This is a genomic window from Photobacterium sp. NCIMB 13483, from assembly GCF_003025475.1.
GTDB classification, from domain to species: domain Bacteria; phylum Pseudomonadota; class Gammaproteobacteria; order Enterobacterales; family Vibrionaceae; genus Photobacterium; species Photobacterium piscicola.
Map to the genome: position 1 here is coordinate 57,672 of NZ_PYLV01000009.1, position 57,671 is coordinate 115,342.

At 41.8% G+C, this 57,671-nt stretch carries 54 protein-coding genes (2 of these 54 cut by a window edge); 9 read left to right on the top strand and 45 right to left on the bottom strand.

The features are described 5' to 3' along the window. Both ispA and dxs read left to right on the top strand, forming a co-directional pair. Positions 1-519, top strand: the 3' portion of a protein-coding gene (ispA, locus tag C9I86_RS09320; RefSeq protein WP_107276208.1) for a (2E,6E)-farnesyl diphosphate synthase. 384 nt of this gene lie to the left of the window's left edge; 519 of the gene's 903 nt are visible here — the last part of the coding sequence; the start codon falls outside the window, past its left edge; it ends in the stop codon at positions 517-519. A 24-nt stretch (positions 520-543) separates the two neighbouring features. Further along, a complete protein-coding gene (dxs, locus tag C9I86_RS09325) occupies positions 544-2,409 on the top strand; it encodes a 1-deoxy-D-xylulose-5-phosphate synthase (RefSeq protein WP_107276209.1) in 1,866 nt (621 codons plus the stop codon). Positions 2,410-2,494: 85 nt separating this feature from the next. Here dxs and pgpA read toward each other — a convergent pair whose 3' ends face one another. From pgpA to purL, 12 genes are all read right to left on the bottom strand, one after another. After that, positions 2,495-2,983, bottom strand: coding sequence for a phosphatidylglycerophosphatase A (gene pgpA, locus C9I86_RS09330; protein WP_080157145.1), 489 nt, complete (start codon positions 2,981-2,983; stop codon positions 2,495-2,497). Positions 2,984-2,992: 9 nt separating this feature from the next. Beyond that, the gene (gene thiL / locus C9I86_RS09335; RefSeq protein WP_080157147.1) at positions 2,993-3,976 is read right to left on the bottom strand and encodes a thiamine-phosphate kinase; all 984 of its coding nucleotides are present in this window, start codon (positions 3,974-3,976) and stop codon (positions 2,993-2,995) included. Positions 3,977-4,050: 74 nt separating this feature from the next. After that, positions 4,051-4,524, bottom strand: a complete 474-nt coding sequence (gene nusB, locus C9I86_RS09340) for a transcription antitermination factor NusB (protein WP_080157149.1) — start codon at positions 4,522-4,524, stop codon at positions 4,051-4,053. Then, positions 4,524-4,994: a 6,7-dimethyl-8-ribityllumazine synthase gene (gene ribE, locus C9I86_RS09345; RefSeq protein ID WP_036795804.1), complete on the bottom strand. Its 471-nt coding sequence runs from the start codon at positions 4,992-4,994 to the stop codon at positions 4,524-4,526. Before ribE ends, nusB begins: the two co-directional genes overlap by 1 nt. A 202-nt stretch (positions 4,995-5,196) precedes the next feature. Then, on the bottom strand, positions 5,197-6,297 hold the full coding sequence (ribBA, locus tag C9I86_RS09350) for a bifunctional 3,4-dihydroxy-2-butanone-4-phosphate synthase/GTP cyclohydrolase II (RefSeq protein WP_369925330.1): 1,101 nt from the start codon (positions 6,295-6,297) through the stop codon (positions 5,197-5,199). A 47-nt stretch (positions 6,298-6,344) separates the two neighbouring features. Then, complete coding sequence (locus tag C9I86_RS09355) at positions 6,345-7,001, bottom strand: riboflavin synthase (RefSeq protein ID WP_107276210.1); 657 nt, start codon at positions 6,999-7,001, stop codon at positions 6,345-6,347. 23 nt (positions 7,002-7,024) lie between these two features. Next, positions 7,025-8,152 carry a bifunctional diaminohydroxyphosphoribosylaminopyrimidine deaminase/5-amino-6-(5-phosphoribosylamino)uracil reductase RibD gene (gene ribD, locus C9I86_RS09360; protein ID WP_369925371.1) on the bottom strand — a complete coding sequence of 376 codons (1,128 nt, stop codon included), beginning with the start codon at positions 8,150-8,152 and terminating at the stop codon, positions 7,025-7,027. 24 nt (positions 8,153-8,176) lie between these two features. After that, entirely contained in the window at positions 8,177-8,626 is a 450-nt protein-coding gene (nrdR, locus tag C9I86_RS09365) for a transcriptional regulator NrdR (protein WP_045037560.1), read from the bottom strand. Positions 8,627-8,843: 217 nt separating this feature from the next. Then, positions 8,844-10,094, bottom strand: a complete 1,251-nt coding sequence (glyA, locus tag C9I86_RS09370; RefSeq protein ID WP_080157159.1) for a serine hydroxymethyltransferase — start codon at positions 10,092-10,094, stop codon at positions 8,844-8,846. A 298-nt stretch (positions 10,095-10,392) separates the two neighbouring features. After that, complete coding sequence (glnB, locus tag C9I86_RS09375; RefSeq protein ID WP_006646656.1) at positions 10,393-10,731, bottom strand: nitrogen regulatory protein P-II; 339 nt, start codon at positions 10,729-10,731, stop codon at positions 10,393-10,395. Between the two features lie 105 nt (positions 10,732-10,836). Then, on the bottom strand, positions 10,837-11,241 hold the full coding sequence (locus C9I86_RS09380; protein WP_080157161.1) for a hypothetical protein: 405 nt from the start codon (positions 11,239-11,241) through the stop codon (positions 10,837-10,839). A 184-nt stretch (positions 11,242-11,425) separates the two neighbouring features. Further along, positions 11,426-15,343 carry a phosphoribosylformylglycinamidine synthase gene (gene purL, locus C9I86_RS09385; protein WP_107276212.1) on the bottom strand — a complete coding sequence of 1,306 codons (3,918 nt, stop codon included), beginning with the start codon at positions 15,341-15,343 and terminating at the stop codon, positions 11,426-11,428. 390 nt (positions 15,344-15,733) lie between these two features. Here purL and mltF point away from each other — a divergent pair, with 390 nt between their 5' ends. Together mltF and C9I86_RS20175 are read left to right on the top strand one after the other, a co-directional pair. Next, a complete protein-coding gene (mltF, locus tag C9I86_RS09390) occupies positions 15,734-17,200 on the top strand; it encodes a membrane-bound lytic murein transglycosylase MltF (protein ID WP_107276241.1) in 1,467 nt (488 codons plus the stop codon). 253 nt (positions 17,201-17,453) lie between these two features. Then, a complete protein-coding gene (locus C9I86_RS20175; RefSeq protein WP_162841599.1) occupies positions 17,454-17,621 on the top strand; it encodes a hypothetical protein in 168 nt (55 codons plus the stop codon). A gap of 65 nt (positions 17,622-17,686) precedes the next feature. Here the strand turns inward: C9I86_RS20175 and tadA are convergent, their stop codons facing one another. Together tadA and C9I86_RS09400 are read right to left on the bottom strand one after the other, a co-directional pair. Further along, positions 17,687-18,220 (bottom strand): tRNA adenosine(34) deaminase TadA, encoded by a 534-nt coding sequence (gene tadA, locus C9I86_RS09395; protein ID WP_080157165.1) that lies wholly within the window; start codon positions 18,218-18,220, stop codon positions 17,687-17,689. 12 nt (positions 18,221-18,232) lie between these two features. After that, positions 18,233-19,123 carry a LysR substrate-binding domain-containing protein gene (locus C9I86_RS09400; RefSeq protein WP_045037555.1) on the bottom strand — a complete coding sequence of 297 codons (891 nt, stop codon included), beginning with the start codon at positions 19,121-19,123 and terminating at the stop codon, positions 18,233-18,235. A gap of 225 nt (positions 19,124-19,348) precedes the next feature. On the opposite strand from C9I86_RS09400, the gene C9I86_RS09405 reads away from it, so the two are divergent. Then, a complete protein-coding gene (locus C9I86_RS09405; RefSeq protein ID WP_107275697.1) occupies positions 19,349-20,479 on the top strand; it encodes an S-(hydroxymethyl)glutathione dehydrogenase/class III alcohol dehydrogenase in 1,131 nt (376 codons plus the stop codon). 91 nt (positions 20,480-20,570) lie between these two features. After that, the gene (gene fghA, locus C9I86_RS09410) at positions 20,571-21,419 is read left to right on the top strand and encodes an S-formylglutathione hydrolase (protein WP_080158896.1); all 849 of its coding nucleotides are present in this window, start codon (positions 20,571-20,573) and stop codon (positions 21,417-21,419) included. A gap of 158 nt (positions 21,420-21,577) precedes the next feature. Here fghA and C9I86_RS09415 read toward each other — a convergent pair whose 3' ends face one another. From C9I86_RS09415 to guaB, 3 genes are all read right to left on the bottom strand, one after another. Beyond that, positions 21,578-23,137 carry an AbgT family transporter gene (locus tag C9I86_RS09415; protein WP_107276213.1) on the bottom strand — a complete coding sequence of 520 codons (1,560 nt, stop codon included), beginning with the start codon at positions 23,135-23,137 and terminating at the stop codon, positions 21,578-21,580. A 421-nt stretch (positions 23,138-23,558) separates the two neighbouring features. Next, a complete protein-coding gene (gene guaA / locus C9I86_RS09420) occupies positions 23,559-25,142 on the bottom strand; it encodes a glutamine-hydrolyzing GMP synthase (RefSeq protein ID WP_107276214.1) in 1,584 nt (527 codons plus the stop codon). 113 nt (positions 25,143-25,255) lie between these two features. Beyond that, entirely contained in the window at positions 25,256-26,719 is a 1,464-nt protein-coding gene (gene guaB / locus C9I86_RS09425; protein ID WP_080158899.1) for an IMP dehydrogenase, read from the bottom strand. A 272-nt stretch (positions 26,720-26,991) separates the two neighbouring features. Here guaB and xseA point away from each other — a divergent pair, with 272 nt between their 5' ends. Then, the gene (gene xseA, locus C9I86_RS09430) at positions 26,992-28,344 is read left to right on the top strand and encodes an exodeoxyribonuclease VII large subunit (RefSeq protein ID WP_107276215.1); all 1,353 of its coding nucleotides are present in this window, start codon (positions 26,992-26,994) and stop codon (positions 28,342-28,344) included. 68 nt (positions 28,345-28,412) lie between these two features. Here xseA and C9I86_RS09435 read toward each other — a convergent pair whose 3' ends face one another. The 22 genes from C9I86_RS09435 to trmJ form a co-directional block, all read right to left on the bottom strand. Then, positions 28,413-28,643 (bottom strand): zinc ribbon domain-containing protein, encoded by a 231-nt coding sequence (locus tag C9I86_RS09435; protein WP_080158901.1) that lies wholly within the window; start codon positions 28,641-28,643, stop codon positions 28,413-28,415. A 532-nt stretch (positions 28,644-29,175) separates the two neighbouring features. Next, a complete protein-coding gene (locus C9I86_RS09440; RefSeq protein WP_162841610.1) occupies positions 29,176-30,084 on the bottom strand; it encodes an alanyl-tRNA editing protein in 909 nt (302 codons plus the stop codon). 76 nt (positions 30,085-30,160) lie between these two features. After that, on the bottom strand, positions 30,161-31,666 hold the full coding sequence (gene der / locus C9I86_RS09445; protein ID WP_080158902.1) for a ribosome biogenesis GTPase Der: 1,506 nt from the start codon (positions 31,664-31,666) through the stop codon (positions 30,161-30,163). Between the two features lie 176 nt (positions 31,667-31,842). Beyond that, positions 31,843-33,006 (bottom strand): outer membrane protein assembly factor BamB, encoded by a 1,164-nt coding sequence (gene bamB / locus C9I86_RS09450; protein WP_080158903.1) that lies wholly within the window; start codon positions 33,004-33,006, stop codon positions 31,843-31,845. Between the two features lie 10 nt (positions 33,007-33,016). Continuing rightward, positions 33,017-33,628 (bottom strand): YfgM family protein, encoded by a 612-nt coding sequence (locus tag C9I86_RS09455; RefSeq protein ID WP_080158904.1) that lies wholly within the window; start codon positions 33,626-33,628, stop codon positions 33,017-33,019. 13 nt (positions 33,629-33,641) lie between these two features. Beyond that, positions 33,642-34,910, bottom strand: a complete 1,269-nt coding sequence (gene hisS / locus C9I86_RS09460) for a histidine--tRNA ligase (RefSeq protein WP_080158905.1) — start codon at positions 34,908-34,910, stop codon at positions 33,642-33,644. Between the two features lie 104 nt (positions 34,911-35,014). Continuing rightward, positions 35,015-36,127, bottom strand: coding sequence for a flavodoxin-dependent (E)-4-hydroxy-3-methylbut-2-enyl-diphosphate synthase (ispG, locus tag C9I86_RS09465; RefSeq protein WP_080158906.1), 1,113 nt, complete (start codon positions 36,125-36,127; stop codon positions 35,015-35,017). A 16-nt stretch (positions 36,128-36,143) separates the two neighbouring features. Beyond that, complete coding sequence (gene rodZ / locus C9I86_RS09470; RefSeq protein WP_080158907.1) at positions 36,144-37,118, bottom strand: cytoskeleton protein RodZ; 975 nt, start codon at positions 37,116-37,118, stop codon at positions 36,144-36,146. Beyond that, entirely contained in the window at positions 37,108-37,866 is a 759-nt protein-coding gene (pilW, locus tag C9I86_RS09475) for a type IV pilus biogenesis/stability protein PilW (RefSeq protein WP_080158908.1), read from the bottom strand. The genes rodZ and pilW overlap by 11 nt, the downstream gene beginning before the upstream one ends. Before the next feature lie 58 nt (positions 37,867-37,924). Beyond that, on the bottom strand, positions 37,925-39,046 hold the full coding sequence (locus C9I86_RS09480) for a bifunctional tRNA (adenosine(37)-C2)-methyltransferase TrmG/ribosomal RNA large subunit methyltransferase RlmN (RefSeq protein ID WP_080158909.1): 1,122 nt from the start codon (positions 39,044-39,046) through the stop codon (positions 37,925-37,927). Positions 39,047-39,291: 245 nt separating this feature from the next. Next, entirely contained in the window at positions 39,292-39,723 is a 432-nt protein-coding gene (ndk, locus tag C9I86_RS09485; protein ID WP_107276216.1) for a nucleoside-diphosphate kinase, read from the bottom strand. A 78-nt stretch (positions 39,724-39,801) separates the two neighbouring features. Then, entirely contained in the window at positions 39,802-41,079 is a 1,278-nt protein-coding gene (gene pepB / locus C9I86_RS09490; protein ID WP_107276217.1) for an aminopeptidase PepB, read from the bottom strand. Positions 41,080-41,209: 130 nt separating this feature from the next. Continuing rightward, complete coding sequence (gene pepB, locus C9I86_RS09495) at positions 41,210-42,493, bottom strand: aminopeptidase PepB (RefSeq protein ID WP_080158912.1); 1,284 nt, start codon at positions 42,491-42,493, stop codon at positions 41,210-41,212. A 145-nt stretch (positions 42,494-42,638) separates the two neighbouring features. Then, positions 42,639-42,836 (bottom strand): Fe-S cluster assembly protein IscX, encoded by a 198-nt coding sequence (gene iscX, locus C9I86_RS09500; protein ID WP_080158913.1) that lies wholly within the window; start codon positions 42,834-42,836, stop codon positions 42,639-42,641. 210 nt (positions 42,837-43,046) lie between these two features. Next, positions 43,047-43,385 carry an ISC system 2Fe-2S type ferredoxin gene (fdx, locus tag C9I86_RS09505; protein ID WP_080158914.1) on the bottom strand — a complete coding sequence of 113 codons (339 nt, stop codon included), beginning with the start codon at positions 43,383-43,385 and terminating at the stop codon, positions 43,047-43,049. A 2-nt stretch (positions 43,386-43,387) separates the two neighbouring features. Next, on the bottom strand, positions 43,388-45,241 hold the full coding sequence (hscA, locus tag C9I86_RS09510) for a Fe-S protein assembly chaperone HscA (RefSeq protein ID WP_080158915.1): 1,854 nt from the start codon (positions 45,239-45,241) through the stop codon (positions 43,388-43,390). A 32-nt stretch (positions 45,242-45,273) separates the two neighbouring features. Beyond that, complete coding sequence (gene hscB, locus C9I86_RS09515) at positions 45,274-45,789, bottom strand: co-chaperone HscB (RefSeq protein ID WP_080158961.1); 516 nt, start codon at positions 45,787-45,789, stop codon at positions 45,274-45,276. Positions 45,790-45,877: 88 nt separating this feature from the next. Then, positions 45,878-46,201, bottom strand: coding sequence for an iron-sulfur cluster assembly protein IscA (gene iscA / locus C9I86_RS09520; RefSeq protein WP_080158916.1), 324 nt, complete (start codon positions 46,199-46,201; stop codon positions 45,878-45,880). 17 nt (positions 46,202-46,218) lie between these two features. Continuing rightward, positions 46,219-46,605, bottom strand: coding sequence for a Fe-S cluster assembly scaffold IscU (gene iscU / locus C9I86_RS09525; protein ID WP_045030777.1), 387 nt, complete (start codon positions 46,603-46,605; stop codon positions 46,219-46,221). 33 nt (positions 46,606-46,638) lie between these two features. Further along, positions 46,639-47,853, bottom strand: a complete 1,215-nt coding sequence (locus C9I86_RS09530) for an IscS subfamily cysteine desulfurase (RefSeq protein ID WP_080158917.1) — start codon at positions 47,851-47,853, stop codon at positions 46,639-46,641. A gap of 31 nt (positions 47,854-47,884) precedes the next feature. Next, complete coding sequence (iscR, locus tag C9I86_RS09535; RefSeq protein WP_045037132.1) at positions 47,885-48,400, bottom strand: Fe-S cluster assembly transcriptional regulator IscR; 516 nt, start codon at positions 48,398-48,400, stop codon at positions 47,885-47,887. A gap of 110 nt (positions 48,401-48,510) precedes the next feature. Next, positions 48,511-49,251, bottom strand: a complete 741-nt coding sequence (gene trmJ / locus C9I86_RS09540; RefSeq protein WP_080158918.1) for a tRNA (cytosine(32)/uridine(32)-2'-O)-methyltransferase TrmJ — start codon at positions 49,249-49,251, stop codon at positions 48,511-48,513. A gap of 245 nt (positions 49,252-49,496) precedes the next feature. Here trmJ and suhB point away from each other — a divergent pair, with 245 nt between their 5' ends. Beyond that, a complete protein-coding gene (suhB, locus tag C9I86_RS09545; protein ID WP_080158919.1) occupies positions 49,497-50,297 on the top strand; it encodes an inositol-1-monophosphatase in 801 nt (266 codons plus the stop codon). A 379-nt stretch (positions 50,298-50,676) separates the two neighbouring features. Here the strand turns inward: suhB and secF are convergent, their stop codons facing one another. The 5 genes from secF to queA form a co-directional block, all read right to left on the bottom strand. Continuing rightward, a complete protein-coding gene (gene secF / locus C9I86_RS09550) occupies positions 50,677-51,624 on the bottom strand; it encodes a protein translocase subunit SecF (protein WP_080158920.1) in 948 nt (315 codons plus the stop codon). Between the two features lie 12 nt (positions 51,625-51,636). Continuing rightward, positions 51,637-53,490 carry a protein translocase subunit SecD gene (gene secD / locus C9I86_RS09555; protein WP_080158921.1) on the bottom strand — a complete coding sequence of 618 codons (1,854 nt, stop codon included), beginning with the start codon at positions 53,488-53,490 and terminating at the stop codon, positions 51,637-51,639. Between the two features lie 37 nt (positions 53,491-53,527). After that, positions 53,528-53,866 (bottom strand): preprotein translocase subunit YajC, encoded by a 339-nt coding sequence (yajC, locus tag C9I86_RS09560; RefSeq protein WP_080158922.1) that lies wholly within the window; start codon positions 53,864-53,866, stop codon positions 53,528-53,530. 26 nt (positions 53,867-53,892) lie between these two features. Further along, positions 53,893-55,020 (bottom strand): tRNA guanosine(34) transglycosylase Tgt, encoded by a 1,128-nt coding sequence (tgt, locus tag C9I86_RS09565; protein WP_080158923.1) that lies wholly within the window; start codon positions 55,018-55,020, stop codon positions 53,893-53,895. Between the two features lie 296 nt (positions 55,021-55,316). Further along, on the bottom strand, positions 55,317-56,369 hold the full coding sequence (gene queA, locus C9I86_RS09570) for a tRNA preQ1(34) S-adenosylmethionine ribosyltransferase-isomerase QueA (protein ID WP_107276218.1): 1,053 nt from the start codon (positions 56,367-56,369) through the stop codon (positions 55,317-55,319). A 273-nt stretch (positions 56,370-56,642) separates the two neighbouring features. Here queA and C9I86_RS09575 point away from each other — a divergent pair, with 273 nt between their 5' ends. Beyond that, positions 56,643-57,125: a CBS domain-containing protein gene (locus C9I86_RS09575; RefSeq protein WP_107276219.1), complete on the top strand. Its 483-nt coding sequence runs from the start codon at positions 56,643-56,645 to the stop codon at positions 57,123-57,125. Positions 57,126-57,194: 69 nt separating this feature from the next. Here C9I86_RS09575 and aceA read toward each other — a convergent pair whose 3' ends face one another. Then, a protein-coding gene (gene aceA, locus C9I86_RS09580) for an isocitrate lyase (RefSeq protein ID WP_080158926.1) crosses the window boundary here: on the bottom strand, positions 57,195-57,671 show its 3' portion. The gene runs 831 nt beyond the window's last position; the window shows 477 of its 1,308 coding nt (coding positions 832-1,308); its start codon lies beyond the right edge, outside the window; the stop codon is at positions 57,195-57,197.

The window sequence follows — 57,671 nt, forward strand, 5'->3', positions numbered from 1 at the left end:
ATTGCTCAAGGTCGTTTAAGTCCAGAAGGACATCAACAACGTATTGCCATGGTTAGCGAATTAGCGCAAGCCTCTGGTGCTGCTGGAATGTGTCAAGGACAAGCACTCGATTTAGAAGCTGAAGGCCAACACGTTGGACTAGAGCAACTAGAATTAATTCATAAACACAAAACAGGCGCCTTGATCCGTTGTGCGGTTCGCTTAGGTGCACTGGCTGCTGGTGAAAAAGGACGTGAAATTCTGCCACAGCTCGACAAATATGCCGATGCCATAGGCCTTGCATTTCAAGTTCAAGATGACATCTTAGATGTAATCAGCGACACTGAAACGCTAGGTAAGCCTCAAGGTTCAGATCTTGAGTTAGATAAAAGTACCTACCCTGCACTACTTGGGTTAGAAGGTGCGCAACAAAAAGCGCAGCAACTTTATCTAGAAGCACTACAAGCATTAGCAGCAATACCTTACAATACCTATCAATTGGAAGTTTTTGCCCGATATGTTATCGAGCGCAACAACTAAAATCAGTAAAAGCGCCGAACTGTTATGACTTTGGATATATCAAAATACCCGCATCTCGCATTAGCTAACACGCCAGATGAATTACGATTATTGCCCGCAGAAAGTCTGCCTCAAGTCTGTGATGAGTTACGTACTTATTTACTCAAGACGGTTAGCCAAACCAGCGGTCACTTTGCCTCCGGACTCGGTACAGTTGAGCTTACCGTTGCGCTTCACTATGTCTATAATACTCCGTTTGACCATGTAATCTGGGATGTTGGCCATCAGGCTTACCCGCATAAAATTTTAACGGGCCGTCGCGATCAAATGTCGACCATTCGCCAAAAAGGTGGATTACATCCTTTTCCTTGGCGTGATGAAAGTGAATACGATGTCTTATCTGTCGGCCACTCATCAACATCAATCAGTGCTGGTTTAGGCATGGCGATTGCGGCAGAGAAAGAAGGCCTTGATCGTAAAGTTGTCAGCATTATTGGTGATGGCGCGATTACGGCAGGCATGGCATTTGAAGCCATGAACCATGCCGGTGATATACATAGCGATATGTTAGTCATTCTTAATGATAATGAAATGTCGATTTCTGAAAATGTGGGTGGTTTAAGTAACCACTTAGCACATTTGTTGGCAGGTAACTTTTACGCTTCCATTCGTGAAGGCGGTAAAAAAGTACTCTCAAATGCACCACCAATTAAAGAAATCGTTAAACGTGCAGAAGAACACATTAAAGGCATGGTTGTGCCAAGCACGATGTTTGAAGAACTTGGCTTTAATTACATTGGTCCAATTGATGGCCATGATATTGATGAGTTAGTTAAAACACTCAAGAATATGCGTCATCTTAAAGGACCGCAATTTCTGCATATCATGACTAAAAAAGGCAAAGGTTATGCGCCAGCAGAAGCCGACCCAATCAATTATCATGCGGTTCCAAAATTTGATCTAAGTGAAAAACCACTGCCAAAAGCAAAAAATACCAGCCCAACTTTTTCTAAAATCTTTGGTGATTGGCTATGTGATATGGCGGCAGTTGACGACAAACTGATGGCAATTACCCCCGCCATGCGTGAAGGTTCTGGCATGGTACGCTTTTCAAAAGAATACCCAGACCAATATTTTGATGTTGCTATTGCAGAACAGCACGCAGTAACACTTGCAAGCGGTATGGCAATTGGTGGTTATCACCCTGTTGTAGCAATTTACTCTACCTTCTTGCAACGTGGCTATGATCAATTGATTCATGATGTTGCTATTATGAACTTACCTGTCATGTTTGCGATCGATCGTGCAGGTTTAGTTGGCGCTGATGGTCAAACCCATCAAGGTGCATTTGATATTAGCTTTATGCGCTGTATTCCGAACATGGTGATCATGGCGCCAAGCGATGAAAATGAATGCCGTCAAATGCTCTATACCGGCCATCAACATCAAGGTCCGAGTGCTGTACGCTATCCACGCGGTTGTGGTCTAGGCACTGAAGTTGAAACTACCATGACAGCACTGGAAATTGGTAAAGGCATTGTTCGCCGTCACGGTGAGAAAGTGGCCATTTTAAACTTTGGCGCCATGCTGGGTTATAGCTTGGATGCAGCTGAAAACTTAAATGCAACCGTTGCCGATATGCGTTTTGTGAAACCGCTTGATGAAGCATTAATTCTTGAACTAGCAGCGAATCATGATGTGCTAGTTACTGTTGAAGAAAATGTGATTGCTGGCGGTGCAGGTAGCGGTGTTATTGAGTTCTTAATGCAGCAAAAATGCATGAAACCAGTATTAAACATTGGTCTGCCCGATCGATTCATCGAACAAGGGACGCAAGCTGAATTACACCATATGTTAGAAATCGATGGTGTTGGCATTGAAAAACAAATTGTTGAATATCTTGCTAAATAAGCATTAATTTACACTTACAGCAATCAAAAAAGCCATGAAGCATACACTTCATGGCTTTTTTATTGTTTGTTCGTTAAACTGAAACTTAGAAACCTAACCAGTAACCAACAAACCACAACGAAATCATTGCCATAAAGCCAGCTAACACATCATCAATCATGATCCCAAAGCCACCTTCGACATGTTTATCTAACCAGCTAATCGGCCATGGCTTTAACATGTCAAAAAAGCGGAATAGAATAAAACCTGCTAATATCCACTGCCATGATACGGTTGGTGCAACAGCCATCGTGATCCAAAAACCAACGAACTCATCCCACACAATACTGCCATGATCATGCACCTTCATGTCAGTAGAGGTAATATGACAAATACGGATCCCGATCAGAGCGGCAACCAAAACCGCCACTAAATACCAACCAAAAGGCAATTGAGCAAGAACAAGGTATAACGGAATGGCGGCCAGCGTTCCCATCGTACCAGGAATATATTTTGCTAAACCACTGCCAAATCCTGTGGCTAATAAGTGCCAAGGATTATTCATTTTTAATAAATCTTTTGGATTTGTACTCACGTTAATACCCTAATTATTTGTTACACCAAAATGATCCCAACCGGATAATTTCCAACTCAATGGCTTACCTAACTGTAATAACGATAAGCCACGACCCGTAGTCACTTGACCAATACAGCTATATTTAACATTAGTATGCGCTAAAGCCATCGCTAATGCATCTCGATTAGCTTTTGAAACAGTAAAGCAAAGTTCATATTCTTCACCACTGGTTAAAGCTAACTGTTGCGCTTGTTGACGATCACCATTACAGAATGTCAGTAAATCAGCAGATACTGGTAATTTTTCGACATCAATCTCAATCGCAACTTGAGATCGGTCACCAATATGTTTTACATCCGCAATCACGCCATCAGAGATATCCAATGCCGCCGATGCAATACCACGTAAAGCCTCACCCACATTCACTCGAGGTTGTGCTTTGAAATGGCGTTCAACAAGCACTGCCGCGAGAGATGGTTCACATTGAGACTGATTTAATATCAAAGCAAGCCCTGCAGCGCTATCACCCAGGTTACCCGTTACATAAATATCATCACCCACTTGTGCGCCACTACGGGTTAAAGCCTGACCTTGGGGCACGAGACCTTGTACGGTTAAGGTAATACTTAACGGGCCTTTAGTGGTATCACCACCAATCAATTGAATATTATATCGATTAGCAAGTTCAAAAAAACTATGGCAAAAAGGCGCTAACCACGCTTCATCAATTGTCGGTAATGTTAACGCTAAGGATACCCATGCAGGCGTGGCTCCCATTGCAGCTAAATCACTGATATTAGATGCTAATGCTTTATAAGCCACTAACGCAGGATCGGCATCAGCTAAAAAGTGTGTGCCAGCAACTAATGAATCGGTGCTTACTGCAACATGGTAATTGGCGGGAACATCCACTAGCGCACAATCATCTCCGATCGCTAACACAACATCATCACGCTGCTGTTGTTGGTGTGCGAAATACTGTTTGATGATATCAAATTCACTTTTTGCCATGATTTTCTATTCCTTTAATAAAAAAAAAGCCAGCTAATAAGCTGACTTCTTTCATCGTACTTAACGTAAAAAAATTATTTATCTTTTTTACGTAAAGATGGTGCAGCTTTATCTAACACACCATTGACGAATTTGTGGCTATCTTCAGCACCGAAAAGTTTTGCTAATTCGATGGCTTCGTTGATCACAACTTTAAATGGTACATCTTCACGCTTAACCATTTCGTACATTGCAAGACGAAGTAAAGCAAGTTCCATCTGGTCTAGATCCTGAAGTGGACGAGACAAGTATGGGCGCATTTTGCTATCAAGTTCTTGATGGCTTAATACAACACCTGCAAATAAATCACGGAAGTAGCTAACATCAGTCTCAGGCGCTTTACACACAGGCGCATCAGCTTGATGTTCTTCTTCTTCAAACTTATCGCCTGAAAGGAAATATTGCTCAATATCCGCAACATTACCTTTAGTAAGTTGCCAAGAATAAATTGCTTGTACAGCAAATTGACGTGCATTACGACGCGCGGCTGGTTTCACAGTAACCCCCATTAGGATTCGATTTGGGACAGGACATTTACCATTTCGAGCGCGCTTAGTGCAGCCTCTGCCCCTTTATTACCAGCCTTGGTACCGGCACGCTCAATGGCTTGTTCTATAGAGTCAACAGTCAACACACCAAAAGCTACTGGAGTATTATACTCTAGTGCTACTTGTGCTAGACCTTTATTACACTCACCGGCAACATAGTCAAAATGAGGTGTTCCACCACGAATAACAGAGCCTAAAGCTACGATAGCATCATAGCGATCACTCTTCGCGACTTGCTGGGCAACAAGCGGTAGTTCATAAGCACCAGGGCAACGAACAACAGTGATATTATCTTCACTAACCTGACCTTGACGTTTCAGCGCATCTAATGCACCTGAAAGTAAACTTTCGTTAATAAAGCTATTAAAGCGTGCAATTACGATAGCAATTTTTGCGTTTGGTGCCGCGATGGCGCCTTCAATTACCTTCATGGGCCTTCCTGTGACTATGTCTTTCCAGTTTGAGAAACCGCGGGAGTCTAACACACTTTACGATATGTCTGCTACGCACAACCGTCGGTTTCAGTGGATTTGTTAATATTTATTGCTTATTCGTTGTAGAACCAACCAATAAGTGTGCATTATCAATAATAATAATGCTCCGTGAATTCATCTCAGCAAATACAATACGCTATTATTCGCAAATATATTCAACCACTTCAAGGCCAAAGCCTGATAATGAATGGTAACGTTGTGTACTTGATGACAATAAGCGCATTTTACCAATACCTAAATCAGATAAAATTTGCGAACCGATACCTACTTGGCGTGAAGGATTGTATGGATTCGCCTTTACTTGTGGGCGACCTTCATTTTCAGCTGCAATATTTTTCACTTTATTGATAATACTATCGGTTGACTCTTGTTTACTCAACACGACGAGTACACCATTTTCAGCACTAATACGCTGCATTGCCGCTGGCAATGTCCACTGAGTCGCACCTGATTGAAGAATATCTTTAAAGGTATCTTGTAAATGCACACGTACTAACGTAGGTGCATTGGCTTCAACGTCGCCTTTACGCAGCGCATAATGAACTTGATCGTCGATTTTATCGCGATACGTGATCATATCAAACTCACCAAACTCGGTATTAAGCTTACACTCGCCGACACGCTCAATCGTCGTTTCATGCAAATTACGATATTCAATAAGATCAGCAATCGTGCCTAATTTTAGGCCATGTTTTTCAGCAAATACTTCTAATTGAGGACGGCGCGCCATGGTGCCGTCATCATTTAGAATTTCAACAATAACACTTGAAGGCTCAAGACCTGCAAGACGTGCAACATCACAACCTGCTTCAGTGTGTCCAGCTCGTGTAAGTACACCGCCTTCTTGCGCCATTAATGGGAAGATATGACCAGGCATAACAATATCAGCCGCGGTTGCATCAGCAGCCACAGCAGCTTGCACTGTGCGAGAACGGTCTGCCGCTGAAATACCCGTTGTAACACCTGTTGCAGCTTCAATAGAGATAGTAAAAGGCGTTCCAAATTGTTCAGTGTTATCTTGAACCATTAACGGTAAGCCTAATTTCTGACAACGGGTTTTGCTTAATGTTAAACAAATTAAGCCACGGCCATTTGTCGCCATGAAGTTAATCGCTTCAGGGGTGATATGTTGTGATGCAATAATAAGATCGCCTTCATTTTCACGATCTTCATCATCCATCAGGATAACCATTTTTCCTTGGCGAATATCATCAATGATTTCTTTTGCACTACTTATCATAATACTACCCTTAATCTTATGTTGCTTTATTGAGCATAAAGCAATGCTTAACCGAGAAACCCAGTTCTCGCCAATAAATCCATCGTTACTTGAGATTGCTTTTCCGCCGCTTTATCACCGAGCATTAATCGCTCAAGGTAGCGCGCGATAACATCAACCTCAAGGTTAATTTTTCGACCAACATGGAAGTCAGCCATGGTCGTTTCAGCCGCAGTATGAGGCACAATCGTTAACTTAAACTCGTCACCACGCACAGCATTAACGGTCAAACTAATGCCATCAACAGCCACAGAGCCTTTCTCTGAAATATACTTAGCAAGTTGCGGTGGCACTTTAATCCAAAATTCAATCGCACGACCAATATGTTGACGCTCAATCACTTCAGCAACAGCATCAACGTGGCCTGACACCATATGGCCACCAAAACGTGTCGTTGCCAACATCGCTTTTTCTAAATTAACCACTTGGCCTGCTTTATAATTTACAAAAGCAGTACGGTTTAATGTTTCCAATGAAAGATCAGCAACATAACCTTTACCCGTTAATTTAACGACGGTAAGGCAAACACCGTTAGTCGCAATACTATCGCCTAATTTAACATCTGATAAATCTAACGATCCTGAATCAACAGTAACAGAAACATCAGCACCTTTTGGTGTCATGGCTGATATTTTACCGACAGCTTCTATAATTCCAGTGAACATGATAAACCCTTAATTTCACTATTTTATTTATTATTTTGTACTGTTGCTATAATACGAATATCATCACCAACCAACCCCACATCAGTAATATTTAACAGTGGTGTTTGTGTCATTGATGTTAATCCGGTGATATCAATCAAGCCACGGCTATCACTGCCCATTAGTTTAGGGGCTTGATATAAAATCAAACTATCAACCAATTGCTGTTGCAATAATGCTCCTGCCAAACGAGCCCCCGCTTCAACCCAAATATGATTAATGCCATAGTCGGCTAACCGCGACAATAAAGCCACCAGATCAAGTTGGTTACTGTTGGGTTGAGTTGGAATTTGCCATTGCTGCACGGAATCGGGCCACGCTTCAGTACCGAGCATAGTACGAGCAAGAATGGTTTCTCCGGGTAAGTTGAAAAGTTGATATTCAGGCGTCAATCTATTCTGACTATCAATAATAACCCGTATAGGCTGGCGTAACGCTGACTGAGGGTATTGTTGCTGAACAGATGCATCAAGCTCATTCCAGCGTACATTAAGTGAAGGATCATCAGCAATAACCGTCGCACTGGTCGACAAAATAGCCCCAGCACAGGCACGAAATTGTTGAACATCCGATCGCGCTTTAGGGCCGGTGATCCATTTACTTGCCCCATTTGCTAACGCAGTTCGCCCATCTAAACTCGCGGCAAGTTTGAGCTCAACATAGGGCATTTGATGGGTCATTTGTTTAATAAAGCCAGGATTCAATGCTTGTGCTTGCAAAGCTAAAATACCAATATCGACTTGAATACCTGCCGCTTGCAACAATGCAATACCCCGCCCAGCAACAGCAGGATTAGGATCCACCATCGCACACACAACCCGTGCCACATTGGCATTAATTAATGCTTCAGCACAGGGCGGCGTTCGACCATAATGAGAACATGGTTCTAAGGTAACATAGACGGTCGCCCCTTGAGCACGTTGTTGTGCCTGCCGCAATGCAAACACTTCAGCATGGGGTTGTCCGGCTTGATAATGATACCCTTCACCAACAATGTCGCCATTATTTACAATCACGCATCCTACCTTAGGGTTAGGTGCTGTGGTATAACGACCGCGCTGAGCCAGTACTATTGCTCGCGACATCATTTGTTGATCAGTGTGTGTCATTATTGTTGGTCTTAACGATTATTTGTTTTAACGTTCCAGCTTAGCGATTTCTTCACCAAACTCACGGATATCTTCAAAACTACGATAAACAGAAGCAAAGCGGATATAAGCGACTTTATCCAATTCTTTTAAAGCTTCCATCACTAAATTACCTATCATCTCAGATGGTACTTCACGTTCACCGGTTGCTCGAAGACAAGATTTTATACTATTTACCGCACGTTCAATGTCGTCAGTACTCACGGGACGCTTTTCTAGCGCACGTTGAATACCACCGCGTAATTTTTCTTCATTAAACGGATCACGGTTGCCATTCGTTTTTACTACGCGAGGCATCACAAGTTCTGCCGTTTCAAACGTAGTATAGCGTTCATTGCACGCTAAACATTGGCGACGTCGGCGCACTTGGTGGCCATCTGCAACCAATCGAGAATCGATTACTTTGGTGTCATTTGCACCGCAAAAAGGACAATGCATTTAGCCTCCTACATTCAATCGACTCAGTGTAACTCATTTCATCACTTTAATGAGACTATCCCCTTCCTTTTTTATAATAAATAGCCTTAAAAGTAACAATTATCATCAATAATGGTACATTTTATGTTATTTAGACAACAAAAAAGGCTTATCTCTAAACAGGTAAGCCTTATCTTGATATGTAATAATAGGTATTTAATACCGTATCATGACTAAATTATGCGTAAACGGGAAGACGCTTACAAATTTCAAGCACTTTCTCTTTAGTCGCTTCAATAACAGCAGCATCATTGATGTTATCTAAAACATCACACATCCAGCCTGCAAGTTGACGTGCATCATCGGCATCAAAACCACGACGAGTAATTGATGGTGTACCTACGCGAATGCCTGAAGTTACAAATGGGCTACGTGGATCATTGGGTACACTGTTTTTGTTAACCGTGATATTTGCAGCACCCAATGCTGCATCTGCTTCTTTACCGGTGATACCTTTATCAATTAAATCAACAAGGAATAAATGGTTTTCTGTACTACCAGACACGATGTTATAACCGCGCTTAATAAATTCAGCTACCATTGCTTTAGCGTTCACAACCACATTTGCTTGGTAAACTTTAAACTCAGGTTCCATCGCTTCTTTAAAGGCCACCGCTTTCGCTGCGATAACATGCATTAACGGACCGCCCTGACCACCTGGGAAAACAGCAGAGTTAAGCTTTTTGTAAAGATCTTCGCCTTCGTTTGACAAAATCAAACCACCACGAGGGCCAGCTAATGTTTTATGGGTTGTTGTAGTAACAACATGTGCATGAGGCACAGGGTTTGGATAAACACCGGCCGCAATTAAGCCCGCAACGTGTGCCATATCAACGAATAAGTAAGCGCCAATTTTATCAGCGATTTCACGCATTCTTGCCCAATCAACCACTTGCGAGTAAGCCGAGAAGCCACCAATGATCATTTTTGGTTTATGCTCTAACGCCAATGCTTCCATTTCTTGGTAGTCAATTTGACCATTTTCATCGATACCGTAAGGAATGATGTTGTATAACTTACCCGAGAAGTTTACAGGTGAGCCGTGCGTTAAGTGACCACCGTGTGCCAAACTCATACCTAATACCGTATCACCCGCATTCAATAATGCCATGTAAACCGCATTATTGGCTTGAGAGCCAGAGTGTGGCTGAACGTTCGCGTATTCTGCACCAAATAGCTGACACGCACGGTCAATCGCAAGTTGCTCAGCTTTATCGACAAACTCACAACCACCGTAGTAACGCTTACCAGGATAACCTTCAGCATATTTATTTGTTAGCTGAGAACCTTGTGCTTCCATTACACGTGGGCTGGTGTAGTTTTCAGAAGCAATCAACTCGATGTGTTCTTCCTGACGGGCTGTTTCTTCCTGAATAGCTGCAAATAGTTCCGCATCATAATCAGCAATATTCATATCGCGCTTTAGCATCTGTATCTCCTGACTCGGCAAAGTTTTATACTATTTTTAGTGATGAACGAAAAGTCACAAACCTAGACGCCACGCGGGCGCAATCGTTTCCGTTTTCATTTCTTATCTGCAGTCTATATTACATAAATTGATCTAAATCAGAAAGTCCTAAATGTGGTTTTCTTTGTTGTAACAGTAATCAGTTACTAAATTGACGTCATGATTCAATGGTTATTTATTGACATAAAATACAGCCATAAAAAAGGAGCTGCACTGTGGCAACTCCTCTTGATGTTTCATCATGATTAACCATCACAAATTAAATAGCATCTTCATCTTCTTCGCCGGTACGAATACGTACCACACGCTCAATATCAAACATGAAGATTTTACCATCGCCAATTTTACCTGTTTGGGCTGTTTCTACGATGGTGTCGATACATTGCTCTGCAACTTCATCAGTCACTACAATTTCAATTTTCACTTTAGGTAAAAAATCGACCATGTATTCGGCACCACGATAAAGCTCAGTATGGCCTTTTTGACGACCAAATCCTTTGACTTCTGACACTGTCATGCCTGTGATACCCACTTCCGCTAACGCTTCGCGAACATCATCAAGTTTAAATGGCTTAATAATGGCTTCAATTTTTTTCATTATCATCATCCTTTGCTGAGCAGAAGATCGGGATCGTGATTACGAACACCGACTTGATTAAATTAAAGCTATTATCACAGATTCAATGCAGTAATTTAATACCATTTAATATTCTTTAATGTAATTAGTCTCCATTCGTCGCAAAAGTAGCGACACGGAGTACAGTAATACCAAGCCATTGATCACCATAATAACAATATCATGATGTTTAACCGGAAAAATATTAGGAATAAAAGGAATTAAACTCACTTGAAGAAATAACGTTGCAGCAGGAATGTAAAAATAAAGTGGTATAAACCCCCATTTCTTACCTCGAAATAATCCAATACAAGCAAGTATTCCTGAGATCAATACCAATATAGTGACACTCATCGGTACCATGCTAAGTAAATCAAAGCGTAAGGCTTGAATGATCATATCAAAATGTTGAATAAGACCAATAACAACTAACACTGCAAGTAATTTAGTTGCACCGATTAGACGGTAACTACTGGGAACATCCCATCCCATTGTTTCATCCTTGTAACGACGCCGTGGTCATTTTTACGTATTCGTTACGTTAATTATCCCAATGTTCCTTCCCGGTTAATGTGATCAATATCAACTTCATATTTAAATTTATAAGTGTCACAGTTACAGTATAAAAAAAGCTGCCAATAAATGACAGCTTCTATATGTTTAATGAATGTATCTATTAGCCTAGGTTAACCCGCGCATTACGGAACATTCGCATCCAAGGACTGTTTTCACTCCAATCATCTGGGTGCCAAGAGTTAGCCACGGTGCGGAATACTCGCTCTGGGTGCGGCATCATAATCGTGACTCGTCCATCTTGCGTGGTTAAACCTGTAATACCGTTTGGCGAACCATTAGGGTTAGCTGGGTAATTTTGAGTAACATTGCCGTAGTTATCAAGATAACGCAGCGCAATCGTGCCTGACTGCTCAATCGCCGCCAAATGCTCGCCATTACGTACTTCAACTCGACCTTCGCCATGTGAAACTGCGATTGGCATCCGTGAACCTGCCATTTCATTAAAGAACAATGAATCACTCTTTTGTACTTCAACTAAACTAAAGCGCGCTTCAAAACGTTCTGATTCGTTACGCACAAAACGCGGCCATAAATCAGCACCTGGAATCAGCTCGTGCAGATTAGACATCATCTGGCAACCATTACACACCCCTAATGCCAAAGTATCTGAACGAGTAAAGAATGCAGCAAATTGGTCACGGGCAATATTGTTAAATAACACTGATTTTGCCCAGCCTTCACCCGCGCCTAATACGTCACCGTAAGAGAAGCCACCACACGCCACTAAACCATTAAAGCCATCAAGTTGTACCTTACCGCTAAGAATATCACTCATGTGAACATCTTTCGCTTCAAAGCCTGCACGATCAAACGCAGCCGCCATTTCAACGTGAGAGTTAACACCTTGCTCACGTAGAATTGCCATCTGTGGTTTCGCACCAAAATTAATCGCTGGTGCAATAAATGGCGCTGCAACATCTTCATTAATATCAAATGTTAACTGAGTATGTAAGCCTGGATCTTGCGTATCTTTCTTGGCTTCAAATTCTTGTAATGCTCCGGCTGGATTATCACGCATCGCTTGCATTTGATACGTGGTTTCAGCCCAGATTGCACGTAATTCAGTGCGATTCTGTTCAAGAACTAAATCATTACCATTCCAAATACGGACTGTGTCTTCATCTATTACAGTACCAATAATATGGCTGCATGCTGCTAAACCATTTGCCGCTAATACAGCTTGTACGGCTTCAACATCATCACTACGCACTTGAATCACAGCACCTAGCTCTTCACTAAATAACGCTGCTAGCACTACATCACATGCATCCGTTGTAGTGGTATTAATATCAACTTCAATACCAGTGTGACCTGCAAATGCCATTTCAGCTAAAGTGACATATAAACCACCATCACCACGATCATGATAAGCCAATAGCTTCTCGTCACGCACTAAGGTTTGCATCGCATTAAAGAAGCCTTTTAATAATTCAGGGCTATCAACATCAGCGGCTTTATCACCTAACTGCTTATAAACTTGTGCTAAAGCGGTCGCACCAAGACGGTTTTGACCACAACCAAGATCCACCAGCAATAAGCTTGATGCGCCTTTATCAGTGCGTAATTGCGGTGTCACTGTTTTACGAACATCTTCAACGCGACCAAAAGCAGTGATCACTAATGACAATGGTGATGTGACTTCTTTTTCCTCACCATTTTGCTGCCACTTAGTTTTCATTGACATTGAATCTTTACCCACAGGAATCGTTAACCCTAATGCTGGGCATAACTCTTCACCAATGGCTTTTACTGCTTCATATAGACCAGCATCTTCACCGGGATGGCCTGCTGGTGACATCCAGTTAGCCGATAAGTTAATCCGCTTCATATCGCCGATATCAGTACCTGCAATATTAGTAATTGCTTCACCAACCGCTAAACGCGCAGAAGCACCAAAGTTAAGCAGCGCAACAGGCGTACGCTCGCCCATCGACATCGCTTCGCCGTGGTAACTATCATAGCTTGCCGCTGTTACTGCACAGTTAGCCACTGGCACCTGCCAAGGACCGACCATTTGATCACGTGCAACTAGGCCTGTCACACTACGATCACCAATGGTGATTAGAAACGTTTTTTCTGCGACGGCAGGCAGACGTAAAACACGTTGCGTTGCAGCTTCAATGGTGATCTCACTGCGATCAAGTGGCAGCCCAACCACTGTCAGCGTTTGTGCATCACGGTGCATCTTCGGCGCTTTACCCAATAAAATATCCATTGGCATATCAATCGGGGTGTTATCAAAATGACTATCTTCAAGGCTTAAATGACGCTCAGCTGTGGCTTCACCTACCACCGCATAAGGGGCACGCTCACGCTGACAAATAGCATCAAACGTAGCCATATTTTCAGGCGCAATTGCTAATACATAACGCTCTTGTGATTCATTACACCAAATTTCAAGTGGACTCATGCCTGGTTCATCATTAGGCACATCACGTAATTGAAATTTACCACCACGCTCACCATCGTTAACTAATTCAGGTAAAGCGTTAGAAATACCACCTGCGCCAACATCGTGAATAAAAGCTATTGGGTTGTCATCGCCCATCTGCCAACAACCATCGATCACTTCCTGACAACGACGTTCCATTTCTGGGTTTTCACGCTGCACTGAAGCAAAATCTAAATCTTCTGCTGATTGTCCTGATGCCATTGATGACGCCGCACCACCACCAAGACCAATGTTCATGGCTGGGCCGCCAAGCACAATTAACTTGGCGCCAACAGGTATTTCTTTTTTCTGCACATGATCAGCACGAATATTACCCATGCCACCCGCAATCATAATTGGCTTATGATAGCCACGGATTTCTTCACCAGCGTGAGAAGTGACTTTTTCTTCGTAAGTACGGAAATAACCCAGTAGATTAGGACGACCAAATTCGTTATTAAATGCCGCGCCACCCAGTGGGCCTTCTAACATGATATCAAGTGCTGTCACGATACGATCTGGTTTACCAAAATCGGTTTCCCACGGCTGTTCAAAACCAGGCACACGCAAGTTTGATACAGTAAAACCAACTAAACCCGCTTTGGGTTTGCCGCCAATACCGGTTGCGCCCTCATCACGAATTTCACCGCCAGAGCCTGTTGCTGCACCCGGCCACGGTGAAATTGCTGTTGGGTGATTATGGGTTTCAACTTTCATCAAAATATGGGTATCTTCTTGATGATAAGTATATTGACGTGATTGTGGATCAGGGAAAAAACGCCCAACGTGAGACCCTTCCATAACCGCAGCATTGTCTTTATAAGCAGACAACACGTGCTCATGGTTATGCTCATAGGTGTTTTTGATCATTTTAAATAATGATTTTGGTTGATCGACACCATCAATCGTCCAATCGGCATTAAAGATCTTATGACGGCAATGCTCTGAGTTCGCCTGAGCAAACATCATTAATTCAATGTCATTGGGATTACGCTCAAGCTTGGTAAAATTTTCAACCAAGTAATCAATTTCATCTTCAGCCAATGCAAGGCCTAAGGTGAGATTCGCTTGCTCTAATGCTTGACGGCCACCCGTTAGAATATCAACACTTTTCACTGCTGCCGGTTGTGCTTGTATAAATAATGTGCCCGCGGCTTCAACATTATCGGTCACCACTTCCATCATCCGATCATGAAGTAGCGCTTTTAAGTCATCCAATTGTGCTGCAGTAAGTGGTAATGATGATTCAACATAATATGCTGTACCACGCTCAAGACGTTTAATCGTTGTTAAACCACAATTACGTGCAATATCGGTCGATTTTGAAGACCAAGGAGAAATCGTGCCAGGACGAGGAGTAACAAGTAGCAATAAACCTTTAGGCTCGTGCTCTGCAATCGTTGGACCGTATGTGAGTAGACGGGTAAGTTTAGCTTGTTCATCAGCGGTTAGCGTTGTCACCACATCAGCAAAATGGGCAAACTCAGCATAGATATGAGTAATTGGCAGATCTAACTCATGACAACGCTCAAGTAACTTATTAACGCGAAACTCAGACAAAGCGGGTGAACCACGCAAAATTTCCATGTGCAAAGGTCTCTCGATTAGCAGATTAAAAAAAGTGATATTGAGGTAAATTTCAAACCGTAGAAACTTATCTCAATAGCACCTAGTACAAGACTATTCACTGCTTAACTATCACAACGTTATTCACGAGTGCCTAGTATAAGGGAAAAAAATTTGTGACGTAACACCTGACGCAACCGTTTGCGTGTTTTTTTTTCAATCTTAATCAAAATATCAAAAAAACGCTATTCCATCTTATTTTTGGGTCATTTTTTAACCGTGAAATAGGATAATGTCCCTTAATCCATTCCGATCTCTAAATTATGATCATTAACTGAACAGTTCAACTTTGCGCAATTAACAGGGTTTGATATAAAGAACATTAATGTTCAGATTAGGTCCGCTTAGTTGATAAATATTCAGTTGTTCACTCTACTTCGTCGTTTTATAAGTCTGCTGTTACTTGCGATATTAACCAATGGCTGTCAATGGCAAGAGAACACGCCCACCAGCCTTGAGAAAATTCGAGAGAGTGGTGTGTTACGAGTAGGAACGTTAAATAATCAACTGTCTTATTATATCGGCGCAGAAGGTCCAACCGGGCTAGATTATGAACTGGCACAGACCTTTGCTAAAAAGCTCGGGGTTAAACTTGAGATCACAGCGATGTTTACCCTCTCTGAATTATTTCCCGCATTAGAACGCGGCGATATTGATATTATTGCCGCAGGACTTACAGTGACGCCCGATCGTCTTCAAGGCTATCATCCCGCACCAGCGTATTATTACGCTAGCCAAATCGTGGTGTATAAAAAAGGCCAACGTCGACCGCGTAATCTTGATGAATTAGCTCAAAATAATAAACGCTTAGCTGTTGTCAAAGGCTCAAGTCATGAACAAAAATTAAAGCTTATTCGTACCACTCACCCAACCTTGAAATGGCAATCAATTCCAGAATCAGACATTAACGATCTATTAATTAAAGTCGCGACAGGTGAACTTGATTATACCGTTGCCGATTCTGTTGACGTGGCGTTATTGCAACGTATTCATCCTGATATTGCTATCGCTCTTGAACTGACACAAGACGAGCCAGTAAGCTGGTTTGTAAAACAAAGTGGTAACGACAGTTTGTATGCATTAATGATTGAATTTTTTGGACAGATGAAGAAAAACGGCACCATGACGCTGCTGGAAGAGAAATATTTCGGTCATATCGATCAATTTGATTATGTTGATACTCGTGCTTTTTTACGCGCAGTTAATACCACCTTACCCCAGTGGGAAGCCTTATTTAAACAATATGCTAATGGCTTTGATTGGCGTTTATTAGCCGCGCTTTCTTATCAAGAATCACATTGGGATCCGCAGGCAATATCACCAACGGGTGTCCGTGGCATGATGATGCTCACCTTACCGACGGCAGAATCAGTAGGGGTCACTAACCGTTTAGATCCTGAACAAAGCATTCGTGGCGGCAGTGAGTACCTGCGAAAGATGATCGCCCGCGTCCCTGACAGTGTCGAAGAACATGAAAAAGTCTGGTTTGCACTCGCTTCTTATAATGTTGGCTTTGGACATTTAATGGACGCTCGTCGACTCACCAAAGCACAAGGAGGAAATCCTGATACTTGGGTCGATGTTAAGCAACGCTTACCATTATTAGGTCAACGTAAATATTATATTCAATCACGTTATGGTTATGCACGTGGCAATGAAGCACTGAATTATGTTGAAGGGATTCGACGTTACTACCAAAGTATTATTGGTTATGAACGGGCTCATAGTCGTCAATTTGAAAGTGATAATTTAAAAATTGTTGATGGCCTACAAACGATTACACCAACGCCATCACCACCATCGATCATCGTTGAGTAATCATGCACTCTTCTGAATCAGAGATAGTGATTTAATCGTATTTATCGACGTCGATTTAGAATAATCGACTCATTTTTTACACAATGAGAGTTTGATCAACGTTTGATGATGAACCTATAAAGATCACTATCAAAAGATGCATTGTTATGCATAATAAATACATTGTATCAACAATGACATTATTAACGGCGCCAGCGATATCTTATTTGCTGAAGAATGCTTTGACCGTTATGTCAACGCTATGGATGGAACCATGAAAGTTATCAAATTAAGATCTAAAACACCGCGCATTGCTAAACACCTCACAACCGCAGCAACACGTCGCAAACGTCTAAGTAGTAATATCCGTAAAAAAATTCTATGGCGTCAGCGCAGTTGTATTCTAACGGCAACAGCAGAACATAGCAGCCCAAGCTATTAGCTAATAAGCTTGGAATCATTTATCTAATAATAAATCACCACCAAGCTTATTCGATTTAACTGAACTCAATCATCATGTTGCTGTTGTCTTGCTAATAATTTAGCCGCTTTTTTCTCAGCGCGACGGCGCTTAAAAAAAGCTTGTAACTGCGCTCGGCATTCCGTTGCTAATACATCACCCTGAAATAGCACATGATGATTAACACCTTCATAACTAAGCAAATTCATAACACTGCCCGCCGCTCCAGTTTTAGCATCATGAGCACCAAACACCACTTTTCCAACACGACTATGAACAATAGCCCCAGCGCACATCGGACACGGCTCTAAAGTGACATACAATGTCGTATCAATAAGACGGTAGTTTTGTAGCATTTGTCCTGCTTGACGTAATGCCATCATTTCAGCATGGGCGGTCGCATCATGATGACCTATAGAGCGATTCCAACCTTCGCCAATGATCACACCATCATGTACCACTACCGCACCAACAGGCACTTCGCCTTCAGCTTCAGCTAGAGCGGCTAATTCCATTGCACGACGCATAAAAACATCGTCTGTTACTGCTGAATCCTCAGCATCTAATTCTTTATTTAACATCCGTATAAGTACTTACAAATCATAATGGCTAATGTGAGGTAATTGCTCTGCAAGGTAATCCACCAACATTCTCACTTTGGGTGATAAATGACGGTTATGCGGGTAAAGCGCCCAGATGCCTTCATCAGGCTCTTGGTAATTCGTTAAAATAGGAACAATAGCCCCTGATTCTAAATCCTTATCTATATAATAGTCAGGTAATTGCGCTAAGCCGATCCCTTTAATCACCGCATCACGTAAACCATAACCACTATTACAATTAAGGGTACCGCTAACACGAATACTTTTTTCTTTACCTGATTCTTGGAAGCGCCAGTGATCGTAGTTACCAATCAAGCAATTATGCTGACGTAATTCAGATAATGAATGTGGAATACCAAATTTCTGTAAATAAGCGGGTGAAGCACAAACATACATGGTGCGGCTGGTTAAACGCTTCGCCATCATTGATGAGCTGGTCAAACGCCCTAAACGAATTGCGAGATCAAAACTGCCTTCCACTAAATCAACTTGACGGTTAGTTAAATCAATCGTTACTTCCACTTCAGGGTATTGCAGCATAAAATCATTAACCAACGGCATAATGTATTTTTCGCCATAAGTCACCGGTGCAGTTAATTTGATCAACCCTTGTGGCTTACCGCGTAAATTACTGATTGCACGCTCAGCATCTTCAAGGCCGTCTAATACTTGACGACAATGTTGATAATAAACATTGCCTTCTTCCGTTAATGAAACCTTACGTGTAGTACGGTAGAATAGCTTGGTATTAAGTCGGTTCTCTAACGCACTGACTTGGCGACTCACTTGCGCAGTCGAAATACCTAATCGTTTTGATGCTGCAGTAAAACTTTCCGTTTCCGCGACAGCAACAAACTCGGTCACCCCTTCCCATAGAAACATTTTAAATACCTATTACTAACATGAACGATCGCAAAAATGACGATTACGCTGCTTATTATTACACACGTGTAAAAGTAATTTGCACTTTTAGGTAATTATCATTATTCAAGAAACAAATACAATAGCTAGCATCGAAACGGAGCAATAAAATAATTATTTTTCCTTTTCACCCAATTTTCATCTACTTTTGACGAAGTAGAAATAAATACAATTAGAGTGAAGATTATGACTGACAAATTTATCAAATCAAAAGCGGCTATCGCATGGGGGCCAAAACAGCCTCTTTCTGTTGAAGAAATTGATGTAATGTTACCCCGTGCTGGCGAAGTATTAGTTCGCATCGTTGCAACTGGCGTATGTCACACTGATGCATTCACATTATCTGGCGACGATCCAGAAGGTATCTTCCCTGCGATCCTTGGTCACGAAGGTGGCGGTATCGTTGAAATGATCGGTGAAGGCGTAACAAGTGTTGAAGTTGGCGATCACGTTATCCCTCTTTACACTGCTGAGTGTGGCAAATGTAAATACTGCCTATCTGGTAAAACTAACCTTTGTCAGGCTGTACGTGAAACCCAAGGTAAAGGCTTAATGCCAGACGGCACCACGCGTTTCTACAAAGACGGTCAGCCTATCTTCCATTACATGGGTTGCTCTACTTTCTCTGAGTACACTGTACTTCCAGAAATCTCTTTAGCTAAAATCAGCAAAGAAGCACCACTTGAAGAAGTCTGTCTTCTTGGTTGTGGCGTAACTACCGGTATGGGCGCAGTACTTAACACGGCTAAAGTTAAAGAAGGCGACACTATCGCTGTGTTTGGTCTTGGTGGTATCGGTCTTGCAGCTATCATCGGTGGTACTATGGCTAAAGCTAGCCGTATTATTGCAATTGATATCAATGAAAGTAAGTTCGATCTAGCAATGAAACTAGGTGCAACTGAATGTATTAACCCAATGAAATTCGACAAGCCAATTCAAGAAGTGATTGTTGAATTGACTGACGGCGGTGTTGATTACTCTTTTGAGTGTATCGGTAACGTCAACGTGATGCGCTCAGCGCTTGAGTGTTGTCACAAAGGTTGGGGCGAATCAGTGATCATCGGTGTTGCTGGTGCAGGTCAAGAGATCTCTACCCGTCCATTCCAACTAGTGACTGGTCGTGTATGGCGTGGTTCTGCATTTGGTGGCGTTAAAGGCCGTTCAGAGCTTCCAGGTATCGTTGACCGTTACATGGCGGGTGAATTCAAACTTGATGATTTCATCTCATTTAACATGGGCCTAGACGACATCAACAAGTCATTTGACCTACTACATGAAGGTAAGAGTATCCGTACGGTTATTCACTTCGATAAGTAAGCTTTTTATACCTCAGCATTACTATAATAACGCCATAAAAAATGCGCAGAGTCCCTACACTCTGCGCAGCTTTAACAAGAGACCAAATCCAATGCCTTTAGAAAATATTAGCTGTAACAAAAGTGCTGGCGGCTGGCATAAGCAATATACTCACCGCTCAGAAGTTCTTAATTGTGATATGCGTTTTGCTATTTACCTGCCTCCGCAATGTGCCGCAGGGCAAAAAGTACCGGTTATTTACTGGTTGTCAGGACTAACATGTACTGATGAAAACTTTATGCAAAAAGCAGGCGCACAACGCATGGCTGCAGAATTAGGTGTTGCGATTGTAGCCCCTGATACTAGCCCACGTGGCGAAGGCGTTGCCGACGATCCACAAGGTGCTTATGATTTTGGTCTAGGTGCTGGTTTCTATGTTAATGCCACAGAAGCGCCGTGGAATCGTCATTACCATATGTATGATTACATCGTAAATGAACTGCCAACATTGATTGAAGCACACTTCCCTGTCACTGAGCAGCGTGCAATCAGTGGTCACTCAATGGGTGGACATGGTGCACTCATGATCGCCTTGCGTAATCCGAAGCGTTATAGCTCTGCATCTGCATTTAGCCCTATCGTTAATCCAATGAATTGCGCTTGGGGCCAAAAAGCATTTACCGGTTACTTGGGAACAAATACTCAAAACTGGAAGCAATATGATGCAAGTGAATTGATGCGTATTGCTGAGATCAAATTACCAATGTTAGTTGATCAAGGTACGCACGATAACTTCTACAATGACGGTCAACTTCGAACTGAAACTCTGATTGCGGCAGCAGAAACCAATAGCTACCCAGTTGAGGTTCGTATGCAAGATGGTTATGACCACAGCTACTACTTTATGGCGTCATTTATTGATGAGCATCTGCGTTTCCACGTTGAAAACTTCAATAAATAACCGCTAATTTTATTAAACTCCTTTTTTGCAGACAGGGTTTAATAAGACACAAAAAAGCCTCGGCCAGTCTAACTGTTCGAGGCTTTTTATTGTTTGACGATAACGCTGTATTAATACTAACTATATTAAAGCTAATTACCGTTATTACAGTCTATTAATTACATGCTGTAAGTGTAAGGCGCTTGAACACCTAGAGGAATACCTAGCGTCCAGAATACTAACAAGAAGATAGTCCAACCAATTAGCATTGCAATTGAGTACGGCATCATCATTGACGCTAATGTACCAATACCTGAGCTCTTAACATAACGCTGCATGTAAACAACCACTAATGGGAAGAACACCATCATTGGCGAAATAATATTAGATACAGAGTCGCCAACACGGTAAGCCGCTTGAGTAAGCTCAGGTGAAATACCTACCGCCATTAGCATTGGTACCATGATAGGACCAATCAATGCCCACTTAGCAGAAGCAGAACCCACTAACAAGTTAACACTTGCTGTTAGTAGAATCATACCAATGATAGTTACTTGTCCAGGAAGGTTCATTTGTTGCAATAACTGTGCACCAGAAAGTGCTAATAATGTACCTAGGTTTGACTGGGTAAACGCAACTAAGAACTGAGCAATAAAGAACACCATTACCATAAAGCCAGCCATGCCCGCCATTGTGGTCGACATTGCTTTAATCACATCACCGCTTTGCTTAAATGTGCCCGCAACTTTACCGTAAATAATACCCGGAATAACAAACAGAATAAAAATCAACGGTACGATAGATTGCATTACTGGCGCATTAAAGGCTGCCACTTCACCGGATGGTGAACGCAATGGTGATGTTTCAGGCCATACAGCAGCAACTAATAGCACAATACCAACGACCATTGTCCAGCCAGCGTATGAGAATGCTTTGCTTTCTAATGGTGTAAAAGAGCCCATATCTGGTGCTTCTTCTGCATCAGTATCAATTGCTATTTTTTGTAAACGAGGCTCAATCACTTTATCAGTGATATACCAGCCAATACCCACAATAACAAATGATGATAAACCAGTGAACATTAGGTTTGCTAACGGGTTAACAATGTAAGTTGGGTCCATGATGCGCGCTGCTTCTTGGGTGAAGCCCGCTAATAATGGGTCGATACCAGAAGGAATAAAGTTAGCAGAGAAACCACCAGAAACACCCGCAAATGCAGCCGCAATACCGGCTAGAGGGTGACGACCCGCAGCGTGGAAGATAATACCACCAAGAGGAATAACCAACACATAACCGGCATCAGCCGCAGTGTGCGATACAATAGCCACTAAAATCAGCATTGGCGTAAGTAGCTTAGCAGGGGTGACATTTAACATCTTTTTCAGGCCTGTATTGATAAAGCCAGACGCTTCAGCAACACCAACACCTAACATAGCAACAAGTACAATACCCAATGGTGCAAAACCGGTGAAGTTTTTCACCATGTTAGCCAAGAAGCTTGCCATGGCATCGCCCGTTAGCAAGTTATTCACTTGTACCACATCTTTAGTAACTGGGTGCACAAGACCGAAATCAAACTGTGATAAAACAGCCGAAAGAATCCAAACGGTGACTAAACCCCAAAAGAACAGTAAAGCGGGATCAGGAATTTTATTACCTGCGCGCTCAATACCATTTAAAAACTTGTCCATCGCACTCGTCGATGGAGGTGGTGCTTGCTTCAGTGTTTTTTCGTTCATGGTTATGCCATGTCCTTATGCTGGTTATGTTTGCTGTTTGGATCTACTTACATGTAGTCGATCTCATTGTGTTTTTCGCCCAAATAAATTCTGAATATTCGCTGAACGATTGTAATGAAATTACCACAACAAACAGTGTTATAGACCTATTTATAACACTCATATACCACAACATATTGTAACCAATCATTAATACGAAACTTACTAAAAACAATAAAAAAACATATTCGCAACATTTATGGGAATTTATGATTTATCTTCCCCCTTACCTACCCCCTTATTAGGGCTACTCTCCTTTTGCTGATACACAAAAATAAACAACCACTGTTAGCTTTTGCCCTTCAATCGCCTTAAATTACAGCAATAAAAAAAGCACCCGTAGGTGCTTTTTATTATTCAATTCGTGCTAATAAGCCCGTAATTATTCCCACTCAATCGTGGCTGGTGGCTTACCAGAAATATCGTAAACAACACGTGAAATGCCATTAACTTCATTGATGATACGGTTTGATACTTTACCTAAGAAATCGTAAGGTAAGTGGGCCCAATGCGCGGTCATAAAGTCGATAGTTTCTACCGCACGTAGCGATACAACCCAATCATACTTACGGCCATCGCCCATCACGCCTACAGAGCGTACAGGTAAGAACACAGTAAATGCTTGTGATACTTTATTGTAAAGATCAGCGTTATGTAGCTCTTCAATAAAGATTGCATCAGCACGACGTAGTAAGTCACAGTACTCTTTCTTCACTTCGCCCAATACACGTACACCTAAACCCGGTCCAGGGAATGGGTGGCGATATAGCATGTTATAAGGTAAGCCAAGTTCTAGACCGATCTTACGTACTTCATCTTTAAATAATTCACGTAATGGTTCAACTAAGCCCATTTCCATATCATCAGGCAAACCGCCAACGTTATGGTGTGATTTAATCACATGTGCTTTACCCGTTTTAGACGCTGCTGATTCGATAACATCAGGGTAAATAGTACCTTGTGCTAACCACTTAGCATTTTTCAGTTTCTTTGATTCTTCATCAAAGATATCAACAAACACATGGCCGATGATCTTACGTTTTGCTTCTGGCTCATCAACACCTGCTAATGCCGTTAAGAAACGATCTTCTGCTTTAACATGAATAATGTTTAGGCCAAATTTATCACCAAACATGTCCATGACTTGCTGACCTTCGTTAAGACGAAGTAAACCATTATCAACAAATACACATGTTAGCTTATCGCCAATTGCACGGTGAATAAGCATCGCAACCACTGATGAATCAACACCACCAGAAAGACCAAGGATAACTTCATCGTCACCCACTTGTTCTTTGATTCGTGCAATCGCATCTTCAATAATATTGGCTGAAGTCCATAGCTTTTCACAGCCACACACATTCATTACAAAGTTTTCAATTAACTTCATGCCTTGACGGGTATGCGTTACTTCAGGGTGAAATTGCACTCCGTAGAAACGCTTGTCTTCATTTGCCATTGCAGCAAATGGACAGGTATCTGTTTCAGCGACTTTAATGAAATCCGCTGGAATTTCAACAACTTTGTCACCGTGGCTCATCCATACATCAAGTAATGGTGTACCATCAGCAGCAACAGCATCTTGAATATCTTTTAAGAAAGCAGTCTGCTCAACAATTTTAACTTGCGCATAACCAAATTCACGCTCATCAGAACCGGCAACTTTACCACCCAGTTGTTCTGCCATGGTCTGCATGCCGTAACATACACCAAACACCGGAACACCCGCTTCAAATACATACTGTGGTGCGCGAGGAGAATCCGCTTCAGTTACGCTTTCAGGACCACCAGAAAGAATAATACCGTTTGGATTGAAATCACGGATATCAGCTTCATCAACATCCCAGCTCCAAAGTTCACAGTAAACGCCGATTTCACGGATACGACGGGCAATTAACTGAGTGTATTGCGAACCAAAATCCAAAATAAGAATACGTTGGTCATGAATATTTGCGGTAGTGGTCATTATAGAGCTATCTCAAAAATTGAATGTATTGGGGGCTATATTTAGCCCCGATTTTATCTAACTTCACAACTTAGGCAATCGTTTTCGTTCAATGAAGACTGACTGCTTAATAATTAAGCCATACGGTAGTTAGGAGCTTCTTTTGTAATCGTCACATCATGTACGTGTGACTCTTTCATGCCGGCACCTGAAATACGTACAAATTCAGCTTTAGTGCGTAAATCTTCAATTGTTGCAGAGCCAGTTAAGCCCATGCTTGAACGTAAACCACCCATTTGTTGATGCACAATTTCCTTCATCAAACCTTTGTAAGCCACACGACCTTCAATACCTTCTGGTACAAGTTTGTCAGCTGCGTTATCTGATTGGAAGTAACGGTCAGAAGAGCCCTTTGACATTGCGCCTAGTGAACCCATACCACGGTATGATTTGTATGAACGGCCTTGGTACAGTTCAACTTCACCTGGTGCTTCTTCAGTACCCGCGAACATTGAGCCAACCATTACACATGACGCACCCGCAGCGATGGCTTTACATAAATCACCAGAGTAACGAATACCGCCATCCGCAATAACTGGAATACCGTATTGATCAGCCACTGATGCAGCTTCTGAAATCGCAGTAATTTGTGGAACACCCACACCAGTCACGATACGAGTAGTACAGATTGAACCAGGGCCGATGCCCACTTTAACCGCACTTACACCTGCATCAATCAGTGCGCGAGCACCTTCAGCAGTTGCAACGTTACCACCCACAATAGGCAAGTTCGGGAAAGCTGCACGTGTTTCACGAATACGTTGTAAAACGCCTTCTGAGTGACCGTGAGATGAATCGATAAGTAATACGTCAACGCCAGCTTCAACTAATGCAGCAACACGTTCTTCATTACCCGCACCAGCACCAACAGCAGCACCAACACGTAAACTACCGCGCGCATCTTTACATGCATTAGGTTTACGTTCTGCTTTTTGGAAGTCTTTCGCTGTAATCATGCCTTTTAGGCGGAAGTTATCATCAACAAGCAGTACTTTTTCAACACGGTACTTTTGCATGATAGCTTCAACTTCTTCACGAGATGCACCTTCTTTAGCAGAGGCTAGCTTCTCTTTTGAAGTCATTACTTCTTCAACTTTAATTGAAAGGTCGGTAACAAAACGAACGTCACGACCAGTAATAATACCGATCAATTCGTTGTTATCTGTAACCACAGGGTAACCTGCGAAACCATTTTCTTCCGTTAAACGCTTAACATCTGCAATAGTGTTATTTGGTTTAACGGTAACAGGCTCTGCAACAACGCCAGCTTCGAACTTTTTTACCATGCGAACTTCAGCCGCTTGTTGTTCGATTGACATATTCTTGTGGATAAAACCAATACCACCCTCTTGAGCGAGAGCAATAGCTAGGCGACCTTCAGTCACTGTGTCCATAGATGCTGATAGCATAGGAATGTTAAGAGCAATCTCTTTCGTGAGACGGGTGCGCAGATCGGCAGTGTTAGGTAGGACTGTAGAATGAGCAGGAACTAATAATACATCATCAAACGTCAACGCTTCTTTTTTAATTCGTAACATGCAATATCTCACACCAATTTAAAGGTTTACAAAGAAGATTAAAATATTGCGAACGGATTATACGTATGAAGCAATCGTTTGGCTAGTTTTATTTTTTATTTTTTAATTGACAAAAAACATTTGCTGTGTAGTATATTTCGGTTAACTATCCGGTGATGCGGTCGACGAAATACGGCCAAGATCTGTCCATTGATCTGCCTAGGCGTTTTTCGTTCTATTTGATAGTTTTCTGACCGCCTGCCGCCATTCATTCGTTAGCAGGTGCTTCCTTCGTGACTCTATTCGCTTCTCAAAGCCAATCCAACGATCGTATCTACACCGTTTCTAGTCTCAATGCGCAAGTCCGTCTAATCCTTGAAAATGAAATGGGGATAGTATGGCTCGTCGGTGAATTGTCGAATTTTTCAATGCCGGTTTCTGGCCATTGGTATTTCACCCTTAAAGATTCTCGTGCCCAAGTTAAATGTGCGATGTTCAAAGGTAATAATCGCCATGTCACCTTTAAGCCTGGCAATGGTAATCAAGTATTAGTTAAAGCGCGCCTATCCATTTATGAGCCTCGTGGTGACTATCAGTTGATTATTGAAAGTATGCAGCCTGAAGGTGATGGCCGTTTACAACAGCAATTTGAACAACTCAAAATGAGCCTTGCTGCTGAAGGTTTATTTGCTCAATCATTAAAAAAACCATTGCCACAACAACCACAACGTGTCGGTGTTATTACCTCTAAAACAGGTGCGGCTCTTCACGATATTCTGCACGTATTAAAACGTCGAGATCCAAGCTTAGCTGTGGTTATTTATCCAACTATGGTGCAAGGTGATAGCGCAGCCATATCAATAGCTCAAGCGATTGGGCGAGCAAATTCACGCCAAGAATGTGATATTTTAATTGTTGGCCGTGGGGGTGGTTCATTAGAAGATTTATGGGCATTTAATGAAGAAATTGTTGCACGAACAATTGCAGCAAGTCAGATTCCGATCGTCAGTGCCGTTGGTCATGAAGTCGATGTCACTATTGCTGATTTTGTCGCAGATATGCGTGCACCTACCCCCTCAGCTGCGGCAGAATTAATCAGTCGTGATAGCTCTGCACAAACCGATAAAATTGCTCAGAAACAACAACAACTACGCCATGCGATTCAGTTTTATGTTGCAGATAAAAAGCAGCATGTAAATCAATTAAAACATCGTTTAGATCGCCAACATCCACAACTACGTTTAAACCAACAACAACAGCATTTGGATGAGATCAGTCGTAGACTTCAGCAGATAATGCTGAAAAAAATACAAATACAGCAACAACGTATTACTCAGAACCAATATAAATTATCACTTTATTCACCGCAGCAACAACTGCAGCATCACACCACAACACTCGTTAACACTAAGCGACGTTTACTGGATGCGATGGATAGACAATTATTAAATGCTAATCATAAATTAGTCTTAGCAGCAGAAAAATTAGATACGGTCAGTCCACTGGCAACGCTTAGTCGTGGTTATTCAATTACACGTGATGATAAAGGGGAGCTTATTCGTCGCTGTGATCAGGTTAAAGCAGGGGATCAACTGATTACGACGGTTACAGACGGTAAAATCCATACCACCGTTAATAGTCATTAATTCTCGCCCCCATCACTCTTCAATGCCGCAATAGCACTCTTTTATTGCGGCATGATAGCGTTAAAAGATTAATCTTCCGCTTTATTAAATACGACCTTTACTCGTGATTTTGATTTTAACTCATTACAATAATTACAAAAATAACTCGCAGAGCCACACGCTTGTAATTTTTCTAATTGTTCAGAACAATCAGGACAAAATGCAGTTTTAGTCACTTTTTGTTGGCAATAATCACAAAAATATCCCTGATCTTTCCAACTTAATTCACTCTCACATTGTGGACAAGTATTTTTAATCACTCTCTTTTACTCCTAAATGAATTTATTCTAGCATGCAAAATTATTGACTAAGATGCTACTAAATTTAAACACCATTCTTTAAATCTTAGGCACACCCCTAACTATATTTCATCCTTTGATTCGATTTATCAATGGTGAATATACCGTCATGATCCCCGAGATGATCATCACCCTTATGGGTGATCATTGTGTTTATTAAATCTGATCAGCGATCAGCTACTAAAAGAATATTTATCAATACACATCCCGAAAGCATAAGTTACATATTCTGCATATGGATTTCAAACAGAATAAAACTCTAAGGCTTCTGCTTTAAACCCCATAGATCTAATATTTAATAAATTAAGATCATACTTAAAAAAGAATAAATATTGACCATATTTGCCATGCTATACATTTCGATAATGCCGATTTATTCTTATTCAATAATAGTCACCAGTATAAAAAATCCCACTAACATTATAAAAAATAGACAATTACAGATATAAAAAAATCGTCCGCAGACGATTTATAAATAATAATGCCATCTTATTTACGCGACGGTGGCGGTCGTTATCATGACAATTTCTTGCTCAGAGATAATCTCAAACTTTACCGTTAGCGCGTGATATTCTGCTAAAGAAGTTGCATGTGTTCCACCGCAGGGAATTTCAATTATCCCCTCATCGCCAAGATCACATTGCCAATAACGCGAATCGGTTAAAGCATCACCTTCGCGACGCATTACTATCGGCGTCGCTAATTGCAGCCATTGTGCAAGCTGCTGATTCATGCGCAATGTTATTTCAGCTAAGTTCGCCACCATCTCTGCGCTATTTAGGCCTCTTTTACGCAAGGTCTTACCTAAGCGATAATGATCGGTGCTGCAATTTTCACTGACAATACTCTTTTCTTGTGCATAACTATGAAAATCATAATACCCAAGTTCATCACGTCGACTCGGATCTTTCCGCCAAAAATCAGTATGTAATACCTTATTTAATGCTAATGATGATAAATGACCACCACTGTGACCACGACTCAAACTCTGTTGATATGCTTTATCAACCACCAGTGTTACTTCTTCACCAACACACAGAGTTACTGCTGATGCTATATGGTGCACCACAACAAATACCCAGCCATCAGTATCACGCTTAACAGGAATATCAGCGGCAATGTACAGTTGCTGAGTCGCTATTTCTATCGCGCCCACTACACAGTCGATCACCGTGTATTGCTCGGTTTGAAACACTAAGTCACCACGATCCGCGGGATGATCTGGCCAAATATGACTCACAGGATGAAAGGGTGTTTGTTCAGTAACAATCCATGTGCCGCTATTTTCAGTAACAATAGAACAAACAACTGTCGTAGTTATTTGCCATCTATTTTGTGTAAAAAAAACGGTGGTTGGATTGATCATTATTGGTGTCGCAATCATTGGTGTAACAGCTGCCATGATATTTTCCTTATAAAAAAGCCCAACACTATGGTTGGGCTTTCACATTTATAGACAACATACTTAATCGCTAATATTACTTTCTGCGATCGTGTAAAGCACTCGTTAAGCGCTTACGTTGACGTTCTTGAGAAACAGTCAACTTCTGCTTTGTTGTTTCAAATGGGTTTTCACTATTCTGGAATTGAATTCGAATAGGTGTACCCATCATTTCTAATGACTTACGGTAGTAGTTCATCAAGTAACGTTTGTAAGAACCAGGAAGGTCATTTACTTGGTTACCGTGAATAACAATAATCGGTGGGTTGTAACCACCAGCATGGGCATATTTTAGTTTCACACGACGGCCACGAATCATTGGTGGCTGGTGATCATCTTGCGCCATTTGCATAATACGGGTTAGCAGTGATGTACTAATACGCTTAGTTGCTGACTTATATGCTTCAATAACTGATTCATATAAGTGACCAACACCAGTACCGTGTAGTGCAGAAATAAAGTGAATGCGTGCAAAGTCAACAAAACCAAGACGACGATCAAGTTCAGATTTAACACGCTCTTTAACGTCGTTATCTAAACCATCCCACTTATTAACTGCAATCACTAATGAACGACCTGAGTTCAGAACAAAACCAAGTAGGCTTAAATCCTGATCTGAAATATTTTCACGCGCATCAATGACTAACAATACAACGTTAGCATCTTCGATAGCTTTCAATGTTTGAATAACAGAAAACTTCTCAACAGCCATGCTCATATTCTTACGACGACGAACACCTGCGGTATCAATCAATACGTATTCTTGACCATCACGTTCCATTGGAATGTAAATAGAGTCACGTGTTGTTCCCGGCATATCGTAAACAACAACACGTTCTTCACCAAGAATACGGTTAGTTAACGTTGATTTACCCACATTAGGACGACCAATGATAGCCATCTTAATTGGTTGTTCTTGTAGACGTTTGTACGCAGCTTCAGCATCTTCTTCAGAAAGGTTTGCTTTCTCGATGTCTTCAACTGAAGTTAAGTCTTCAAGCGTTAGTTCGCCATCTTCACCATTTTCAGCCGCTAACTCTGCATTTAACTTATCAGAGAATGGTGCTAACGCACGCTCCATCAACGCCGTTACACCGCGGTTTTGAGTTGCTGCAATTTGGAACATCGCATCAACGCCTAAGCGCCAAAACTCAGCACAAGCAGTATCAGGATCAATACCGTCAACTTTGTTAACCACTAAAAATGTTGGCTTTTCACGGCTGCGAAGGTGTTTTGCAATTGCTTCATCAGCAGAAGTTAATCCCGCACGACCATCAACAAGGAACAGGACAACGTCTGCTTCTTCGATTGCCGCTAATGACTGTTCAGCCATTTTGGTTTCAACACCTTCCTCTGTGCCATCAATACCGCCGGTATCAATAACAATAAATTCGTGCTCTTCTAGCTCAGCTCTACCGTATTTACGATCCCTAGTTAAACCAGGAAAGTCTGCAACTAGTGCATCCCTCGTGCGGGTAAGACGATTGAACAACGTCGATTTACCCACGTTTGGGCGCCCGACAAGGGCAACAACAGGAATCATAACTACCTCTTACTTTTCATAGTCTTAATTGACATTTTACCGTTCATTCTTGCCTCAAATAAGCATATTTACTTATCTTCATCCGACAATAATATACACAACGGATATAACAACAACGGCTCCAACTGCATAAGACAGCTGGAGCCGACAAATTAATCTAGCGACAGTATACCGACTTATTTCGATATTTGCATTTTGTTGATTTCACCATCACGGGTAACAACAATGAAGCCATTGTCATCAAGTGCAACGGGTGGAACCGCAATACCACTACCATCAACAGATTCTTGTGAAACAAATTCACCTGATTGAGTATCTAACCAATGTAGATATCCTTCAGCATCACCCGTCACTAAATAGCCATCAATAACAGCAGGTGCACTTAGTTGGCGGTATTGAAGATCTTTGTTTTGCCATAGCTCAGTACCACTACGGGCATCAACTGCGACGATATGATCTTTAGCTGTTACTAAGAACAACTCGTTTCCATCAACCACAAAATTTGTTGCTGATGAATAATTACGTTTCCACGCAATTTGACCACTACGAAGATCGATCGATACTAATGATCCATTATAGCCGATAGCATATAAACGATCGCCTGAAATTACAGGAGCGGCATCCACATCAACTAAACGATCAATTTCAGTTGAACCTTTAGGGGTTGAAATGGTTTGCTGCCATAGCACACGGCCATCATTTAAGATCGCACCTTCTAAACGGCCATTTGATAGCCCCCAGAAAACACCACCAGAGATCGCAACTGGAGAACTTGTACCACGTAATGTTAACGTTGGAATCTCATTGTTGATTTGCCATTTGCTCTTACCTGTATCAGCATTAAGCGCTTCAAGCACACCACTACTGGTGTTAACAACAACAATACCGCTATCAACTAAAGGTTGTGATAACACTTCACCAGCGACTTTAGCACGCCAAACTTCTTTACCTGTTGCAGCATCTAATGCTATTACGTCAGCATTTTCAGTACCGATAAAGATTTTTCCTTCAGCTAAAACTAAGCCTCCAGAAATTTTAACGCTAGTCTCTTTCTCTAAATCATTTTTCCATAGCACTTTGCCGTTGCTAGAATCTAGGGCTTCAACTAAACCATCACGATCAGCAACAAAGACTTTACCTTGACCAACAGCGGGCGTTAGCTTTGAATAGTAACCAGAAACACCGTCACCAACACTACGACTCCAATCTGTTTTAGGCGTAAAAGTATTGTCTACTTTAGGCAATGGTGCCATGTGAATAGAATCAACTTCGCTCGCACAACCAGATAATACGCTCACAGCAATTGCTACGGCTAAAGCGCGTTTTAACACCTTATGCATTATGTTCGCCTTATTGAGCTAAGTCATTAAGCTTCATTTGCAATGCTGGTGATGAACCATCTTGCTGAGCTTCTATATATGCATCACGAGCTGCTTGAATATCGCCTTTTTGCAGTAAGATATCACCGCGTAATTCTGCAATATTTTCATTCCAGCTTGGAATCGTTACTTTTTTCAGTTCAGCTAACGCTTCAGTGAATTTCTGCTGTTCTGCGTAAATACGTGCAAGACGTGTTACTGCTAACGGTAAAATAGCGTTATCTTTAGTGTTACTGATCACCCAATTAAGTTGTTCAATCGCACCGTCAAGATGATTATTTTCAACTTGAACTTTCGCTAATTGTAATGCAGCAAGAACAGCATATTGACTGTCTTTGTTAGCTTCGATGAACGTTTGCGCTTCAGTAACAGCAGTTTTACTATTATTGTCGAGAGCTGTAACTACTTGAGTATAGGAGTCTGATGCTAAATGTTTCGCAGCATGGACTTCAGACTGGTAGTAACGCCAACCTAATAGACCTCCTAAACCAATCACGGCGCCTAGAACAACGGCTTTGCCGTTCTCTTGCCACCACGATTTTATCGCTTCAACCTGTTGTTCTTCTGTGGCGTAGTCGTTCACTTCCTGTCCTCTCTTAAATCAGTGCTGCCAGCTTCGCGGCAACCTCATCCTGTGCCATGGTTGTTTGTTCACCGCCATGAAGATCTTTAACCACAACGGTGTTTTCTGCCATTTCATTTTCACCAAGAACCAATGCAATTGCTGCACCTACGTTATCAGCGCGTTTAAATTGCTTTTTAAAATTACCACCACCAAAGTTAGACATAATGCGTAACTGAGGTAATTGATCACGTAATTTTTCTGCAAGCATCATACCTGCTGCTAAAGTACCTTCTCCAGCCGTTACCATGTAAACATCAACCGAACGACGAACATCGTCTTGCTCTAATGCTTCCATCAGTAATACTAGGCGTTCAAGTCCCATAGCAAAACCAACTGATGAGGTTGCTTTACCACCTAGTTGTTCAACTAGACCGTCATAACGACCACCACCACATACTGTACCTTGTGCACCTAAGCTATCAGTGATCCACTCAAATACAGTACGGTTATAATAATCTAAACCACGTACAAGGCGTTCATTTACTTGATATTTGATGCCAGCAGCGTCTAATAGTTCACATAATCCAGTAAAATGTTGCTGTGATTCTGGATCTAGGTATGCAGAAAGCATTGGTGCATCAACAAGAATTTCTTGAATCGCAGGGTTCTTAGTATCTAAAACACGCAATGGATTGGTGTACATGCGACGCTTAGCATCTTCGTCTAACACGTCCATATGCTGTTCAAGGAACGCAATCAGTGCAACACGGTAATCTGCACGCGCTTGCAGTGAACCAATAGAGTTTAACTCTAGACGAACATGGTCATTAATACCAAGTTCACGCCATAAACGTGCTGTCATCATGATAAGTTCAGCATCAACATCAGGACCATCAATACCAAATACTTCTACACCAACTTGGTGGAATTGACGGTAACGGCCTTTTTGTGGACGCTCATGACGGAACATTGGGCCCATGTACCATAAGCGCTGTTCTTGATTGTAAAGCAAACCATTTTCAACACCTGCACGTACACAGCTGGCTGTACCTTCTGGGCGTAATGTTAAACTATCGCCATTACGATCTTCAAAAGTGTACATTTCTTTTTCAACAACATCAGTGACTTCACCGATCGCACGTTTAAACAAATGTGTCGACTCAACAATTGGCATACGAATTTCATTGTAACCATATGCACTGATCACTTGTTTAACTGTGCCTTCGACTTTTTGCCAAAGTGGAGTTTGTGTTGGAAGGCAATCGTTCATGCCTCGAATTGCTTGAATTTGTTTCGCCACGATTATTCTCAGTTTTCGATGGGGATTTAAATCGAATATATAATTTATTGCAGAAATAGTGAACCACACTGTCACAATAACAGCATGGTTTTTGCTATTTTATCTTATTGCTTAATATCAATACGATTGTTTAGGTTTAACATTGAGGCTTTTGCGCGGATTTTCGCCTCAAGCTGATCAATAACGTTGTCGTTATCAAAGCGCTCTTTTTGACGAATACCATCTTCATAGAAAGCACTCTTACGGTTACCACCAGCAATACCTAAGTGAGAAGCTTCTGCTTCACCTGGGCCATTCACTACACAACCAATAATAGAAACATCCATCGGTGTAATAATGTCTTCTAGACGTTGCTCTAATGCATTAACCGTCGCAATGACATCAAACTCTTGACGAGAACAGGTTGGACACGCGATAAAATTAATACCGCGCGAACGAATGCGTAATGATTTTAGAATATCAAAACCCACTTTGATCTCTTCAACAGGATCTGCCGCCAATGAGATACGTAACGTATCACCAATACCTTCAGCAAGTAACATGCCTAGACCAACCGCAGATTTCACTGATCCAGCGCGCGCACCGCCCGCCTCTGTGATACCTAAATGCAATGGCTGTACAATTTGTTTTGCCAACTGGCGGTAAGACTCAACCGCTAAAAACACATCTGAAGCTTTAACACTAACTTTGAATTGATCAAAATTCAGACGGTCTAAAATTTCAACATGACGCAGCGCTGATTCAACCAATGCAGCGGGGGTTGGCTCACCGTATTTTTGTTGAATTTCTTTTTCTAACGAACCGCCATTAACCCCGATTCGAATCGGAATATTTTTATCACGCGCACATTCAACCACCGCGCGAATACGATCTTCACGACCAATATTGCCGGGATTAATACGTAAACAGTCAACGCCATATTCCGCGACTTTTAATGCAATGCGGTAATCAAAATGAATATCAGCAACTAATGGAACATTTACTTGTTGCTTAATCAACTTAAACGCTTCAGCAGCATCCATTGTCGGTACAGAAACACGTACAATATCAGCCCCTACTTTTTCCAATGCACGAATTTGAGCCACCGTTGCATCAACATCGGTGGTAAGAGTGTTAGTCATTGATTGAACGGCAATTGGAGCGCCATCGCCAATAGGTACATTGCCGACATAAATTCGGCTTGATTGGCGACGTATAATGGGTGATTCGTTATGCATGTCTTATCATTCTCTATTACTGCGGCAACGTTAACGTTATAGGTCGACCTGCCGGATAACGACTAAGATCGAAAGGTTGCCCTTTAAGTTCTATTTTAACGGCACTCGGTGCACCAAGTCGAACGCGAAATGGTGCCTTACCATTAATATCAAGTGTTTGACCTGCGGTCTTAATACCACTTTCGAGACGTTTACCATTAGCGTCACGAATATCAACCCAACAATCTGCAGCAAACGCCAATTGTAATGCAGGTGCAGCTTCAACCTCGGTTGTCACCGCTGGCGTTACTACTTCAGGTTCTGTTGTTTCAGCGACTGTTGCTGTGGTTGCAGCAACAGGCTTCGCCGCTATTGTAGCAACATCGGTAATCACTGCTGGCGTTGATACGGCATCTGGATTAACCGGTGTGGTAATAGCAGCAGAAGCCGTTGATGGCGTACCATCAGTTACCGTTGCGGTCGATGTATCAATAGCGGAAGATGTAACTACCGCAGCCGTAGTGGTTGTCTCTGTTGCAGGGGTTACCTTATCAACATGAGCAACATCAACGACTGGCGTTGTATCTCGATCTAAATGGCTATTTTGCCACCACCACACAGCGGTCACACCAACAAAAATAACCGCAAGGATCCACGTTAGCCCCATTATACGGCTATCATGCGCTTCACGGTTAGTGCGGCGTGAGAAACTTTGCATTTCTTGTGCTTTAGGTTTGGAGTGACCGTAATCATCCAATAAAGCGACAACAGCAACGTCATCTAGCCCCACATACTTTGCATACGACCTCACATACCCTCGAGTAAATGTTGATATTTTTTCACTGTCAAAACAGTTACTTTCAATATCATTAATCACCGATAAGCGTAATCGTAAGCGATTAGCGATATCGAGTTGCGAATAACCCAGTTGCTCACGAGCTTGGCGAAGCATATCACCAGGGCGAAGAGCCGCATTTTCTGGTTGTGGCGAATCGTTATTTTCAGTATTCATTGGCTAGATAATTCTGATATTGCTGAGAATTAGGAAATTGTTCTTTTAATAAGTTAGCGTATTTATTGACCAAAGTTAACCGTCCATCTTGGTTTTCTAACTGAATGAGCAACAACAAACTATTTGCTGTATATCCGTATCGCTTATTAAATTTAAACAACCGTACGCGAGCATCTTTATAATTATTAGCCTCTAATTCTAACTGCGCCAGTTGCAATATTGATTTTGGACGATATGGATCATGTGAAAGTGCTTTTTCAAAATAATCTATCGCTTGTTCGTCATCGCCTTGTTTACGGCTACATAAACCTGCGTTTTCATAACTTGCTGAAATAAGGTAATAGTAAGGTTGATTAATGGCTTTAACAAATGTATTAATCGCTTCATCATAACGCCCTTCGCTACACAAAAAGGCCCCATAATTATTAAGTACATCACCATTTCGAGGTGAGTCTCTTAATGCTTTTTTATACATTTTTTCGGCCGATTCTTTCTCACCAACCTTTTGGTAGTAATAGGCCATGGCATTTTGCACACGATAATAGTCAGGCGCATAATTTAACGCTTGTTCTAAATTTTCACGTGCACGTTGCCATTGACCTACTTTTAAATAGTTTAACCCTAATGTCATTCGCGCTTCAGCAGCATCAATGGCATTAAATTGTTCTGCGCTATCTTCTACTGTCACAGTGGCACATCCGGCCAACAGCAAACAAGAAAATAATGGATACTTCATCCATTGTATCATTTTTACTCACCTTAACATCCGTGTTAAACCGCGAAGTGGTTATAATAGCTAAGCTAATTTAAAGGGTTTTAACTGCAATAGACTCACCCATTGATTGCTTCGCTTGAGTACGTTTAGTGCGGTCGATAACATCACCAACCAACTGGCCACAAGCGGCATCAATATCGTCACCACGTGTTTTACGTACAGTTACAGTGTAATCATACTCCATTAGAGTTTTCATAAAGCGATCTATACGTGAATTACTAGGTTTTTTATACGGTGAACCAGGGTATGGATTAAATGGAATCAGGTTAATTTTAGCTGGTGTGTCTTTTAATAAACGTCCTAATTGACGTGCATGTTCCATATCATCATTAACATGATCAAGTAACACGTATTCAATTGTTACACGGCCACGGTTCGCATTGGTTGAATCAACATAACGACGAACTGCGTCTAGGAAGGCTTCAATATTCCAGCGATCATTAATCGGCATGATTTGTGAACGTAATTCATCCGTCGGCGCATGCAGTGAAATAGCCAGTGCAACGTCGATAGTACCGATCATTTGCTCTAGGCCCGATACAACACCAGACGTTGAAACAGTAACGCGACGCTTAGATAAACCAAAACCTAAATCATCAAGCATAATTTCTAATGCTGGAATTAAGTTTTTCATATTCAGCAGTGGCTCACCCATACCCATCATTACGATATTAGTAATAGGACGGCGACCGGTTTCTTTTTGAATGCCAATTTCTTTCGCTGCACGCCACACTTGACCAATAATTTCAGAAACACGTAAATTACGGTTAAAACCTTGTTGGCCTGTCGAACAGAATTTACATTCTAATGCACAGCCTACTTGAGAAGAAACACACAAAGTTGCACGATCTTCATCAGGGATATAAACCGTTTCTACGTCTTGATCGCCAACACGCATTGCCCATTTGATGGTGCCATCATTTGAGTATTGTGCATTAGAGACTTCAGGTGCACGAATTTCAGCAACACGCTGCAATTTTTCACGCAACTTTTTGTTGATATTGTTCATTTGATCAAAGTCATCACAACCGAAATGATAAATCCATTTCATTATCTGATCTGCTCGGAATGGCTTTTCATTTAGCTCTTCGGCAAAGTATTTACGCAGACCTTTGCGATCGAAATCCAGCAGATTAATTTTGACAGTTGTCATCGGTTGGTGCCTCACTAAAAATGACTATTGCTGCGCCTTTATAACTCGGAGATCTGCAAATGGCAGCCTCATCGTAGTTACCAGGGTTTAAGGCGCGAAATTGTACAGCCTTTAGGCGCGGGTTTCCACCCGTTCAATGTATGGTTATTTTTGCGGTGATAACAATCTTGATGCTTAAAATAATAAAGGGAAGCCTTAGCCTCCCTTTAGTATTTGGTTTTGCTTATTTTTTCAGCAACTAATCATTACTCACTACGTGGACATAACTCATCAGCGGCAAAAAAGTAGCTGATCTCACGTTCGGCTGATAGTGGACTATCTGAACCATGAACCGAGTTGTAACGTAAGCTAAGTGCAAAATCAGCACGAATAGTGCCACATGCTGCTTCTTGTGGGTTCGTTTTACCCATCAATTCTCGATAACGAACAATTGCATTTTCCCCTTCAAGCACTTGTACCATCACCGGGCCTGAAGTCATAAAATCAACTAATTCATCATAGAAAGATTTGCCTTCATGTTCAGCATAAAACCCTTGAGCTTGAGTTTTAGTTAACTGTAACATTTTAGCAGCAACAATTTTTAAGCCTGCATTTTCGAAACGTTGATAAATAGCGCCAATTAAATTTCGTTTAACAGCATCCGGCTTTACGATTGAAAACGTTTTTTCTATTGTCATTATTATAATTTCCTTTTGAGTCTAGTTGCCGTCCATTTACTTAGTCGCACTTCATCGCCACGAATAACTATTGTTAACTTACAATAGCAATCCTGCAATATTTGCAATACCTAAGCCCGTCGCACCGACTGCCCAACGTGGATCGGCACTATCACGATAACATGCAGCCAAATCAAAATGAATCCAACTGCAATTATCTGTATCAACAAAGCGTGATAAAAATCCAGCTGCATTTGATGCCCCCCCCATACCGCCACCTTTTTGAACGCGGCTATTGGCGGTATCTGCAAATGCAGAAGGACAGTAGCCTTGATGCCATTTTTCAAGAGGCAATGGCCATGCAGGTTCATTCACTAGCTCTGATAATTGTTGAGCACGGGTTAATAATGCTTTATCAAACCCAAAAATGGCATTGTAATCACTACCAACAGCCATCATTGCGGCACCGGTTAATGTTGCAGCATCAATAATTAACGGCGCTTTAGTTGCAGACGCCATTAATAAGCCATCAGCAAGTACCAGCCGCCCTTCAGCATCGGTATTTACAATTTCAACCGATACCCCATTGCTATACGTTAACACATCGCCAAGTTTATAAGCATCGCCTGACACCATATTTTCAGCACAACAAAGAATAAGTTTGACCCGCTGCGTTAAACCTTGTGCAATGGCATACCCTAATGCAGCAGTAACTGTTGCAGCGCCCCCCATATCGCACTTCATACTAACCATGCCTGCACTGGGTTTTAAACTGTAACCGCCTGAATCAAAGGTGATCCCTTTCCCGACTAAACACGCACTGATAGGCGCATCAGGATCAGCACTAGGATTATAATCAACGCTCAGCAATACTGGTGGATGTTGGCTACCTCGGCCGACGCTGTGAATACCAATCCAACCATCAGCTAATAATTCATCACCAATAATCATTTGGGCACTGATATGATCGCCACCTATCTCAGATAAAAACTGCACCGCTGCTTGGGCTAATTTTTGTGGATAAATGCTATCAGGACCTGTATTAATGATTTTCCGCGCCCAATCATGGCTATGCCGACGTGCATTTAACAATTCAAGCTCATCTTCATCAATCGATGCCCATTTAATAGCAACCGAATCCATGGTAGCGGCAAAACCACAATAAAAAGCCCATTGACGCTCATAATTCCAACCGTCACCACTCAAACTTACCGCTTCAACCCCTTGTGTTTGAATTTGTCGGCCCGCTTGTTGAATACGACGCAAACCAAATGCATCACCATAATGCACAGTGACACTGTCAGTTTGGTAACTGATTAAGGCATTAATACCCCAAGGAGCGCGTGCGGGCTCTTTTGATAAATTTACTGTCAACATTATTGATAACCTCTTGTTTTATTTATAGTCTATATTTTTTATTTAGCGTAATTTAAATATAAAAAAAGCCCTCTTAAACGATTTCAACTAGAAACAAAATCATTAAGAAGGCTTTATTTTTTAACTGTTATTATTGCGCTAAAATACGCGCTAAGGTTTTAACACCCATACCTGTTGCGCCTGCCGCCCATTGATCATTACCGCTCTTACGGTAAGTACCACTGGCATCAATATGCATCCAGCCTTGCTGGTAATCATTCACAAAATACGATAAAAATGCTGCTGCGGTACTGGCTCCAGGCATAAAATCCCCACTGGAAATGTTGGCCAGATCAGCAAAGTTTGACGGCAGCATTTTACGGTGAATTTCAGCTAAAGGTAATGGCCACATACCTTCACCTTCTTGTTCTGCTGCTGCTAATGCTTGACGAGATAGAGCCTGATCAAAACTTAATAGTGCATGGTAGTCATTACCTAACGCCATTTTGGCAGAGCCCGTTAATGTCGCGCAATCAATAATTAACTCAGGGTGTTGACTATTGGCATACATCAAACCATCAGCCAGTACTAATCGTCCTTCGGCATCAGTATTTAACACTTCAACGGTTTTACCATTTTTATATTTAATGATATCGCCTAATTTTAATGCACGGCCTGAAATCATGTTTTCAGCACAACATAAAACTAATTTAATTCGCTTATTAAGCCCACGTGCCATTGCTAATGCTAGACCACCTGTTGCTAATGCTGCGCCACCCATATCAGCTTTCATTGATGCCATACCTGCTGATGGCTTAATGCTATAGCCACCGGAGTCAAAGGTAATGCCTTTACCAACAACACACGCAAAAACAGGTGCATCAGCATCACCCGTTGGATTGTAATCTAAACGTAACATCGCTGGACGGTGATCAGAACCACGACCGACAGCATGAATACCATTCCAACCTTCATCTAATAAGTCGTTACCTTTAACAATTTTGTAAGTAACGTGCTCAGGGGCTAATGACTTAATAAACTCACCAGCACGCGCTGCCAGTTGTGATGGCGCAACCACATCTGCGGGTTGATTGATAATATCGCACACCCAGTTAATCGTTTTAATTCGTGCCTGTAATTCGGCTTCATCCGCTTTATTTAATGGCTCCCAAGTCACCGAATTATCAGTCTTTGGATTACGATACCCCTGCAGAAATGCCCAAATTGCGTCTAAGCCCCATGCCATGCCGATTAAGTTAACCGCTTTAATGCCTTGCGCATCAAACCGACGACCAGCACGTTGAATATCGCCCAAAAGATCATGGGTCGACACATGAATCACACTGCCTTCTGCACCAAAACTAATTAATGCATTTGTTCCCCATTGCGACCCTGCCGCTTGATGAGAAAGACTCACAGACATTATGGTAGACATTGATAAGCTCCTTGATAAATACCACACAGCCAAGCAATTAAATAAAGCTGATTACTGCGTCATTGTTATACTATTTTTATAACCAATAAGACTATGCCCATCCCCCTTGCGAGGCAACAATAAAACAGGCTTTTCGTGGTTCCAATTATTGTTCGTCAATCCAGCACATCTGTACGGCTTCTAAAATTTTCTCATTACAATGGTCAACATCATCATCAAATTCATCCAGTGCCACGATCCAATCCCTTAAATCAGTAAACCGTACTTGGGTCGGATCTATCTCTGGGTATAATTCAATCAGCTCAATAGCAATATCACGTGAATCAATCCATTGTAGACTCATAATAAACCCTTATTTATCGAATAAAAACAATCTATTAACTTTACCATACTTAATTTAACCACATTTAATCAATATCAATTCCATTAATTACGTGGTCATCTTTAAAAAACATTAGCTCAGAGACGTATTGTGATTGGTATAAATAGCCGTCCCCCTAATCAACAGTTAAAAAAATAGGCCACCATCATGGCGACCTATCTTAATCATCAATTATTGGGCTTCAGAAGCAAGATTGACGGTATAACGTGGAATATCAACCACTAAATCTTCATCCGCTACTCGAGCCTGACAACTTAAACGAGATTCAGGTTCAAGTCCCCACGCCTTATCAAGCATATCATCTTCAAGTTCATCACTCTCTTTTAGAGAATCAAACCCTTCGCGAACGACAACATGACAGGTCGTACATGCACAAGATTTTTCACACGCATGCTCAATTTCGATACCATTGCGCAATGCAACATCTAGGATAGTTTCGCCTGATTGCGCTTCTAAAATAGCGCCTTCTGGACAATGTTCTTCATTCGGTAAAATTATAATCTTAGGCATGCCTAAACCTCATCAATAGACTGACCAGCGAGCGCTTGACGAATAGATTGATCCATTCGACGTGACGCAAACTCTTGGCTGGCCTTATCAGTTTTCTTAATTCCAGCTTCAATTGTACGAGCGTCGCCACTCTGACGTAATTGAACCAGTTCCATCATTACAGTTTCTAACTCTTCACGTTCTTGAGCACTTAATAACGTGTTGCCGTCTGTTGCCAGAGCAGCAATCAGTCCTTCAAGAACGCGATCGGCTTCTACCTGTTGTTCCGCTAATGCACGTGCATCTTTATCATCTTGAGCAAATGTCATTGAATCTCGTAACATGGTAGCAATTTCATCATCCGATAAGCCGTAAGATGGCTTCACTTGAATAGAAGATTGTACTCCACTGCTTTTTTCCATTGCCGTTACAGACAATAAGCCATCAGCATCAACCTGATAAGTCACACGAATATGTGCAGCACCTGCCGCCATTGGTGGAATACCACGTAAAGTAAATCGAGCTAATGAACGACAATCACTCACCATCTCACGCTCACCTTGAACGATATGAACCGACATTGCTGTTTGGCCATCTTTAAAGGTGGTAAATTCTTGAGCGCGAGCAACGGGCAATGTGGTATTACGTGGAATAATTTTTTCGATCATGCCACCCATGGTTTCAATGCCTAATGACAATGGAATCACGTCTAATAGCAGCATATCTGCATCGGGTTTATTACCCACCAGAATATCAGCTTGAATAGCTGCACCAATAGCAACCACTTGATCAGGGTCAATCGAGGTTAATGGTGTTTTACCAAAAAAGTCACCTACGCGTTCACGTACTAATGGCACTCGAGTTGAGCCACCAACCATGACGGTTTCAATCACATCGTCAATGGTAATATCAGCATCTTTTACTGCACGACGACAGGCAAGTAAGGTTTTCTTTACCAATGGCGTAATTAAGTCATCAAATTGTTCACGAGTGATATCACCCTGCCAACCTAAAACATTAATAGTCACGCTGTCGGCATCACTTAATGCTACTTTCGCTTGTTGAGCCGCATCTTGCAGTTCACGACGTTGTTGTGGCGTAAGTGTCTCGGTTAATTGCGCTTGAAGTAAAACCCAGTCAGCAAGCAGTTGATCAAAATCATCACCGCCTAATGCTGAATCCCCCCCCGTTGCAAGCACTTCAAAAACGCCTTTTGATAAGCGCAAAATTGAAATATCAAAGGTGCCACCACCAAGATCATACACTGCAATCACGCCTTCTTGACCAGAATCGAGGCCATACGCAATCGCTGCTGCTGTTGGTTCATTAAGTAAGCGCAAAACATTGAGATTAGCTAACTTAGCGGCATCTTTGGTACCGGCACGCTGCGCATCATCAAAATAAGCAGGAACAGTGATCACCACCCCTTCAAGATCGCCACCTAAACTTTCGACTGCACGCTGACTTAATGATTTTAAAATTTCAGCGGATACCTGAACTGGGTTCATCGTTCCTTGACGAGTCACTAGCTGCGGTAAACCGTTTTCTGATGCCGTAAATTGATAAGGCAATTGTGGATAACGCTGCTCGATATCAGCCAATGAGCGTCCCATCAGACGTTTTACCGATAGGATAGTATTAACTGGATCTCGTTGTGCGTAAGCGCGCGCGGCATCACCCGTAATGACATGCTTTTCAGTATAATGCACAACAGAGGGTAAAATTGAACGCCCTTCAGCATCTTTTAATGTTTCAGCAACGCCGCTACGAACGGCTGCGACTAATGAGTTTGTCGTCCCTAAATCAATACCAACCGCTAATTTTTGTTGATGCGGTGCTGCACTTTGACCGGGTTCAGAAATCTGTAAAAATGCCATTATCGTTCCTGTCTAAATAACGCAAGTGCTGATTAGTCGAATAATGATTCTTCAAGACGTTCGACTTCATCACGCAACTTAACAATAAACTTTAACTTACGTACTGCATCTGCAGCTTCAAACCAATTCTCTTGGCTTAATAAACACGTCAATTTATCCAACTGTGCCTTATACATAGCTGTTGCCTGTTGTTCAAAATCAAACAAAGCAGCTTCAGGATCAGTTGAATCAGAAATAACTTCCAACGCTTCACGTAGCTCCATTTGCTGCATCAAGAAATCCATATCTTGCAACGTCTTTTGCTCACCACGAATATCTTCATCGCGTTCAGCAAGCATATATTCAGCACGGGAGACAGGATTCTTTAACGTTTGAAAAGCATCGTTAATCTGAGCCGCTTTTTGTACCGATAGTAATCGATCACGTTCAGATGCAGTAGCAAAGTTGTCAGGATGGAATCGACGTTGTAATTCGCGGAATTGTGTTGCCAGTAAACCACCGTCAACATCAAATTGAAACGGTAATCCAAATAATTCGAAATGATTCATAATCGCAGCCATATATAAAAAATAAACCTGACAACTCACTCACCATAATGGCGGCCAGCAGCCAGGTTTAATAAAACACTATGAGCAATTACACGTTGAAACTTTCACCACAACCACATTCGCTTGACACGTTAGGGTTGTTAAATTGAAAACCTTCGTTTAGGCCTTCTTTGGCGAAATCAAGCTCAGTACCATCAAGATAAACCATGCTTTTTGCATCAACGATAATTTTTACACCTTGCTCTTCAAAGACCTGATCCCCTTCGTCAAGTTCATCGACGAACTCAAGGATATACGCCATACCCGAACACCCTGAAGTGCGAACGCCGAGGCGTAAACCAATGCCTTTGCCTCGGTTAGCTAAAAAAGTCGATACGCGACTAGCTGCCGCTTCAGTGATAGTAATGGCCATACTTCAAACCTCAGAAATTATTTTTGTTCGTGTTTCTTTTTATAATCGCTAACTGCTGCTTTAATTGCATCTTCTGCAAGAATTGAACAGTGAACCTTAACTGGTGGTAACTCAAGCTCTTCTGCAATTGCAGAGTTCTTGATTGATGCAGCTTCGTCTAACGTCTTACCTTTCACCCATTCAGTGATCAGTGAGCTTGATGCGATAGCTGAACCACAACCATAAGTTTTAAATTTTGCATCTTCAATGATGCCATCTTCAGTTACTTTGATCTGAAGTTTCATTACATCGCCACAGGCTGGTGCACCCACCATACCGCTACCAATGCTTTTATCGTCGTTGTCAAATGAACCCACGTTACGCGGATTTTCATAATGATCGATGACTTTTTCACTATATGCCATGATAAATTCCCTCGAATAATGTCTAACCGCAGATTAGTGGTGTGCCCACTCAACTGTATTTAAATCAATGCCATCTTTGAACATATCCCAAAGAGGTGACATTGCACGTAGCTTATCTACTGCTTGTTTAATTTGAACAACAGCATAGTCAATTTCTTCAGCGGTAGTAAAACGACCAAAAGAGAAACGGATTGAACTATGTGCTAGTTCATCATTAAGGCCTAATGCACGTAGTACATATGATGGCTCTAAGCTTGCAGAAGTACATGCAGAACCTGATGATACAGCAAGATCTTTCAATGCCATTAGTAATGACTCGCCTTCAACAAACGCAAAACTAATGTTTAGGTTGTTGGGAATACGGTGTTCTACATCACCATTAATTGACATCTCTTCGATGCCTTCAAGGCCTTTTAGTAGACGCTCACGCATCTCAACAGCGTGTTGGTAATCTTGTGCCATCTCAAGCTTTGCAATACGGAAGGCTTCACCCATACCCACAATTTGGTGAGTTGGTAAAGTACCAGAACGGAAACCACGTTCATGGCCGCCACCGTGCATTTGCGCTTCAAGACGAATACGAGGCTTACGACGCACGTATAGTGCACCAATACCTTTAGGACCGTAAATTTTGTGCGCTGAGAATGAAATCAGATCAACTTTCGTCGTTTGCACATCAATCGGCAGTTTACCTGCTGATTGTGCTGCATCAACATGGAAAATAGTTTTGTTTTCACGACAGATTTCGCCAATTGCTGCAATATCTTGAATAACACCAATTTCATTATTCACATGCATAATAGAAACCAGCACAGTATCTTCACGCATTGCGTCGCGTAGTTTTGCCAAATCAATAAGACCATTTGACTCAGGCTCAAGGTAGGTTACCTCATAGCCTTCACGCTCTAATTGACGACATGGGTCAAGAACCGCTTTGTGCTCAGTTTTACATGTAATAACGTGCTTGCCTTTCTTGTTATAGAAATGCGCAGCACCTTTAATTGCAAGGTTATCAGATTCTGTAGCACCTGATGTAAATACAATTTCACGTGGATCAGCATTAACTAACTCAGCAATATACTCACGAGCAGCATCAACCGCTTCTTCCGCTTGCCAGCCATAACGGTGTGAACGTGACGCTGGATTACCAAACGTACCATCCATAGTTAAACACTGAACCATTTTCTCAGCAACACGAGGATCTACCGGGCAAGTTGCAGAGTAATCAAAATATATTGGCAGTTTCATTTTCTTCTCCGAAAACACGAACGTCTGGTCTCTAGGAGCGGACATCGACACCGATAGGGGCGCTGTCGTGTGATTTTTTATTTGCAAACGATGGCTGATTATTACTCCGTAGGATTACATCCTGACGATCAGCAATAACTTGTACATCATTATCCTTCATCAACTCACCAAGAGTGATGTTATTCAAAAATCCGCTGATACGATCACTTAAATCATGCCATAGAGTGTGAGTTAAACAGCGCACACCACCTTGGCAGCCGCCTTTCCCTTGGCATTTAGTTGCATCAACTGATTCATCAACCGCAGCGATAACCATACCAACAGCGATATTGCTTGCATCTTCACCCAAGCGATAACCACCACCAGGACCACGAACACTTGTGACCAAGCCCGCTTTACGAAGACGCGAAAATAGTTGTTCTAGGTAGGACAGTGAGATCCCTTGACGTTCTGAAATATCAGCCAACGGTACTGGTCCATTATGTGAGTGCAATGCTACATCTAACATTGCAGTCACCGCATATCTTCCTTTTGAGGTCAACTTCATAACATGGCTACCTACTTGAATGTATACAAGCAGTCTCCCATACCTGACTATTTTAGTCAAGTATTTAACCCACTAAAACAATAGGTCTTTCGCTATAATTGCGACCATGATTACTTGTTGTTCTTCTCTAAGGTTTCAATCGTTTTTTCTACTGACGATAAAATACCACGTAAAATGTTCAACTCTTGTTGCTCAGGGCGAGCACGAGTAAACATACGGCGTAATTTTACCATTACCATGCCAGGGTGGTTTTTATTAATAAAACGCGTTTGGCTGGTTACTTTTTCAAGATGCTGGTAAAAACGCTCTAATTCTTCAGCGCGCGGGTATTCATCAATAACTTGAGTAGATTGATGTTTAGTCGCATCCAGATATGCCATGCGAACTTCATAAGTTATTGTTTGTACAGCCATTGCTAGGTTTAATGAGCTATATTCAGGGTTAGCAGGAATATAAACATGGCAATGACATTTTTGTAATTCTTCATTGGTCAAGCCGATACGCTCACGACCAAATAAAATAGCTACCGGATGCTGCTCTGATTCTGCAATGACTTTAATGCCATTTTCACGTGGGTCTAATTGTGGCCATTCTAACGTACGAGAACGCGCACTTGAACCAACCACTAAACCGCAATCAGCAACGGCTTCATCTAATGTTTTTACAATCTTAGCGTTCTCAACTACATCTGCAGCACCTGCCGCTAAAGCAATTGTATGACTATCAATCTCACACGCAGGATCAACAAGAACAAGGTTAGTTAACCCCATTACTTTCATTGCGCGAGCTGCTGAACCGATATTTCCAGGATGTGACGTGCCGATAAGGACAACGCGAATTTTATCTAACATGATGTCGCTATATTCCAGTCTAATTTAACGCTCAGAGATAGTAGCACAGCCATCACAAAAATGAAGAAAACATGTCTATTTGATGAACGTTAATACCTATTAGGTCCATCAATAAATAAAATACTGCCATTTTCATTTTTTTCCACATCGGCTAACGTCGAAAAAATAACCACTTCCATTTTTTTATAGCTCTGTTATACTCGCCGCCGCTTTTTATGTTCTTTAACATCCGTTGGGAAAATCCTATGCATCCGATGCTTAATATTGCCATTCGCGCCGTGCGAAAGGCTGGTGACCATGTCATTAAATCTCTAGAAAAACCTCAATCTATTGAGGTTGCTAATAAAGGTAATGATGTTGTTACCAATATCGATCATGAAGCAGAAGCTATCATCATCGAGACAATCCTAAAATCTTACCCTGATCACTGCATCATTGCAGCTGAGTCTGGTACGAAAGAAGGACGTGACAAAGAGTGTCAGTGGATTATTGACCCAGTGGATGGCACCAAGAACTTCGTTCGTGGTTACCCTCACTATGCAGTTTCTATCGCTCTACGCATGCGTGGCCGTACAGAAGTTGCAGCCGTTTACGACCCAGCTCGTAACGAACTATTCACAGCTACTCGTGGTGCAGGCGCGCAACTTAACAGCCTACGTCTACGTGCATCACAACCTCGTGATCTAACGGGTACTGTGTTAGCAACAGGTCTTCCTTTTGCCGCTAAGCAACACGCTGAAAGCTACCTAAAAATCCAAAATGCTTTATTTGTAGAATGTGATGACATGCGTCAATCAGGTTGTACTGCATTGGATCTTTGTTACCTAGCTGCTGGCCGTGTTGATGGCGTATTCAAACTAGGCCAAAAGCCTTGGGAACTTGCTGCTGGTGAACTAATCGCGCGTGAAGCTGGTGCTATCTGTGCTGACTTTACAGGTAACACTAACTACCTAACGACTGGTAACATTGTTGCTGGTAACGCACGTGTAGTTAAACCAATGCTAGCTAAAATCCGTGAACTCGGTAGCGAAGCATTGACTAAGTAATCACTGATTACTACCTGTTAATAAAAACGCCCCGCTGATATCCACCAGCGGGGCGTTTTTGTTTCTATTACTCTTATTTTTAATTCTATTACGGCTTATATTTAACCTCACCCACCTCGGCTTTATTGTCCCGTTTTTACTCATTCTCATACTTGTACTCATACTTGTAATGCTCACACGTTACTACGGCTGACTTTGTCCACTCAGTCTGTTTATTCAAGCTTTTATTTTATCCATAGCCTTACACTAAAAATCCATTAAAAATAGACAATAAAATCATATTGTCATTACTGTCCGTCTTATTGGACACATAAAAAAACGGAGCCCGAAGACTCCGTCTAGATAGATAGTTATTACAACATCTATTTATGCGTTACCGTTAAGGCATGGCATCCAGTTCTTCACCTTCTTTATCTATCGGCGTCGGCATTAAGTGCTCACGGGTAATACCCAATTTAAGCGCTAACGCAGATGCTACATAGATTGAAGAATAAGTACCAACCGTGATACCAATTAATAAGGCTAAGGCAAAACCTTGAATCATTGCGCCGCCTTTTAAGAACAAGGCAATAACAACAAACAAAGTAGTACTAGACGTAATTAATGTTCGACTTAATGTTTGAGAAAGTGAACAGTTCATAATTTCTTCAGCGGTTTGCTTACGCATCTTACGGAAGTTTTCTCGAATACGGTCAAACACCACGATAGTATCGTTAAGTGAGTAACCCACTACTGTTAGCAATGCTGCCACAATAGTTAAATCAACTTCGATTTGTAGTATCGAAAAAATACCAACCGTAATAATAATATCGTGTGCTAACGACAATACTGCACCAGCAGCTAAACGCCATTCAAAACGCACAGAGACATAAAGCAGAATACACAGCAATGCGATAAGAATCGCCAAGCCACCCGCTTCAGCTAATTCATCACCCACATTAGGGCCGACAAATTCTACACGGCGCATTTCAACTTGCTGACCAGTACCGGTTTTTAAAGCATCAATGATCTGGTTCCCCAGAATCTCACCTTTAATACCTTCACGAGGCTGTAATCGCACCATCACATCACGCGCAGTACCAAAGTTCTGCACAATCGCATCACCAAAACCTGACTTTGCTAGTGAATCACGAATTAACGGTAAATCCGCTGGGTTTTGAAAGCTAACTTCAATTAGCGTACCGCCAGTAAAGTCTAAGCCCCAATTTAAACCTTTGGTTGATATTGTCGCAATAGAAGCTGTAATCATCATTAGCGAAAAAATAAACGCTAATTTTGACCAACGCATAAAGTCAGTAACTTTATCGGTATTCAATAATTGTTTCATTTATGCGCCCTCCTAAATTGACAACTTATCTACGCGTTTGCCGCCATAGATTAAGTTAACCACAGCACGAGTACCGATAATTGCCGTAAACATCGAGGTTAAAATACCGATCGATAGTGTCACTGCAAAGCCTTTAATTGCCCCCGTACCAACAGCAAATAAAATAATCGCTGTCATTAGAGTGGTGATATTGGCATCGGCAATGGTGCTAAACGCATTACCGTAACCTTGTTGAATCGCTTGTTGCGGGCTGCGTCCATCACGTAATTCTTCACGAATACGTTCAAAAATAAGCACGTTAGCATCAACCGCCATACCGACGGTTAATACAATACCGGCAATACCTGGCAAGGTCATGGTTGCCCCTGGAATCATCGACATTACGCCAATAATTAACACCAAGTTCATCATCAATGCGAGGTTAGCAATCAAACCAAAACCACGGTAGTACAATAAGGTAAATAGCATTACAGCGACCATACCCCAGATACACGCCTGAATACCCATATCAATATTCTGTTGACCCATAGATGGACCAATGGTGCGCTCTTCAACAATTGAAATCGGTGCAATCAACGCACCTGCACGTAATAACAATGCGAGGTTGTGCGCTTCTGGCTGTGAATCAATGCCTGTAATACGGAAGTTACGTCCAAGTGCCGTTTGAATCGTCGCTTGGTTGATCACTTCTTCGTGCTTTTCAAGAATGACTTTACCTTCAGAAGTACGATTACCGCTGTCTTTGTACTCAGTAAATACGGTCGCCATTAATTTGCCGACATTATTACGTGAGAACGCCGTCATTTTGCTACCGCCTTCGGTATCAAGCGAAATATTCACTTGAGGACGTCCATATTCATCAGCACTTGATGTCGCATCTGTAATATGAGAACCCGCTAAAATAACGCGCTTTTTCAATACCGCAGGACGACCATCACGGGTCATCTTCACTTCACTACCCGCAGGAACTCGTCCTGCTGCGGCAGCCGCAAGATCGGCACTACTATCAACCTCACGGAACTCAAGTGTTGCAGTTGCGCCTAAGATTTCTTTTGCGCGTGCAGTATCTTGAACGCCTGGTAACTCAACCACAATGCGGTTAGCACCTTGACGCTGTACTAATGGTTCAGCTACGCCTAATTCATTAACACGGTTACGTAAAATCGTAATATTTTGATCAACAGCATAATTACGGATTTCTTGAAGACGCGCTTCAGAGAAACTAGCGATTAATACAAAACGTCCTTTCGCTTCACTTTCAGTAAAGATCATATCGGGATGAAGAGGCTCTAATACCGCTTTTGCCTGCTCAAGTTGAGCGGCATCGCGTAAACGTACAGAAACCGTTTCTTTACTTTTATCAATGGCACGATAACGAATTTTATCTTGGCGTAGTTCAGTTCTGAATGTTTCTTCTTGCTGACCTAATAGCTTTTCCATCGCCGCATCCATATCCACTTCCATAAGGAAATGAACACCACCACGTAGGTCTAAGCCAAGCTTCATCGGTGTCGCACCAATAGCTTCTAACCAAGAGGGGGTTGATGGCGCGAGGTTAAGAGCAACAATATAGTTGTCGCCTAACTCACTATTAAGAATATCGCGGGCACTAATTTGAGTATCAGTATCTTGAAAACGGACCAATACAGAGCCTTTTTCAAATACAACTGACTTATAGGGGATATTGTTCTTTTTTAAATCTTCGGTGACAGTATCCAGAGCGTTCATAGTAACTGAGGCGCCACGCGCCCCAGTTATTTGAATCGCTGGATCTTCACCGTATACGTTGGGAAGTGCATAAAGCAAACCTATAATTAGTGCGAACAACACTAATAAGTTCTTCCACAGAGGGTATCGGTTAAGCACTGCTATGATCCTTCAAAGCGAATGTTTTTTTATAGTCTTATAAAGACTTCATTGTGCCTTTTGGCAAAACGGCGGTGATGAAGTCTTTTTTGATAGTAACTTCAGTGTTGTCGTTTAGCGCAATAACAATGTAATCACTTTCAGATGAAGACTTAGTAATGCGACCTAAAAGACCACCGTTTGTCATTACTTCGTCGCCTTTACTCATCGAGCTCATTAGCGTTTTGTGTTCTTTAACACGCTTAGCTTGTGGACGGTAAATCATGAAGTAAAAAATGACAGCAAACAGACCCAGCATAATGAATAACTGGTACGGTGAACCACCTTGAGCAGCACCTTCAGTTGCGGCATGTGCTTGAGAGATAAAAAAGCTCATTTATAACGTCCTCGGTTTATTATGATTTATACAATTTGTAATGGTGGAACTTCACGGTCACGACGCGCGTAGAATTCTTCTACAAATGCATCGAAACGATCTTCTTCAATCGACTTACGAATACTTGCCATCAAACGTTGGTAGTAGCGTAGGTTGTGAATTGTATTTAAGCGCGCACCTAGAATTTCATTACATTTGTCTAGGTGATATAGATACGCTTTTGAGTAATGACGACAAGTGTAACAGTCACACTCAGGATCTAGTGGTGTTGTATCTGTTTTATGTTTCGCATTACGGATCTTGATCACACCGCCAGTCACAAACAAGTGTGCATTTCGTGCATTTCGCGTTGGCATTACACAGTCAAACATGTCGATACCGCGACGTACGCCTTCAACAAGATCTTCAGGCTTGCCTACACCCATAAGGTAACGTGGCTTGTCTTGCGGTAATTTTGGACAAGTATGCTCAAGAATACGGTGCATATCTTCTTTTGGTTCACCAACAGCCAAACCGCCTACAGCATAGCCGTCAAAACCAATGTTAGTTAGGCCTTCAACAGAAACATCACGCAAATCTTCATATACGCCACCTTGTACGATACCAAATAGCGCATTTGGATTTTCTAGCTTATCGAAATGGTTACGACTACGTTGAGCCCAACGAAGTGACATTTCCATCGACTTTTTAGCTTCATCGTGGGTTGCAGGGTATGGCGTACACTCGTCGAAAATCATTACGATATCAGAGCCTAAGTCATACTGAATTTCCATCGACTTTTCTGCGTCCATGAAAATTTTGTCACCGTTTACAGGGTTACGGAAATGTACACCCTCTTCAGTGATTTTACGCAGTGCACCAAGACTAAATACTTGGAAACCGCCTGAATCGGTTAAGATTGGACCTTTCCATTGCATAAAGTCATGCAAATCACCGTGCATCTTCATCACTTCTTGTCCAGGACGTAGCCACAAGTGGAACGTATTACCTAGAATGATTTGTGCACCTGTCTCTTCAACTTCTTCAGGTGTCATACCTTTAACAGTACCGTAAGTACCTACAGGCATAAATGCAGGGGTTTCAACCGTACCACGTTCAAACTGCAAGCGACCGCGACGTGCGCGACCTTGCGTTTTATCTAATTCAAATTTCACAAGACCTCCAAAAGCCAGAGAAACAATCTGACAATATTCCCATTATGGGATTAAGCCCCACAGGCTATTGCCTGATCAGCCACAAAAATAATGGTCGTTTATAACGGCCATTGTCGCTCTCAACATTGGTGTTATCGTAAGTAAGCATAACGGCAAAGTGGAGCCCAAAAGTATTTATTATGTTGTAAATTCTATAGAAATAAATTTATATCATATAGCAGAGACAACAAAGGCTGCAATTGTAACAAAAAGCAGCCTAAATACTTAATTTTTAATAAGTGTTAACGTAATCAATATCACACATTTTTACGGGTAATAAACATCGAGTCGCCATAACTAAAGAAACGATATTGATTAGTCACTGCTTGATGATAAGCATTCATGGTGTACTCATAACTAGCAAATGCACTCACAAGCATAATCAATGTTGATTCAGGCAAATGGAAATTAGTAATTAATACATCCACTAGCTGGAACTGATACCCTGGGAAAATAAAGATTTCAGTATCACCAAAGAAAGGTTTTAGCTCTGTGCCATTTTTGATCGCATCTTGTGCAGCACTTTCTAGTGAGCGTACCGATGTTGTACCAACGGCAATAACACGACCACCATTAGCGCGGGTTTCATTAACCGCAGTAACCACTTCTTGTGGCACTTCAACATATTCAGAGTGCATGTGGTGATCGTTAATATCATCAACACGTACTGGTTGGAATGTTCCAGCACCAACATGTAAGGTCACAAAGGCAAAATTAACACCTTTCGCTTTTAGATCAGCCATCAGCTTATCGTCAAAGTGTAAACCCGCAGTAGGCGCTGCAACCGCACCCGGCTTAGCGTTATAAACTGTTTGGTAACGCTCTTTATCTGCATCTTCGTCTGGACGATCAATATACGGTGGTAATGGCATATGCCCCACCGCATCTAAAATCTCTAATACAGTTTTATCGCTGTTAAAACGAATTTCAAATAGCGCATCATGACGAGCAACCATTTCAGCAGAAAACTCACCATTTTCACCTAATAACAACTCGTTACCAGGCTTTGGTGGTTTAGATGCGCGCACATGGGCAAGAATGGATTTATCATCCAACATGCGCTCAACTAACACTTCAATTTTACCACCAGACGCTTTATGACCATACATACGCGCAGGAATAACACGGGTATTATTAAACACTAATAAATCCCCAGCCTCGACCAGATCTAACACATCTTTAAAACCTTTATGTGTTAATTCACCAGTGTTGCCTGTCATATGTAGCAAACGACTCGCGGTACGTTCAGGTTGTGGGTAGCGAGCAATTAGCTCATCTGGTAACTCAAAATCAAAATCAGAAACTTGCATCGTAATACGCCTTAAATAACAGCAAGCGAGCATTATACTTAACTCCACCAAAGATGCGAAACTCCGAAGCAATTAAAGCGCAGATTCCATAACGAAACTGCCGCTGTCCTTGTTAATTTCCCTTGATTTAGCAATAAAAGAAAAAGTTTAATCATTGGTGACATTTGAAATTTATGACCACTGTCATGGGATAATCTTCCATAATTCGCTACATTCAAAAGAGTAGATTTCGAAATAATATCTTAGCTAGTAGATAACAGACGGGAGGTTTCTATGTTTACTGTTGCCGATATGATGACACTAAAACCGCACACATTATCACGTAATGACACCTTATTTGATGCCAAAGAGATGATGCAAACCCAGTCTATTCGCCATATACCGATTACTGATCATAATCACCATTTACTGGGACTCATTTCACAACGTGATGTTCTTGCCGCTCAAGACTCTAATTTAAAATCTATTATCACTAATCATTCACACTCACCATTAGAAGCTTTACTTGAACATTGCATGAACCGTAATATTTTTAGTGTTGATAGCCACGCAGGACTTAAAGAAGCCGCACTGTATATGCAAAAACATCAAATTGGCTGCTTACCTGTGCTTGAGAATAAACAACTGGTGGGGATTATTACCAACAGTGATTTTGTTGCGATTGCGGTAACATTATTAGAAATGCAAGACGAAGTGGATCCTGTTGAACAGGAACAAGACAACCTTGAGGATGACGACCTACTAAATCAATTGTAATACTCAATAGCAATAAAAAAAGGGAGCGTCACGCTCCCCTCGATAGTTTAATGCCGATATAAATAGTGCTTATTTAAACTGTTCTTCTTCAGTTGAACCCGTCAATGCCGTCACTGACGAATTACCACCTTGAATGGTATTAGTCATAGTATCAAAGTAGCCCGTACCCACTTCTTGTTGATGGGCAACAAAGGTATAGCCTTTATTCGCTGCTTCAAACTCCGGACGTTGTACTTTTTCAACATAATGACGCATACCTTCGCCTTGCGCATAAGCATGTGCTAATTCAAACATGTTGAACCACATATTATGAATACCCGCGAGCGTAATAAACTGGTACTTATAACCCATGTTCGCTAATTCTTGTTGGAATTTAGCAATGGTTTCAGCATCAAGGTTCTTTTCCCAATTAAACGACGGTGAACAATTGTAGGCTAATAACTGATCAGGATATTGCTCATGAATGGCTTCGGCAAATTTACGCGCTTCTTCTAAACATGGCTTGGCAGTTTCACACCAAATTAAATCCGCATAAGGTGCATACGC

Coding starts and splice junctions, on each gene's coding strand:
- dxs (WP_107276209.1), top strand. CDS start 544: ATGACTTTGGATATATCAAAATACCCGCATCTCGCATTAGCTAACACG.
- thiL (WP_080157147.1), bottom strand. CDS start 3,976: ATGGCAAAAAGTGAATTTGATATCATCAAACAGTATTTCGCACACCAA.
- nusB (WP_080157149.1), bottom strand. CDS start 4,524: ATGGGGGTTACTGTGAAACCAGCCGCGCGTCGTAATGCACGTCAATTT.
- ribE (WP_036795804.1), bottom strand. CDS start 4,994: ATGAAGGTAATTGAAGGCGCCATCGCGGCACCAAACGCAAAAATTGCT.
- ribBA (WP_369925330.1), bottom strand. CDS start 6,297: ATGATAAGTAGTGCAAAAGAAATCATTGATGATATTCGCCAAGGAAAA.
- C9I86_RS09355 (WP_107276210.1), bottom strand. CDS start 7,001: ATGTTCACTGGAATTATAGAAGCTGTCGGTAAAATATCAGCCATGACA.
- nrdR (WP_045037560.1), bottom strand. CDS start 8,626: ATGCATTGTCCTTTTTGCGGTGCAAATGACACCAAAGTAATCGATTCT.
- glyA (WP_080157159.1), bottom strand. CDS start 10,094: ATGCTAAAGCGCGATATGAATATTGCTGATTATGATGCGGAACTATTT.
- glnB (WP_006646656.1), bottom strand. CDS start 10,731: ATGAAAAAAATTGAAGCCATTATTAAGCCATTTAAACTTGATGATGTT.
- C9I86_RS09380 (WP_080157161.1), bottom strand. CDS start 11,241: ATGGGATGGGATGTTCCCAGTAGTTACCGTCTAATCGGTGCAACTAAA.
- purL (WP_107276212.1), bottom strand. CDS start 15,343: ATGGAAATTTTGCGTGGTTCACCCGCTTTGTCTGAGTTTCGCGTTAAT.
- C9I86_RS20175 (WP_162841599.1), top strand. CDS start 17,454: ATGAAAGTTATCAAATTAAGATCTAAAACACCGCGCATTGCTAAACAC.
- tadA (WP_080157165.1), bottom strand. CDS start 18,220: ATGTTAAATAAAGAATTAGATGCTGAGGATTCAGCAGTAACAGACGAT.
- C9I86_RS09400 (WP_045037555.1), bottom strand. CDS start 19,123: ATGTTTCTATGGGAAGGGGTGACCGAGTTTGTTGCTGTCGCGGAAACG.
- C9I86_RS09405 (WP_107275697.1), top strand. CDS start 19,349: ATGACTGACAAATTTATCAAATCAAAAGCGGCTATCGCATGGGGGCCA.
- fghA (WP_080158896.1), top strand. CDS start 20,571: ATGCCTTTAGAAAATATTAGCTGTAACAAAAGTGCTGGCGGCTGGCAT.
- C9I86_RS09415 (WP_107276213.1), bottom strand. CDS start 23,137: ATGAACGAAAAAACACTGAAGCAAGCACCACCTCCATCGACGAGTGCG.
- guaA (WP_107276214.1), bottom strand. CDS start 25,142: ATGACCACTACCGCAAATATTCATGACCAACGTATTCTTATTTTGGAT.
- guaB (WP_080158899.1), bottom strand. CDS start 26,719: ATGTTACGAATTAAAAAAGAAGCGTTGACGTTTGATGATGTATTATTA.
- C9I86_RS09440 (WP_162841610.1), bottom strand. CDS start 30,084: ATGGCAGCTGTTACACCAATGATTGCGACACCAATAATGATCAATCCA.
- der (WP_080158902.1), bottom strand. CDS start 31,666: ATGATTCCTGTTGTTGCCCTTGTCGGGCGCCCAAACGTGGGTAAATCG.
- bamB (WP_080158903.1), bottom strand. CDS start 33,006: ATGCATAAGGTGTTAAAACGCGCTTTAGCCGTAGCAATTGCTGTGAGC.
- ispG (WP_080158906.1), bottom strand. CDS start 36,127: ATGCATAACGAATCACCCATTATACGTCGCCAATCAAGCCGAATTTAT.
- rodZ (WP_080158907.1), bottom strand. CDS start 37,118: ATGAATACTGAAAATAACGATTCGCCACAACCAGAAAATGCGGCTCTT.
- pilW (WP_080158908.1), bottom strand. CDS start 37,866: ATGATACAATGGATGAAGTATCCATTATTTTCTTGTTTGCTGTTGGCC.
- C9I86_RS09480 (WP_080158909.1), bottom strand. CDS start 39,046: ATGACAACTGTCAAAATTAATCTGCTGGATTTCGATCGCAAAGGTCTG.
- ndk (WP_107276216.1), bottom strand. CDS start 39,723: ATGACAATAGAAAAAACGTTTTCAATCGTAAAGCCGGATGCTGTTAAA.
- pepB (WP_107276217.1), bottom strand. CDS start 41,079: ATGTTGACAGTAAATTTATCAAAAGAGCCCGCACGCGCTCCTTGGGGT.
- pepB (WP_080158912.1), bottom strand. CDS start 42,493: ATGTCTACCATAATGTCTGTGAGTCTTTCTCATCAAGCGGCAGGGTCG.
- iscX (WP_080158913.1), bottom strand. CDS start 42,836: ATGAGTCTACAATGGATTGATTCACGTGATATTGCTATTGAGCTGATT.
- fdx (WP_080158914.1), bottom strand. CDS start 43,385: ATGCCTAAGATTATAATTTTACCGAATGAAGAACATTGTCCAGAAGGC.
- hscA (WP_080158915.1), bottom strand. CDS start 45,241: ATGGCATTTTTACAGATTTCTGAACCCGGTCAAAGTGCAGCACCGCAT.
- hscB (WP_080158961.1), bottom strand. CDS start 45,789: ATGAATCATTTCGAATTATTTGGATTACCGTTTCAATTTGATGTTGAC.
- iscA (WP_080158916.1), bottom strand. CDS start 46,201: ATGGCCATTACTATCACTGAAGCGGCAGCTAGTCGCGTATCGACTTTT.
- iscU (WP_045030777.1), bottom strand. CDS start 46,605: ATGGCATATAGTGAAAAAGTCATCGATCATTATGAAAATCCGCGTAAC.
- C9I86_RS09530 (WP_080158917.1), bottom strand. CDS start 47,853: ATGAAACTGCCAATATATTTTGATTACTCTGCAACTTGCCCGGTAGAT.
- iscR (WP_045037132.1), bottom strand. CDS start 48,400: ATGAAGTTGACCTCAAAAGGAAGATATGCGGTGACTGCAATGTTAGAT.
- trmJ (WP_080158918.1), bottom strand. CDS start 49,251: ATGTTAGATAAAATTCGCGTTGTCCTTATCGGCACGTCACATCCTGGA.
- suhB (WP_080158919.1), top strand. CDS start 49,497: ATGCATCCGATGCTTAATATTGCCATTCGCGCCGTGCGAAAGGCTGGT.
- secF (WP_080158920.1), bottom strand. CDS start 51,624: ATGAAACAATTATTGAATACCGATAAAGTTACTGACTTTATGCGTTGG.
- yajC (WP_080158922.1), bottom strand. CDS start 53,866: ATGAGCTTTTTTATCTCTCAAGCACATGCCGCAACTGAAGGTGCTGCT.
- queA (WP_107276218.1), bottom strand. CDS start 56,369: ATGCAAGTTTCTGATTTTGATTTTGAGTTACCAGATGAGCTAATTGCT.
- C9I86_RS09575 (WP_107276219.1), top strand. CDS start 56,643: ATGTTTACTGTTGCCGATATGATGACACTAAAACCGCACACATTATCA.